Source organism: Streptomyces sp. MBT53 (assembly GCF_016654115.1).
GTDB lineage: Bacteria > Actinomycetota > Actinomycetes > Streptomycetales > Streptomycetaceae > Streptomyces.
In genome coordinates this window covers 1-55414 of the sequence record NZ_JAEQAZ010000078.1, presented here as the reverse complement: position 1 = coordinate 55414, position 55414 = coordinate 1, and the positions used below count along the sequence as shown (strand labels likewise).

Below are 55414 nucleotides of genomic sequence, written 5' to 3'. Positions count from 1 at the left end.
AGACTCCGGTGTACGTCGCCGGGTTGGACCGGGGCGTGCGGCCGATGGGCGACTGGTCGACGTGCACGACCTTGTCGACGAGGTCGTCGCCGTCCACGCGCGTGTGCCGCCCCGGTACGTTCCTCGCGCCGTTCAGCTCGCGGGCCAGGTGCGTGTACAGGATGTCGTTGACCAGGGTCGACTTGCCGGAGCCCGAAACGCCCGTGACCGCGGTGAACACGCCCAGGGGGAACGAGACGTCGATGTCCTGGAGGTTGTTCTCGCGGGCGCCGTGCACCGTGAGCCGGCGGGAGGGGTCGAGCGGGCGGCGGATCTCGGGCAGCGGGATGGCCCTCTTGCCCGACAGGTACTGACCGGTCATCGACTCGTCGTTGGCGAGCAGCTCCTTCAGGGAGCCGCTGTGCACGACCTTGCCGCCGTGCTCGCCCGCGCCGGGGCCGATGTCGACGATCCAGTCGGCGACCTTGATGGTGTCCTCGTCGTGCTCGACGACGATGAGCGTGTTGCCCATGTCGCGCAGCCTGACCAGGGTCTCGATCAGCCGGTGGTTGTCGCGCTGGTGCAGGCCGATGGACGGCTCGTCGAGGACGTAGAGGACGCCGACGAGTCCGGAGCCGATCTGGGTGGCCAGGCGGATGCGCTGGGCCTCGCCGCCGGAGAGGGTGCCGGCCGCGCGGTTCAGCGAGAGGTAGTCGAGGCCGACGTCGACCAGGAAGCGCAGCCTCTCGTTGCACTCCTTCAGCACGCGCTCGGCGATCTTCTTGTCGCGGGCGTCGAGCTTCATCCCGCCCAGGAACTCCGCGCAGTCGCTGATGGACATCCCGGAGATCTCGGCGATCGACTTGTCCATGATCGTGACCGCGAGGACGACGGGCTTCAGGCGCGTGCCGTGACAGGTGGGGCAGGGCACCTCGCGCATATAACCCTCGAAGCGCTCCCTGCTGGCGTCGCTCTCCGCCTCGCCGTGCCGCCGCTTCACGAAGGGGACGGCGCCTTCGAAGGGCGTCGTGTAGACGCGCTCACGGCCGTACCTGTTGCGGTACCGCACCTCGATCTGCGTCTTGTGGCCGTACAGCAGGGCCTTCTTGGCGCGCTGCGGGAGGCCCGCGAAGGGGATGTCGGTGCGGAAGCCCAGGGCGTCCGCGAGGGCGCCGATGAGACGGCCGAAGTACTCCTTGGTGTGGCCGTGCGACCACGGGTGGATGGCGCCCTCGTCCAGGGACTTGTCTTCGTCCGGGACGATCAGCTCGGCGTCGACCTCCATGCGCGTGCCGATGCCGGAGCACTCGGGGCAGGCGCCGAAGGGCGAGTTGAAGGAGAAGGAGCGCGGCTCCAGCTCCTCGAAGGACAGGTCGTCGTACGGGCAGTAGAGGTGCTCCGAGAACATGCGCTCACGCTCGGGGTCGTCCTCGGGGAGGTCGACGAAGTCGAGCACGATCATGCCGCCGGACAGCCCGAGGGCGGTCTCCACGGAGTCGGTGAGGCGGCGCTTGGCGGAGTCCTTCACCGTGAGGCGGTCGATGACCACCTCGATGGTGTGCTTCTCCTGCTTCTTCAGGACGGGTGGTTCGGAGAGCTGGATGGTCTCGCCGTCCACGCGCGCGCGGCTGTAGCCCTTGGTCTGGAGGTCCGCGAACAGGTCGACGAACTCGCCCTTGCGCTCGCGCACCAGCGGCGACAGGACCTGGAAGCGGCTGCCCTCCGGCAGGGCGAGGACCTTGTCGACGACGGCCTGCGGCGACTGGCGCGTGATCGGACGGCCGCACTCCGGGCAGTGCGGCTTGCCGATGCGTGCGAAGAGCAGCCGCAGATAGTCGTAGACCTCGGTGATGGTGCCGACCGTCGAGCGCGGGTTGCGCGAGGTCGACTTCTGGTCGATGGAGACGGCCGGGGAGAGACCTTCGATGAAGTCGACGTCCGGCTTGTCCATCTGGCCGAGGAACTGGCGGGCGTACGAGGAGAGCGATTCCACGTAGCGCCGCTGGCCCTCGGCGAAGATCGTGTCGAAGGCCAGGGAGGACTTGCCCGACCCGGACAGGCCCGTGAACACGATGAGCGAGTCGCGTGGAAGGTCGAGCGAGACATTCTTCAGATTGTGCTCGCGCGCGCCACGGACGATGAGACGGTCGGCCACGCCGGTCCGCACCTTTCTTGAGAGAAGTGACAGGGGCGGGGCCCCCGTCGTTCTCAGACTAGGGGGAGCCACTGACAACGCCGGTCGGAATCCCGGCCGAGGCATAACAACCTCCGGCCTTCCAGCATGCCCGACGCCGCACCCGACGATATAGCACGTGCATTCGATTTACGGCACTGCTTCACCACCTTCACCCAAAGGTGTGGCGGGACTAGGGTCAGCAGCATGATTGATCACGCTCATGACCTGGCCTCTGTACATGACGCGACCGAACGGCTCCTCACCGCAGCCGCCGCACTGGACAACGCCTCGGCCGCCGAGCCGTCACGGCTCCCCGGCTGGAGCCGCAATCACGTCCTCGCCCACATCGCCCGCAACGCGGACGCCCTCGTGAACGTCCTCGAAGGGCGCCCCATGTACGCGACGGCGAGCGTCCGCGACGCCGACATCGAGCGCGACGCCCCGCGCCCGCTCGACGTCCAGCTCGCCGACGTACGCGAGAGCGGGGCCCGCTTCCAGGCGGTGGGCGCCGTTCCGGCGGACTGGTCGCGCACCGTGGAGCTGCGCAACGGGGTCGTCGACACCGCGTCGCGCGTGCCGTTCCGGCGGTGGGTCGAGGTCGAGCTGCACCACGTGGACATGGGGATCGGGTACGAACTGGAGAACCTGCCCGAGGAGTTCACCCAGCGGGAGACCGACTTCCTCGCCGAGCGGTTCACCGGGCACCCCGAGGTGCCGTCGACACACCTTTCGGACGGCACGCGCGCGTGGAGCACGGGCCGCCCCGCCGAGAAGCCCGAAGTCACCGTCACCGGCAGCCCGGCGGATCTGCTCGGCTGGCTCTGCGGCCGCCGCGACGGGTCCGGCCTGACGGTCGACGGCGACTCCTTGCCGGCGCTTCCCCCGCTATAGGCCACCGGCCCTGTCGTAGAGCCGCCGATGCCATTCGTCGGCGTCGCGTGCGGGCCGGGTGGTGAGCACCGGGTTCGGGCCGGTCTCGATGAGGTGGAGGAGCGTCCAGGCGACGCCGTAGCAGTCGTCCGGGCCGAAGCAGGAGACGAGCGCCAGGGCCTCCTCCGCCGTGACCGGCTTCGGGATCGCGGCGAGTTGGCGGTCCCGCCGCTCGATCTCCTCCTCGCTCGCGTCTTGGTCGGGAAGCGGTCCGTCGACGAGGAACGTGCGCACTTCGGGTCTCATGGGGGCATGATCGGCCTCCGTCGCCGCCGCGCTCAAGGCGTCCCGGTTCCGCACCCGAACGTCCGGTGGACACCGGCCACTTCGGAACGTCCTCCGGAAACGGATTAGGCTGACCGTCATGACGTACAGCGGCGAGGTCACGGTCGGCGGACCGGCGGATGTGCACGAACTCACGGACCTGATGATCACCAAGATCGCGGTCGGGCCCATGAACAACAACGCGTATCTGCTGCGCTGCCGGGCCACGGACGAGCAGTTGCTGATCGACGCGGCCAACGACGCGGAGACCCTGCTCGGCACGATCGGTGACGACGGCATCGCGTCCGTCGTCACCACCCACCAGCACGGCGACCACTGGCAGGCGCTCGCCGACGTCGTGACGGCCACGCGCCCGCGTACGTACGCGGGCCGCGAGGACGCCGACGGCATCCCGGTACCGACCGATGTCCTGCTCGACGACGGCGACACGATCCGGGTGGGACAGGTGGAGCTCACCGCGCGCCACCTGGTGGGCCATACGCCGGGTTCGATCGCGCTCGTCTACGACGACCCGCACGGGCATCCCCATGTGTTCACCGGGGACTGTCTGTTCCCGGGCGGTGTGGGCAACACCCGTAAGGATCCTGAGGCGTTCGCCAGTCTGATCCACGACGTCGAGACGAAGATCTTCGGCACGCTCCCGGACGAGACCTGGGTGTACCCGGGCCACGGCAACGACACCACCCTGGGCGCCGAGCGCCCGCATCTGCCGGAGTGGCACGCGCGCGGGTGGTGAGCGTCCGCCGGGAGTGAACGCGGGGCGCGAATCGATTCGTGCGCGCCCCGTGTGAATCCTTCGCACGCGCCGGTGTCGTACGCGCGCTCCCGGCACACATGGTTGCGCGGTCAACTGGAAGCAGCCCCGCTCAGGACGACGGCTCCTGCGCGGATGGGCCGCCGGTCCATCGATCCCCGCCCTCGACCGGCGGCCCCGGCAAACGCGTCCCGGGCGGGATCGCACAGCGCCTGTTCACAAGAACGCAACGCCCGTTCCCAATATGCGGACATTCGGGGCTGTGACCTCGACAAACAGGACGTTTGGCTGTCACTCTCCCGCCATGCACCTTGCCCCTCGCGTACCGAGTCGCGCGATAGCCGCCGTCACCATAGCCCTCCTCGCCACCGCCGTCGGCTGTGCTCCGCAACCGGAGGACAAGGCCTCCGACCAGGCCTCCACGTCGACCGGGACCACCTGTGCCAAGGGCAAGTTGGCCACCCAGACCTCCGGCAAGCTGACGATCGCGACGGACGAACCGGCGTACGAGCCCTGGTTCGAGGACGACAAGCCGGCCAACGGCAAGGGCTTCGAGTCGGCGGTCGCCTATGCCGTGGCGAAGCAGCTCGGCTACGACAAGAGCGCCGTCGTCTGGCAGAGCGTCCCCTTCAACAAGGCCTTCGCGCCCGGTGTGAAGACCTTCGACTTCGACATCAACCAGGTGTCGATCAGCGCCGAGCGCAAGAAGGCCGTCGACTTCTCGTCCGGCTACTACGACGTGCGCCAGGCCGTCATCGCGCTCAAGAGCAGCAAGGCCGCCAAGGCGACGACCATCGCGGGCCTCAAGGGCCTCAAGCTGGGCGCCCAGGTCGGCACCACGAGCCTGAACTACATCAGTGACGTGGTGAAGCCGACGCAGCAGGAGGCCGCGTTCTCCAAGAACGACCAGGCCGTCTCCGCGCTCAAGAACGGCCAGGTCGACGCGATCGTCGTTGACCTGCCGACCGCTTTCTACATCACCTCGGCCGAGGTGACCAACGCCAAGATCGTCGGCCAGTTCGAGAACCAGGGCGGCACGCCCGAGCAGTTCGGGCTCGTCCTCGACAAGGGCAGCGACCTCACGTCGTGCGTGACGTCGGCCGTGGACGCCCTGCGCAAGGACGGCACCCTGGCGGCGCTGGAGAAGCAGTGGCTGTCCGACGCCGTCGACGCCCCGGTCCTCAAGTGACCGTGGTGAAGGACGAGTCGGGCCAGGAGGGCTCGGACGACAAGGGCGACATGCCCGGAGGGGGCGACACGTACGTCCCCTCCGAGCGCCGCCTGGAACGCGAGCGGCACAAGCGCGCGCGTGCCCGCCGCGCGACCGCGATCGCCGCGGTGTCGACCCTGGTCACGGCCGTCGTCCTGTACCTGGTCGTGGTCAGCGCGCCCGGCTGGGAGCGCACCAAGGAGACGTTCTTCGACGGGCACTACGCGCGCGAGGCGTTCCCCAAGGTCCTCGAAGGACTGTGGCTCAACATCCGGCTGCTGCTGATCTGCGGTGTCCTGGTGCTCGTCCTGGGGATGCTGATCGCCATCGCGCGCACCCTGCGCGGGCCGGTGTTCTTCCCGCTGCGGGTGCTCGCGGCGGCCTACACGGACTTCTTCCGCGGGCTGCCGCTGATCATCAACCTGATGATCGTGGTCTTCGGAGTGCCCGCGCTGCGCCTCCAGGGCGTGACCGTCGACCCCGTGTGGCTGGGCGGTACGGCGCTGGTGCTGACGTACTCGGCCTACGTCGCCGAGGTGTTCCGCGCGGGCATCGAGTCCGTGCACCCCTCGCAGCGCGCGGCGGCCCGCTCGCTGGGCCTGACCAACCGGCAGGCGCTGCGGCACGTGGTGCTCCCCCAGGCCGTACGCCGACAGGTACCGCCCTTGTTGAACGATCTGGTGTCCCTCCAGAAGGACACCGGGCTCGTGTCCATCGGCGGCGCGATCGACGCCGTACGGGCGTCCGACATCATCGCGCAGCGCGCCCTCAACTACACGCCGTACATCGTCGCGGGGCTCGTCTTCGTGGCGCTGACCATCCCGATGACCCGCTTCACGGACTGGGTGACGGCCAGGATGGACCGGCAGCGCGCCCAGGGAGGCACGACATGAGCACCGATGACAAGTCCGCCGCCGCTCCCGTGCTGCGCATGGAGTCCGTCCGCAAGACCTTCGGCACGTCCGTCGTCCTGCGGGACGTCGACCTGGAGGTCCCGCAGCACACCGTGACCGCGCTGATCGGCGCGTCCGGCTCCGGCAAGTCGACGCTGCTGCGGTGCGCGAACCTCCTGGAGGACATCGACGACGGCGCGATCTGGCTGGACGGCGAGGAGATCACCGACCCGCGCGTCGACCAGGACGCGGTACGGCGCCGTATCGGCGTGGTGTTCCAGGCGTACAACCTGTTCCCGCACATGACGGTCCTGGAGAACATCACCCTCGCCCCGCGCCGGGTGCACGGTGCGTCCCGCGCGGAGGCCGAGGCACACGCGCGTGAGCTGCTGGAGCGGCTCGGGCTCGGGGACAAGGCGGGCGCCTACCCGGACCGGCTCAGCGGCGGTCAGCAGCAGCGGGTGGCGATCGTGCGCGCCCTTGCCGTACGGCCCCGGCTGCTGCTCTTCGACGAGATCACCGCGGCGCTCGACCCCGAGCTGGTAGGTGAAGTGCTCGCCGTGGTCCGGGACTTGAAGGACGAGGGCATGACCATGGTGCTGGCCACGCACGAGATGGGCTTCGCCCGGGACGTCGCCGACCAGGTCTGCTTCCTGGACGGAGGCGTGGTCCTGGAGCGCGGCACCGCCCAGCAGATCTTCGGCGACCCGCAGCAGGAGCGCACGCAACGCTTCCTGCGACGGATCGTGGAGGCGGGCCGGCTGTGACCGGCCGTCGTCCGTGACGGGGCCTCTGTCGGGGCCTCTGACGGGTCGTCTGTAACTGGTGGTCTGTAAGGGGCGTACGCCAGGGGGCCGGTGCTTACGCCTTACGCGTCGGCCTTCCCCGCCCCCGCCAGCGCGGCGACGCGCTCCACGCCGAACACGTACCCCTGCACACCGCACCCCGCGATGACGCCGTCGGCGCGCAGCGAGACGTAGGAGTGGTGCCGGAACGACTCGCGCTGGTGGATGTTGGAGATGTGGACCTCCAACACCGGTAGCCCGTCACAGGTGTTGAGGGCATCCAGGATCGCGATGGACGTGTGCGAGTACGCCCCCGGGTTGATCACGATGCCGCAGTGGTTGAGCCGCGCCTCGTGGATCCAGTCGACCAGTTCGCCCTCGTGGTTGGACTGCCGGAAGTCCACCGTGCCGCCGTGCCCGGCCGCCGCCTTGACGCACAGGGCCTCGACGTCGGCGAGGGTGTCGGAGCCGTAGATCTCCGGCTGGCGCTGGCCGAGGAGGTTCAGGTTGGGGCCGTTGAGGATCATGATCGGGGCGTTGGCCAGGGTGCGGGGCACGGTTCCTCCGGTCCGTTCGGACATGTCGTCGCGGGCGGGGCCGCCGGTCGACGGCCGCTGCTCGGACCCGGTCTATCACGCCGCCTCCGCACCACCGCGCGCCCCCGTAACCGACGTTCACTGTGGGTAGTTGACGCGGCATGCGTGATGCACCCACCGTAAGCACCCCGTCCATGCTCCGCCTCGCGACCGCCTCGCTCGCCGGCACCGCGATCGAGTTCTACGACTTCTTCGTCTACGGCACGGCGGCGGCCCTGGTCCTCGGGCCCCTGTTCTTCCCGACGTTCTCGCCGGTGGCGGGGACACTGGCCGCCTTCGGGACGTTCGGCGTGGGCTTCGTGGCGCGGCCGCTGGGCTCGATCCTGTTCGGGCACTTCGGGGACCGGCGCGGGCGGCGGCCGGTGCTCGTCGCCTCGCTGCTGCTGACCGGCGCCTCGACGGTCGCGGTCGGCTGCGTACCGTCGTACGGCTCGATCGGAGTGGCCGCTCCCGTGCTCCTCCTGGTGCTGCGTTTTCTGCAGGGCCTGGGGCTCGGCGGGGAGTGGGGCGGGGCGGTGCTGCTGACCGCCGAGCACGCGCCCGCCGGCCGGCGTGGACTGTGGTCGAGCTTTCCGCAGATCGGTCCGGCGGTCGGCTTCCTGCTGGCCAACGGCGTGATGCTGGCGCTGTCGGCGACCCTGACCGACGCGCAGTTCGCTCAGTGGGGGTGGCGGGTGCCGTTCTGGGTGGCCGGGGTGCTGGCCCTGGGCGGGCTGTGGCTGCGTTCGTCGCTCGCGGAGAGCCCCCGGTTCCTCGAAATCGACGACCACGCGCGCGTGCCGCTCGCCGAAGTCGTGCGCGATCACTGGCGGTTGGTGCTGCTGACCTCCGGAGCACTGTCCGTGGGCTACGCGATCTTCTATGCGGTGACGACCTGGTCCCTCGCCTACGGCACCGAGCGGCTCGGGGTCGGCCGTACCGAGATGCTGGCCTGCATCATGGCCGCCGTGGTGGTGAAGGGCTCGCTGACTCCGCTGGTGGCGCTGCTGAGCGACCGCTACGGGCGCCGACCGCTGTGTCTGCTGGGGTGCACGGCCGCCGCGCTGTGGATGTTCCCGATGGTCGCGCTGCTCGCCACGGGGGCACCGCTGCTGATGTTCCTCGGCTTCCTGGGGGCGCTGCTCGCGTTCGTGACGATGTTCGCCGTGCTGGGCGCGTATCTGCCGGAGCTGTACGAGCCGCGGGTGCGCTGCACGGGCGCCGCCGTGGGCTACAACCTCGGCGGAGTGCTCGGCGGTGCGCTCACCCCGATCGTGGCGACGGCGCTCGCCGAGCACAGCGGGCGCGTTCCCTGGAGTGTGGGCGCCTATCTGACGGGGGTCGCGCTGTTCAGCCTGGGCTGTTTCGCGCTGCTGCCGGAGACGCGACCGGTGCGGATGGCGGTCCCCGAGCCGGCCACCGGGTGATAAGGCTACGGGTTGATCGCCAGCTCCAAGTACGCCGCGAACAGCACCAGATGGACCCCGCCCTGGAGCGGTGTCGCCCGTCCCGGCACCACGGTCAGCGAACTGACCACCACGGTCAGGGCCAGCAGCACCATGTGGGTCGAACCGAGACCGAGGACGAGCGGTCCGGAGAGCCAGATGGACGCCAGGGCGACGGCGGGGATGGTGAGACCGATGCTGGCCATCGCCGAGCCGAGCGCGAGGTTGAGGCTGGTCTGTACGCGGTCGCGGCGGGCGGAGCGCAGGGCGGCGATGGTCTCGGGGAGCAGGACGAGCAGCGCGATGATCACGCCGACCACGGCGTGGTGCAGCCCGGCGGCCTCGACGCCGGACTCGATGGTCGGCGAGACGCCCTTGGCCAGTCCTACGACGCCGATCAGGGCGAGACCGAGCAGGCCCAGGCTGATCAGGGCGGTGCGGGCGGTCGGCGCGTCCGCGTGGCGGTCCTTGGTGATGACCTCGCCCTGCCGGGAGATCGGCAGGAAGTAGTCGCGGTGCCGCACGGTCTGCGTGGCCACGAAGAGGCCGTAGAGGGCGAGTGAGGACAGTGCGGCGAAGGTGAGCTGGGCGCCGGAGAACTCCGGGCCCGGCTTGCTGGTGGTGAAGGTCGGCAGGACCAGGCTGAGCGTGGCCAGCGTCGCCACGGTGGCGAGGGCGGCGCCGGTGCCCTCGGGGTTGAAGACGGCCGTGCCGTGGCGCAGCGAGGCGACGATGAGGACGAGGCCGACGATGCCGTTGCAGGTGATCATCACGGCCGCGAAGACCGTGTCCCTGGCCAGCGTCGAACTCTTGTCGCCGCCGTCGGCCATCAGGGTGACGATCAGGGCGACCTCGATGATCGTGACGGCCACGGCCAGGACCAGGGAGCCGAAGGGTTCGCCGACCCGGTGGGCGATGACCTCGGCGTGATGCACCGCGGCCAGGACGGCCCCGGCGAGGACCAGGGTCACCAGAGCGACGACCACACCGGGCAGGTCCTTGCGCCCCCAGGTGAAGATCAGCAGGACGGCTGCGAGCACCGGTACGAAGGTCGTCCACCGGGTGGTGAGCGACCTGAGCCGAGTGATCATGAAGAGATCCTCGCAGAGGCGTACGGGCCCCGCACTCCGGCGTCGCGGAGCCCGTCGCGCACTACTTGAACTCGGTCATGTCCAGTACGTCGCAGTCGGTGAAGGACGGCGGCCTGGTACAGAGCGCGGCCATCTGCTGGGCGAATTCGGTGGTACCGGGATCGTTGCTGTTGCGCATGGCGTCCTCGTACGAGTCGAACTCGATCACGACGAGGACGTGGCCGGGATTGCTCCGGTCCCGCAGGACGAGGCGGTGCGTCGGTCCGCCGGACCGGCCCGCGAAGCGCTTGTCCGCCTCCTCCGCCACCGCTCGCATCTCGTCGAAGCGGTCGGTCTCGAAGTCGACGATCTGCACGAACTTCATCGATGTGTCCATGGCTGCCTCCACCCGGCCGTGCCACCCCCGGGGCGGGGGCGCTCGGTATCCAACGAAGCACCGGGAGCGGAGGTCGGCAATTCATCGTGCGGTGCTCCCGGTGCTTGTTGTTCCTACGTCGGGCGTGGTCAGGCGTCGATGCTGTCCTTCGGGGCGCCTTCGGTCCCCGCCTGCGCCGCCTCGGCCGCCGCCGTCTTCTTGTTGGCCATCAGGCTGGTGATCGTGGTGACGATCAGGACCCCGCAGATCACGCCCAGCGAGACCGGGATGGAGATCTCCGGGACATGGACCCCGGACTCGTGCAGCGCGTGCAGCACCAGCTTGACGCCGATGAAGCCGAGGATGACCGACAGGCCGTAGCTGAGGTGGACCAGCTTCTTGAGCAGGCCGCCGATGAGGAAGTACAGCTGCCTCAGGCCCATCAGGGCGAACGCGTTGGCCGTGAACACGATGTACGGGTCCTGGGTGAGGCCGAAGATCGCGGGGATGGAGTCGAGGGCGAACAGCACGTCGGTCGTACCGATGGCGAGCATCACGACCAGCATCGGGGTCATGACCCGCTTGCCGTTCTCCCGGATCCACAGCTTGGTGCCGTGGTACCGGTCGGCCACGCCGAAGCGGCGCTCGGCGGCCTTGAGCAGCTTGTTCTCCTCGAACTCCGCGTCCTCCTCGTCGGCCCGGGCCTCCTGGATGAGCTTCCAGGCGGTCCAGATGAGGAAGGCGCCGAAGATGTAGAAGACCCACGCGAAGTTGGCGAGGACGGCCGCGCCCGCGGCGATGAAGATGGCCCGCAGGACCAGGGCTATGAGGACGCCGACGAGCAGCACCCGCTGTTGGTACTGCGAGGGCACGGCGAACTTGGCCATGATCAGGACGAAGACGAAGAGGTTGTCGACGCTCAGCGACTTCTCGGTGATGAATCCGGCGAAGAACTCGCCGCCGGCCTGGCCGCCTCCGAAGAGGAGCAGGCCGAGTCCGAAGAGTCCGGCGAGGGCGATCCAGACGACGGTCCAGATTCCGGCTTCCTTGATCGACACGTCATGCGGCTTGCGGCCGATGAAGAAGTCGACGGCGATGAGGGCGGCCAGCCCCACGATGGTCAGGACCCACAGGGTCACGGAAACATCCACTACTGCTCCTCCGGCGGTATTAACGGCAAATGGTCAGCGTCGTCGCTACCGGAGGTCTCTTCCACCGTGGACGGGCGTCCAGGGCCGACGCCCCGGGATCTGGCCTGATCCGTATTGACGGGTACGCCGCAGCAGATAGGGAGTACTCCCCTCCGTACGGAAGAGCTTACCCCAATCACCAAGGAAAGGTAAAGAGATTGGCAAAAGAAAGACAAACCAGCAGGTGAAGGCTCTTTACCTGTACTTGGTGCGAGCCGTCGCGACCTCGGTCAGCACCCGCTGGAGCACCTGGCTGCCGGGCGGCACGGACGAGGGCTCGTACGTCCAGGCATGACCGACCCACGGGTCGGCGAGATGGTCGTCGGGCAGCGGGGTGAGTCGCATCAGCGAACGCCAGAGCGGGTCGAGCAACGGGCCGTAGCCCGCCGCGTCCTCACGGTCCGCGACCATCATCAGGTGCACGCCGACGGCCGGTCCCTCGTCCGCGAGATAGCGCAGCTGGGTCACGGCACGGTCGTCGAAGCCGTGCGGGAAGTCGTTGACGATCAGCAGCTGTTCGGCCGTGTCGAGGCCGGGCGGCAGCGCGTCGGCGGCTCCGCCGCGCACCGCCATCTGCACCAGGTCCACCCGCTGGGTGAGCCGGGCCAGCACGTCCGCCACCCCGGCGGCCCCCACGGCGGGCGGCGCCGCCAGCACACCGGTGTGGACCAGGGGAACCAGCGCCTGCGCCGCCGAACCGGCCGGGTCGATGACGTGCACGGCGAACTCGCCCACCGGATAGACGGCCAGCAGCCGGGCCGCATGCGCCACGGCCGTGTCGAGCGCGAGGCGCCGCAGCTCGTGCGAGTCGGCGAACGAGCCGTCCAGGGACTCCCCGCTGCCGCTGTCGATCCACAGACCGCGCTCCAACGGCAGCCGGACCAGCATCGGGATGCGCAGGTCGGGGCTCTCCGGGAGATGGAGGTCGCCCAGGCGCAGGGCCATGGGGATCTCCATCGGGACGCGGTAGCCGTGCCAGACGGGGTTGTCCCAGCCGGCGAACGCGAGCGGGAGCGCGGGTTCGACCACCTCCGACTCGGCGGCCAGCTGGGCGAGGTCCCGGTCGAGGGCCGCTCGCGCCTGGTCGACGAGCTGAGCGTGCTTGGCCTGGGCCGTCTCCCGGGCCGCGTCGCCCTGGCCGCCGATCCGGCTGCGCGGGTCGGACAGCGCCTGGTCGAGCTCCTTCTCCATGCGCGAGTCGGCGAAGTCGACCGCGCTGCGGTACGCGGCCATCGTGCGGGCCAGATCCTCGAACATGCCCCACACCTGGTTGTAGAGCCGCTCCTCCATCGACCACCCGGTCGCGTCACCGGCGACGGGCTGCGCGGCCTGTCCGGGCGGAGCCGGGGGCGCGGTCGGCGCGGGCGACGGAGGCGCTCCCGTATGCCGACGCGGGTGGCTGTAGTCGATAGGGCCACCGGCGGCGGGCCCGGCGGCCTGGGCGGCGGGATCCGCGGGCGCGCCGGCACCGGGATATCCGGACTGCGGCGCCACGGCACCCGGGGTGCCCTGCGGACCGTACGGGGACGTGGACTGCGGCGCCACGGCGCTGGGGGCGCCCTGCGTGTCGTACGGCGACGTGGGTTGCGGAGCGACCGCGCCGGGTGTGCCCTGCGTGGTGCCGCTCCCCTCGGGGCCGATTCCCGGTGTGGCCGTCTGGCGGGTGCGGTCGCCGTCCGCGGTGCGCGGCGGGGGTGCCGCCACGGAACGGGCCAGTCCCCGGGCCACCGCTTCGTTGATGCCGCCCGCGAGGTGGGCGGCCTGGGGCAGGCCCTGGTCGGTGAGGAGCTCGGCCAGGCCGCCCGCGTAGCCCTGGCCGACGGCGCGCACTTTCCAGGCGCCCTGTCTGCGGTACAACTCCAGGGCCACGACGGCCGATTCGGCGTCCAGGCCGGTGATCGTGTAGCTGGCGACCTCGGTGCCGTCGAGGCCGGTGACCGCGACGAAGGGTGCGGCGACGGCCCCGAAGCGGGTGGGGCCGTCGGCGCCGAGGGGCAGCGCGAGCAGCACGCTGACACGGTGCACGGCCTCCGGCATGGCGCCCAGGTCCACCGCGAGGCGGTGGTCGGCGGCGGCCTGCTTGGAGACCTCGAGGCCGGGCAGGGTGGGTGTGCCCGGGTGGGCCACCCACTCGACGCCGTGGATCCTGCCGCGCTCGTCGCCGAGCGTGGCGGCGGCCACGACCGGCTTGCCGGCCGCGACCCGGATCTCCAGACGCATCTGGGAGAGCGGGTGGTTCTGCCCTCGCACCAGCTCGGCCGCCATCGCTCTCGTCCCCCTGCTCAGCCGTGTCGTCTCGTGTGCCGGGCCGCCCTAGAGGTGCGGCAGGATCGCCGGCATCAGGTCCTGGAAGGTGCGGCCATTGGTCGGTGTGCCGAGGGCCGTCAGGGTCCAGCCGGAGCCGGAGCGGTGCACCTTCGCCATGATCTGGGCCGTGTACTGGCCGCCGCCCGCCAGCGTGTAGCGGGCCAGCTCCTGGCCGTTGGTCTCGTCGACCAGGCGGCAGAACGCGTTCTGCACCTCCTGGAAGGTCTGGCCCGTGAAGGAGTTCACGGTGAAGACGATCTGGTCGATGTGGACCGGCACGCGCGCGAGGTCGACGAGGATGGCCTCGTCGTCCCCGCCCTGGCCGACACCGCCGACGAGGTTGTCGCCGGTGTGCCGGACGGAGCCGTCGTCGCTCACCAGGTGGCGGAAGAACACCACGTCCACCGGCTGCTTGTCGGCGAACAGCACGGCCGACGCGTCGAGGTCGATCTCCCGGGTGCGCGAGCCGAACAGACCGCGCCGGGGTGCCGCCTGCCAGCCGAGACCCATGCGCACCGCGGTCAGGCCGGTCCCGTCGTTCTTCTCAAGACTGATGGCCTGACCCTTGGTCATGTTGACGGTCACGGCTGTTCCCCTCTCGAACTGTCCCCTGTTGCCGCGGAATCCGCGGCTGCCCAGAACCCTACGCAGCGGCACTGACAGTGCCGAACCCCGCATCGGACTTTGTGTCGGTCTTGCAACACAGAGCGCATATCCCGAGGTCCGGCACTCCCCCGAGGAGGTCAGGCGATGCCCGCCTCCCTCATCTGACGCAGCTCCTTCTTCATCTCGTGCACCTCGTCGCGCAGCCGGGCCGCGACCTCGAACTGCAGGTCGGCGGCGGCGGCCCGCATGCGCTGGGTCATCTCCTCGATCTGCTCGGCGAGTTCGGCCGCGGGACGGTCGGTGGGCGCCCCGTCCTTCGCCTTCCCCTTGGCGGTTTTGCCGCCCTTCGCGGCCTTGCCGCCGAGCGCGGGCACGGGGGCCTTGGCTCCCTTGCCGTCCTTGTTCTTGCGGTAGCCCGAGCCGAGCAACTCCTCCGTGTCGACGTCCTCGCGGGCGATCTGGGCGACGATGTCGTTGATCTTCTTGCGGAGCGGCTGGGGGTCGATGCCGCGCTCCGTGTTGTACGCGACCTGCTTCTCCCGGCGGCGGTTGGTCTCCTCGATGGCCTTCTCCATCGCCGGAGTGATCCGGTCGGCGTACATGTGGACCTGACCGGAGACGTTGCGTGCCGCGCGGCCGATGGTCTGGATCAGGGAGGTGCCGGAGCGCAGGAAGCCCTCCTTGTCGGCGTCCAGGATGGCCACCAGGGACACCTCGGGCAGGTCGAGGCCCTCACGGAGGAGGTTGATGCCGACCAGGACGTCGAACTCGCCGGAGCGCAGCTCGCGCAGCAGCTCGATGCGGCGCAGGGTGTCGACGTCGCTGTGCAGGTAACGGACCTGGATGCCGAGTTCGAGGAAGTAGTCGGTGAGATCCTCGGCCATCTTCTTGGTGAGCGTGGTGACCAGGACGCGCTCGTCCTTCTCGGTGCGCTTGCGGATCTCGTGCACCAGGTCGTCGATCTGGCCCTCGGTGGGCTTGACGACGACCTCGGGGTCGATGAGGCCGGTGGGGCGGATGATCTGCTCCACGGCGCCGTCCGCGCGCGACAGTTCGTACTTGCCGGGGGTCGCCGACAGGTAGACCGTCTGGCCGATGCGCTTCTGGAACTCCTCCCACTTCAGGGGGCGGTTGTCCAGGGCGGAGGGCAGCCGGAAGCCGTGGTCGACGAGGGTGCGCTTGCGGGAGGCGTCGCCCTCGTACATCGCGCCGATCTGCGGGACCGTGTTGTGCGACTCGTCGATGACGAGCAGGAAGTCCTCGGGGAAGTAGTCGATCAGGGTGTTCGGCGCGGAGCCGGGCTCGCGGCCGTCGAAGTGCATCGAGTAGTTCTCGACGCCGGAGCAGGAGCCGATCTGGCGGAGCATCTCCAGGTCGTACGTGGTCCGCATCCGCAGGCGCTGGGCCTCCAGGAGCTTGCCCTGCTTCTCCATCTCGGCCAGCCGCTCGGCGAGTTCCTTCTCGATGTCGTTGACGGCCCGCTCCATGCGCTCGGGGCCCGCGATGTAGTGGGAGGCCGGGAAGACGTAGAGGTGTTCGTCCTCGCTGATGATCTCGCCGGTCAGCGGGTGGAGGGTGGAGAGGGCCTCGATCTCGTCGCCGAACATCTCGATGCGGACGGCCAGTTCCTCGTAGACCGGGAAGATCTCGATGGTGTCGCCGCGGACGCGGAAGGTGCCCCGGGTGAAGGCCAGGTCGTTGCGCGTGTACTGGATGTCGACGAAGCGGCGCAGCAGCTGGTCGCGGTCGATCTCGTCGCCGACCTTGAGGGGGACCATGCGGTCGACGTACTCCTGCGGAGTACCGAGGCCGTAGATGCAGGAGACCGAGGCGACCACGATGACGTCGCGGCGGGTCAGCAGCGAGTTGGTCGCGGAGTGGCGCAGGCGCTCGACCTCCTCGTTGACCGAGGAGTCCTTCTCGATGTAGGTGTCCGACTGCGGGACGTAGGCCTCGGGCTGGTAGTAGTCGTAGTACGAGACGAAGTACTCGACCGCGTTGTTCGGCAGGAGCTCGCGGAACTCGTTGGCCAGCTGGGCGGCCAGGGTCTTGTTCGGCGCCATCACGAGGGTGGGGCGCTGGAGCTTCTCGATCATCCACGCGGTGGTGGCCGACTTGCCGGTGCCGGTCGCGCCGAGCAGGACGACGTCCTTCTCACCTGCCTCGACGCGCCGGGCCAGCTCGGCGATGGCCGCCGGCTGGTCGCCGCTGGGCTGGTAGGAACTGACGACCTCGAAAGGCGCCACCGTGCGTTCGATGTGGGAAACGGGCCGCATGGAACCAACCGTACGACCCGCCACTGACAACGGGGTCGGATCAGCGGTTCTGCGGGGTGCGGGAGCGGCGGTGCCCGAGGTCGCGGTCGGCGCGGACCGGGGTGCGCCGGGGGTGCGGGACGACGGCGCCGGCCGGGACGCCGGGCTTGTGCTCGACGGGGAGCCGGGCGGGCTTGCCCATGACCATCAGCGGGTCGAACATCACGACGACACCGGCCAGGAGGAGGAAGGCGAGGGGGCCGATCATCATGGGCGCGAGCAGTGACGCGGCGGAGACTCCGTCGGTGGTCGCGGTCGTGCCGTGGACGTGGACGGTGAGGGCGGCCATGCCGGTGTAGTGCATGCCGGTGACGGCGAGTCCCATGACGAGACTCGCGCCCACGCTCCACAGGAACCCGCGGACCTGTCCGGCCGCCCACAGGGCGCTGATCGCGGCGACGACCGCTATGACGACGGAGGCGGCGACGGTGAAGGTGTTGTATTCGAGCTTTCCGTTGAGGCGCATGCCGGCCATGCCCAGGTAGTGCATCGAGGCGATGCCCAGGCCGGTGAGGGTGCCGCCGGTGAACAGGGCCGTCCCTCTGGCTCCCCGGTAGCCGACGATGAAGATCCCGACGCCCACCATGACGATGGCGACGGCGAGGCTCGCGAAGGTCATCGGTTTGTCGTAGTGGACAGGTGTCTGGCGGACCGAGAAACCCATCATCGCGATGAAGTGCATCGTCCATATGCCGGAACCGATCGCCGCCGATCCCAGGGCGAGCCAGCCGGGCCTCCAGGACTGGGTCACGAGCATCGATCTGGTGGTGCAGCGCAGGCCGAGCGCACCGCCGAGGCAGGCCATGAGATAGGCCACCAGGGGTGTGACGAGTCCGTAGCTGAAACCGTCGACCGTGCCCCGCATGCGCAGTAACCCTTCCGCCCTGTTCCGTCCCGCAAATTCCTGAAACCCGCCCGGCCCCAGGACCGCAGGAACGGTCAGGGTCGACGCAGAGAGTATGGCCCCCACCGGAATGGTCGAACGATTTTCCGGCAAAGAAACACGGCCCTGCCCCACTTGTGCGGCACCGGTGAGCGGACTTGGGCAACTCCATTCATTCTGTGTCCATCCTGTACCCGACGGGTAGTGACGTTCCGCCGTCACTCTTGAGCTGTATGTGATCGCTCGACGCGAGGAGTACGTATGCACCTGCGCGCAGTTGCCGCCTCGACCACCGCGCTCCTGGGGGCCGCCGCCCTCCTGCTCCCCTCTCCCCGGGCCAGTGCCGGTGACGCCGCCCAGTGGCCCGTCGTGGTCGCCCATCGCGGCGCGTCCGCCTACGCCCCCGAGAACACCCTGGCCTCCATCGACAAGGCGGCCCGGCTCGGTTTCCAGTGGGTGGAGAACGACGTCCAGCGCACCAAGGACGGCGAACTCGTCGTCATCCACGACGACAGCCTGAAGCGCACCACCGACGTCGCGAAGGTGTTCCCCGACCGGGCCCCCTGGAAGGTGCAGGACTTCACCGCCGCCGAGATCGCCCGCCTCGACGCGGGCAGCTGGTTCGGCCCCGCGTACACCGGCACGCGCGTGCCCACGCTCACGCAGTACATGCGCGAGGTGGAGCACAACCACCAGAGCCTGCTCCTGGAGATCAAGAACCCGGAGCTGTACCCCGGCATCGAGCAGCAGACCCTCAAGGTCCTGGGCAACGAGGGATGGCTCGACCAGTCCCACCTCGGCAGCCGGCTGATCGTGCAGAGCTTCAGCGCGGCCAGCATCCGGATCGTGCACGACCTCGCCCCGGGCATCAGGACCGGCTTCCTCGGCACACCCTCCGTTTCCGCCCTGCACGAGTACGCCGGCTTCACCGACCTGATCAACCCGTCGTACGGCTCCATCTCCACGAGCTACGTCTCCGCCGTGCACGGGTTCACCGGTCCGCACGGCACTCCGATGGAGGTGTACGCCTGGACCGTCGACGACGCGCCCACGGCGTGGAAGGTCGCGGGGTACGGCGTGGACGGCCTCATCACCAACAGACCGGACGTGGTGCGGTCCGCGCTGAGCGGGTTCTGAGACCGCTCGCGGGGCGTTGTCAGTGCCGGGTCGTACGGTGGGCGCATGGACAGCCTTGGGCAGAACGAGCAGCGGGTCGTGTGGACCGTCGTCGGCACCGACATCGGTCCGCTGCTGCTGGCCGCGACACAGGACGGCCTGGTCAACGTCGTGTTCCACGCCACGGACGCGGTGCGCGAGAAGACACTCGACCGGCTGGCGTCCCGGCTGGGCACCGAGCCGGTCGAGGCACCCGACTCCCCCTTGCTGGCCGAGGCGATACGCCAGTTCGAGGCCTACTTCGCCGGAGCGCGGCGCGACTTCGACCTGCCGCTCGACTGGTCACTGATCTCGGGCTTCAACCGCCAGGTACTGCGCGAGCTGGCGTCCGGCGTCCCGTACGGCTCGGTCGTCGGCTACGGCGACCTGGCCGGGCGGGTCGGCCAGCCGCGCGCGGCCCAGGCGGTGGGGGTGGCGATGGGTTCCAACCCGCTGCCGGTCGTCGTGCCGTGCCATCGGGTCGTCGAGAGCGACGGCGGCATCGGCGGGTTCGGCGGCGGCCTGGAGACGAAGAGAAAACTGCTGGCACTGGAGGGTGTTCTGCCCGAGCCGTTGTTCTGAGCGCTCGGGCAGGGGGGCTGGGCCGGACGGCGGTCGTGACGGCGCTGCTCGCCCGCTCCCGGAAAAGCCCGGTTTCCGATGCCCCGCGAAGGGTGGCCGGGAGGCCGAGCCGGTAGCAGACTCCGCCATGCGCGCGCACAGCCACTGGCATCCGGGGGATCGGAGCCGAAGGGACGGCGATCACGCATGAGTGGAAGCGGAAACAGGGCAGTCGCGTATCTCAAGCCGGGAGCGGTGGAAGTCAGGACCATCGACTACCCGACGCTCGAACTGCAGGACGGGCCGGGAGTCGCCCAGGCCAACGTCGGCCGCAAGGTCCGGCACGGGGTGATCCTGAAGGTGCTCGCCAGCAACATCTGCGGCAGCGACCAGCACATGGTGCGCGGTCGGACGACCGCGCCCGAGGGACTGGTCCTCGGACACGAGATCACCGGAGAGGTCGTCGAACGGGGTCCGGACGTCGAGTTCATCGACGTGGGCGACATCGTCTCCGTACCGTTCAACATCGCCTGCGGGCGGTGCCGCAACTGCAAGGAACGCAAGACCGGCATCTGCCTGAACGTCAACCCGGCCCGGCCGGGAGCGGCCTACGGCTATGTCGACATGGGCGGCTGGGTCGGCGGTCAGGCCGAGTACGCCATGGTCCCGTACGCGGACTTCAACCTGCTGAGGTTCCCCGACCGGGACGAGGCACGCGAGAAGCTGCTCGATCTGACCATGCTCTCCGACATCTTCCCGACCGGTTTCCACGGCGCGGTCACCGCGGGCGCCGGGGTCGGGTCCACGGTGTATGTCGCCGGAGCGGGGCCGGTCGGTCTCGCGGCGGCGGCGTCGGCGCAGCTCCTGGGCGCCGCGGTGGTCATCGTCGGCGACCTGAACCCCGAACGCCTGGGCCAGGCAAGGAGTTTCGGCTGCGAGACCGTCGACGTCTCGCGCGGCGACATCGGTGAGCAGATCGCGGAGATCGTCGGCGAGCCCGAAGTGGACGCGGCGGTCGACGCGGTCGGCTTCGAGGCACGGGCGCACGGCCCGAACGCCCCGGAGGCGCCGGCGACCGTCCTCAACTCGCTGATGGGCGTCACGCGCGCGGGCGGTGCCCTGGGCATCCCCGGGCTGTACGTCACCGCCGACCCCGGCGGGATCGACGAGGACGCGAAGAGCGGCACCCTGAAGGTGCGGCTCGGCCTCGGGTGGGCCAAGAGCCACCGGTTCACGACCGGTCAGTGCCCGGTGATGACGTACCACCGGAGTCTGATGATGGCGATCCTGCACGGGCGCGTGCATATCGCGAAGGCGGTCAACGCGACCCCGATCGCGCTGGAGGACGCACCGCGCGGCTACGCCGAGTTCGACCAGGGCGCCGGCCGCAAGTACGTGCTCGATCCGCACGGGACGCTGGCGGGCATCAGCCCCGTCTGAGACCCGGGAGGGAAAACGGGAGCCACGCACGCGTGGCCCCCGTTTTCCATGTCGGGCGCCGATGATGTCTCCCACAGCCCGCGAGGGTTTGACCGGGCACCGAGCCCGCCAGGGATGAGGGAAGACCGAACGACAGGAGGCGCGTGGTGCTGGTGGTGTCCGAGGAAGTACGCGAGGCGATCGACGCGCGTCGACCCGTGGTGGCCCTGGAGTCGACGATCATCGCGCACGGGCTGCCGCGCCCGCGCAATCTGCAGGTGGCGCTGGAGCTGGAGGCGGCGGTACGCCAGGAGGGAGCCGTCCCCGCGACGATCGCCGTGCTCGACGGGCGGCCCCATGTCGGCCTGGACAAGGACCAGTTGGAGCGGGTCGCCAACGAGGACGGGATCCGCAAGCTGGGCCACCGAGACCTGCCGCTCGCGGTGGCGGCGGGGGCCAGCGGGGCGACCACGGTGTCCGCGACGGCGCTCCTGGCCGCGCGGGCGGGCGTCCGGGTGTTCGCGACCGGAGGGCTGGGCGGGGTGCACCGGGAGTGGACGGTGACGCAGGACGAGTCCGCCGACCTGGGGCTGCTGGCGTCCACCCGGATCACGGTGGTGTGCGCGGGCGTGAAGTCGATCCTGGACGTGCCGGCGACCTTGCAGCGCCTGGAGACGCTGGGTGTGGCGGTCGCCGGATACGGCACGGACCGCTTCCCCGGCTTCTACCTCTCCGACTCCGGATACCCCGTGGACTGGACGCTGGAGACCCCCGAGCAGGTGGCGGCCGTGATGCGGGCGCAGGACGCGCTCGACGCCCCGGAGTCGACGCTCATCATCGCCAACCCCGTGCCCGAGGACGAGCAGTTGGATCCCGAGCTGCACGCGCGCGTGCTCGCCGACGCGCTGCACGCGTGCGAGGCGGAGGGGGTCACCGGGCAGGCGGTCACCCCGTTCCTGCTCGGCTACCTGGTGGAGCACACCGACGGTGCCTCGCTGAGCGCCAACCTGGCGGCCGTGCGCGGCAACGTACGGCTGGCGGGGCGGATCGCGGCGGCCTGGGCCGAGGAGGCGTGACGACCGGGCCGGCCGGCGCGCTCCTGGTCGTCGGGGACGTGATCACGGACATCGTGGCCCGGCATCGGGACCCGCTCGCCCCGGGCACCGACACGGCCGCCGTGATCCGGACCGTGCCGGGCGGCGCGGGCGCCAACGTGGCGTGCTGGGCGGCCCATTGGGGCTGTGCGGACGTACGGCTGCTCGGCCGCGTGGGCGCGGACGCGGCGGCGTGGCACGAGCGGGAGCTGGTCGCCTCCGGCGTACGGCCCCGTCTCGTCGTCGATCCGGAGGCGGCGACCGGGACGGTGATCTGCCTGGTCGACACGGGGGCGTCGGCCGAGCGGACGTTCCTCACCGACAGTGGCGCGGCGCTACGGCTCGGCCCCGAGGACTGGTCGGACTCGCTGCTCGACGGCGTCGTACGGCTGCATCTGTCGGGCTATCTGCTGTTCTCCGAGCCCAGCCGGGCGTTCGTGGCCGCGGCGGTGGAGGCGGCACGCGCGCGTGGGGTGCCGGTGAGTCTGGATCCGGCGTCGGCGGGGTTCCTGGCGGAGCTGGGTGTGGACCGTTTCCTGGCGCTCGTCGAGGGGGTGGACGTGCTGCTGCCGAGCCGGGACGAGGCGTGTCTGCTCACCGGGTTGCCCGATCCGGCGGACGCGGCGGCCAAGTTGAGCCGTCATGTCCCCCTGGTGGTCACCAAGCAGGGCGCCGAGGGAGCCTTGGTGGCCCACTCCGGCACGGTCCACGCGCGCGTGCCGGCCGAGCCCGCCACGCCCCGGGACACCACGGGCGCGGGCGACGCCTTCACGGGGGCGTTCCTCGCGACGCTGCTGACGGGCGCCGATCCGGAGGAGGCGGCGCGGGAAGGGTGCCGAGCGGGAGCACGAGCGGTGGAACGGGTGGGAGGGCGACCGCCCGGGCGGCAGTGACGGAGCGACCCCGCGTGCCGCACCCACCCGGCGTCAACTCTCGCCCACCGCCTACGCCTTCCGCCCCCACGCCGAGATCATCGGTGCCGTCGCCAGGTCCATCGTGCCGGAGGCGACGTTGGCCAGATGGCGGTCGATGTCCTCGTCCGTGGCGAGGCCCGCGGTGACGAGCTGGTCGCGGATCTGGCGGACCGTGGCGGATTCCAGGGCGGCGCAGGCCGGTGAGGTGACCGGGAAGTACGCGTCGGCCTCCACCCGGCGCAGACCGGCCTCGCGGAGCAGGCGCGGGAGTCTGCGGCCGTAGGAGAGGTCGGCGCCGCGGTCGGCGAGGAGTGCGCGGAAGCCGTTGCGGAGACGGTTCGCCAGTTGCTGCTCGGGGCCGTGCTCGTCGGGGCAGAGCAGGGGTTGCAGGGCGGGGTCGGCGTCCTCGATCAGGAGGCGGCCGCCGGGGCGCAGGGACTTGATCATCGAGCGCAACGCCCGTTCCCGGTCCGGGACATGGACCAGGACGAGCCGCGCGTGCACGAGGTCGAAGCCCTCCCCCGGCGGTTCCTCGGCGCCGACGTCGTGGACGCGCACCTCGATCGGCGGGCGGGCCACCGAGGCGACCTGGGAGGTGTCGATGTCGGTCGCGATGACCTTCCCGGTCGGTCCGACCTTCTTGGCCAGCCAGGACACCACCGAGGTGCCGCCCACGCCGACCTCCCAGACCCGCCAGCCGGGTCCGACGCCGAACCCCTCCATGTGCCGGAACGTCGTGGGGTCGAAGAGCGTGGCGAAGGCGTCGAAGCGCTGCCCCGCCTCGGACTGCCGGTTGTCGAGGAGATACCCGTCGGATCGCGTCATGCGACGATCATCCCAGTTGCCCCGCTTGTCCGGAGGGGTCGACGCTCCGGTTCGGAACGCCCTCGCACGGCTTCGTCCACAGCCGGGAACAAAGCGGAGGATTCCGTTCCCACAGGCTTACCCGCCGCTCACGTCGGCCTGGCAAACTGGCACGCCAAGGCGCAGAAATGCGATGCGAGGGGATCCACGCAAGGAGATCCGGATGTCCATGGCAGGGAATCTTCGGAAGGTCACGGGCCTGGGCAGGGTCGGCGGCCTCCGCAAGGTGGCGCGGCTGGCGCGACGGCGCCCGCGGGTCGACCTGAGCCACCACGCCCGGTCGCCCCTGGGCTCCTCGGTGGTGAAGTGCGTCACGTATCAGGACGGTGTCCGGGTCCCGGTCGGCGGCGATCTGGTGGACGCCGTCGAGCGGGTGCGCAAGAAGGACGACGGGTTCGTCTGGCTCGGTCTGCACGAGCCGACGAACGAGGAGTTCGCGGGCATCGCCGAGCTGTTCAACCTGCACCCGCTGGCGGTCGAGGACGCGATCGAGGCCCATCAGCGCCCCAAGGTGGAGCGCTACGGCGAGACGCTGTTCGCGGTGTTCAAGACGGTCTGCTACGTCGAGCACGAGAAGCTGACGGCGACGAGCGAGGTCGTGGACACCGGCGAGATCATGGTGTTCGTCGGCGCCGAGTTCGTCATCACCGTGCGGCACGGACGCCACGGCTCGCTGGGGCCGCTGCGCGAGGAGTTGGAGTCGAACCCCCGGCAGCTCGCCAAGGGGCCGGCCGCGGTGCTGCACGCGATCGCGGACCACGTGGTCGACGACTACCTGAGCGTCACGGACTCGGTGCAGGCGGACATCGACCAGGTGGAGACGGACGTGTTCGCGGAGAACGGCGCGCGGGCCGACCCGGGCCGTATCTACCAACTCAAGCGAGAACTGCTGGAGTTGAAGCGGGCGGTGGTCCCCCTCAGCGGCCCGCTCGAGGCGTTGTCCACCCGGCCGATGCGGGTGGTCGGACCGGAGATACAGGCTTACTTCCGCGATGTCTCCGACCACCTGCTGCGGGCGAAGGAACAGATCGCGTCCTTCGACGAACTGCTCAACTCGATTCTGCAGGCGCACCTCGCCCAGGTGACGGTCGCGCAGAACGAGGACATGCGGAAGATCACGGCCTGGGCCGCGGTGATCGCCGTACCGACGATGGTGTGCGGTGTGTACGGCATGAACTTCGACAACATGCCGGAGCTGCACTGGCGGTACGGCTATCCCCTGATCCTCGGCGTGATATCCGTGGCCTGTCTGGCGCTGTACCGGGGCTTCCGGCGCAACGGCTGGCTCTGAACCACCCGGCGGCCCAGAGCGCAACCGTCCAGGGGCTCAGCGCATGGCACTTCGGGCGTAGACGTTCTCGACCCAGGTGGCGAGCTGGTCCTCCGTCAGATGCTGGGCGAGGTCGGCCTCGCTGATCATGCCGACGAGGCGTTTGTTCTCGATGACGGGAAGCCGGCGGATCTGGTGTCCCTGCATCTCCTGGAGCACCTCGCCGACATCGGCGCCGGCGTCGATCCAGCGGGGCGTGCCCTGGGCCATCTCGCCCGCGGTGATCTTCGCCGGATCGTGGCCCATGGCCACACAGCCGACGACGATGTCCCGGTCGGTGAGGATGCCGCAGAGCCGTTCGTTCTCGTCGCTGATGGGCAGGGCTCCGACGCCCAGTTCACGCATCAGCTGGGCGGCGCGGTCCAGGGTTTCATGGGCGGGGATCCACTGGGCGCCCCGGTGCATGATGTCTCCGGCGGTGGTCATGAAGTACCTCCCGGTGCCGGACGGCCGGCGCGGCACAGAACGTTCCGCTAGTCCCGGCGCCCTACATTCTCGCCGCGCGGCGGGACGAACGCACCCGGGCGGTCGGGACTTCCGGTGCGCCGACGGGAGATCCGGGACTGCCCTCGGGCGGCGCTCAGACCTGGAAGCCGACGATCTTCCGCGGCACGACGCGGACGATCACCCGCACCTGGTCGTCCCGTTCACCGGGCGGGTCGATGCCGAGGTACTTGTGCGAGAGCTCGCGCGGGAGCCGTTTGTCCGGGTCGGGGAGGATCTCGGCGGTGCCGCGGATCTCGACCGAGGCGTAGGGGTTGGCGAGGTCGAACACCGAGAGGCTGACGCGGGGATCGTGGCGGAGGTTGCGCACCTTCTGACGGTCCTGGAGGGAGGAGAAGAGAACGGTGTCGTCCTCGCGCTTGATCCAGACCACCGAGGTCTGCGGGGCGCCGTCGGGGCGGAGCGTGGCGACACTGGCGAAGTTCTTGCCGTCGAGAAGAGCACGGACGGAGTCGTCGAAGATCGGCATGGCGACACCCTAACTAAATGCACACGCATATAAAAGCCTTTGCGCGACGCCAGGTCGCTCAACCCTTGGGCAGCCCGCCCCACGCCGGGTGCCGTGGATCGTCGGCGCGCACCAGGACGTCCGCCGTGCCGGCCGGGTCGGTCTCGTCCTCGTAGCGTTCGAAGACGGGCAGGGTCCAGTGCTCGGTCTCGGGGGTGCGGCGGCGCAGGGCGCCCGGCGAGAGGAGGACGTGGAGGGTCAGGTCGAAGGGGAACCAGTGCCGCAGGAGGAGGGGGCCGTGCAGCAACAGGAGGGCGCCGGGCGGGAGTTGGACGTAGGGGGTGCGGGTGGCGCGGTCGGTGGCCGGGTCCCACAGGTCGGGCAGGACGCGGCCGTCGCCGTCCGGTTCGAGGGGGCCGAAGACCTCGCGCCACAGGGCCCGGGTGTCGAACCAGCCGTCGTAGTAGGCGTCGGCGTCCTGGTGCCCGTACTCCAGGCGCAGCGAGGCGGGGCGCAGGAAGCCCTCCGTGCCGACGACGAGCGAGGGACGGCCGCGGACGCGCAGCGCCTCCGCGACGCGTTCGGCGAGGTCGCCCGGGCGGGCCGCCGGGGCGCCGTCGAAGGCGATGCGCGGCCAGGGGCTGCCGTCGGCCGGCTTCAGGTCGAGCAGACGCTCGGCGAGGAGGTCGCCGAGCCGGTCCCAGGTGATCGCTTCCAGTCGCACAGGGCCCATGATGCGTCAGGCCTCGGTCAGCAGGTGTCGCGCGGGCGGCCCGCGAGAGGCGCGGGTGCGGCGGACGTACAAGGTCAGGACAGCGCGAGGACAGGAGAGAGGTGGTCGGTGGCAGGGAATGTCTCTCGTATGGCATCGCTCTCGACTCCCCCGATCCGCAACGGACTTGTGCCCGTCGGCGGACTCGTGGTCGTCCAGCCGCTCAGGAAACGGCACTGTGCGGGCTGTCGGCGTGGGCCGTTGGCGCTGCTGGTCGTCGAGGGCGGGGTGCCGCGGTGTCTCGACTGTGTGGACCTCGGACATCTGGTGTTCCTGCCGCGCGGCGACACGGCGCTGACGCGCAGGGCGCGGGAGGAGAGCGCACTGTCGGCGGTGGTGGTGCGGTTCAACCGGCGTCGGGGCCGGTACGAGCGGCAGGGCGTTCTCGTCGAGGAGGCGGGGCTCGCCCGGGCGGAGGAGCGGTGCCTCGCGGACGCGGAGGCGCGACGGCGGCGCCGGGTGCGGGACGCGGGGCGGCGGGCCGTGGAGGACGTCCGGTTCGCGAAGGCGTTCACGGCGGAGATACGACGGCTGTTCCCCGGTTGCCCCGAGGAGCGGGCCCGGACGATCGCCGCGCACGCCTCGCTGCGGGGCAGCGGACGGGTGGGGCGGAGCGCGGCGGGACAGGCGTTGTCCGAGGGCGCGGTGGTCTCGGCGGTGGTGGCGTCCGTACGGCATGTGGACACGCCGTACGACCAGTTGCTGATGAGCGGGGTACCGAGGCACGAGGCACGACGGCGGATCGCGGTGGGGGTGGAACGGGTGCTGCGGGACTGGCGGGACGTCCCGTCATGACGTCCGTCGGCGTCGGTGAGCGGTGTCGTGGACGCTCGCGCATGGTCCGGCGATTCTCGGCCATGGTCGCGCGGGCGGGGATGGGTTCGACTTGTCGTGATGGTTGGTGGTGGGCAGGATCTCGGCTCTACGGGCGGGAGTTGGTATCGGCATGATCGGTGAACCGTATTTCGCGCTGACGGTTCTGGGGGTGCTCACGACCGGGGTGATGGCCGGAGTGTTCTGTGCCTTCTCCGTGCTGGTCATGCGGGGGCTGGCCGAACTGCCGCCCGCGCAGGGGGTCGCCGCGATGAACGCGATCAACAGGGCGGCGATGACTCCCGCGTTCATGCTGCTGTTCGCCGGTTCGGCGCTGGTGTGCGCGGTGATCGCGGTGGTGACGTTCGTGCTGTGGCCGGACCAGGGGACCGCGGAGCTGCTGCTGGGCAGCGCGCTGTATCTGTTCGGGGCCTTCGGGCTGACCCTCGTCGCGAACGTGCCCCGCAACGACGCCCTGCTGAAGCTGGACCCGGGGACCCCGGAGGCCGCCGCGTACTGGCCGTCGTACATACGCGAGTGGACGATGTGGAATCACGTCCGCGCGACGGCCTCGGCCGCCGCCGCGCTGGTCTACATGCTGGCCCTCACCTGAGCGAACCCCCAAGATCAACTGGGCGCGGGCTGAGGAGCACCGGGAAAAGGCGACGGGAGCACGCGGAAGACCCCGTGAGAAAGCGGTCTCGCCCACTCTGCGCGCTCGGCCGGGGGGCCTTATCGTGGCTGAAAGAGTGCCGCTCGATGACGCACGGCCTGTCGCATGCGGACGCGAGGAAGACCGCCATGGCCGATCCCAAGGGTTTTATGACCACTCCGCGCGAGGAGTGGCCCCGCAGGCCCGTCGACGAGCGGGTACGGGACTGGGACGAGGTGTACGTCCCGGGCGCGCTGCTGCCGATCGTGAGCAGACAGGCCGACCGGTGCATGGACTGCGGTGTCCCGTTCTGCCACGACGCCTGTCCGCTCGGCAACCTGATCCCCGAGTGGAACGATCTGGTCAGCCGGGAGGACTGGCGGGCGGCGGCCGACCGGCTGCACGCCACCAACAACTTCCCCGAATTCACCGGGCGGTTGTGTCCGGCACCGTGCGAGGCGGGCTGCGTGCTCGCCATCAACCAGCCCGCGGTCACCATCAAGAACGTCGAGGTGGCCATCGCCGACCGCGCGTGGACCGACGGTTTCACGCCACCCCGGCCGCCGGACCGGCTGTCCGGGCGGACCGTCGCGGTGGTCGGCTCCGGGCCCACCGGCCTCGCCGCGGCACAGCAGTTGACGCGCGCCGGACACACGGTCGCCGTGTACGAGCGGGACGACCGGCTCGGCGGGCTGATGCGCTACGGCATCCCCGAGTTCAAGATGGAGAAGCGGCATCTGGAACGACGGCTGGAGCAGATGCGCGCCGAGGGCACCAAGTTCCGTACGTCGACCATGGTCGGGCGGGATGTCGGAGCGGCCGAACTGCGGGCGCGCTACGACGCGGTGGTGATCGCCACGGGAGCGACGGCATGGCGTGAACTCACCGTGCCAGGGCGGGAGTTGACCGGCATCCACCAGGCGATGGAGTATCTGCCGCTGGCCAACCGGGTGTGCGAGGGGGACCTGGCCGAGTCCCCGATGTCCGCCGCCGGGAAGCATGTCGTCATCGTCGGCGGCGGTGACACGGGGGCCGACTGTCTCGGCACCGCGGTGCGTGAAGGGGCCGCGTCCGTCACGCAGTTGGACATCTACGCCCAGCCGGACGCCGAGCGCGACGAGGACGCGGAGCCCTGGCCGACGTATCCGAAGATCTACCGGCTGTCGGCCGCGCACGAGGAGGCACGAGACCTGGAGACGGCACCCGCGGCGGACGCGGACGCCCGGCTGTTCGCGGCGTCCACGCTCCGCTTCGAGGGGGACGCCGAGGGGCGGGTGCGGTCGCTGCACCTGGTCGAAGTGGACGCGGAGCGGCGCCCGTTGGACGGTTCCGGGCGCAGCCTGCCCGCCGATCTCGTGCTGCTCGCCCTCGGGTTCTCCGGGCCCGACCGGGCGGACGGGCTCATCGATCAGCTGCGGCTGGCGATGGCACCGCGCGGCACGATCACCCGCGACGCGGACTTCGCGACGAGCGCGCGGGGCGTGTTCGTCGCGGGGGACGCCGCCCGGGGCCAGTCGCTGATCGTGTGGGCGATCGCGGAGGGGCGGGCCGTGGCGGCGGCCGTCGACCGCTATCTGACGGGGAGTTCGCAGCTGCCGGCGCCGATCGGGCCGTACGACCGGCCGATGGCGGTGTGACGGACCGCGTCAGCGTCGCTGGTCCGTGCCCGCCACCTTGGCGGTCGCCAGGGCCACCCGGTTCCAGGTGTTGATCGTGAGGATCAGGGACAGGACATGGGCCAGTTCCTGCTCGTCGAAGTGGACTGCGGCCTGCGCGTAGACGTCGTCCGGGACACCGCCGTCGGCCACCAGGGTCACCGATTCCGTGAGGGCGAGGGCCGCCTGCTCGCGCTCGGTGAAGAAGTGCCGGGCCTCGCGCCAGACGGCGACCATGTGCAGCCGGTCCTCGCTCTCGCCGGCCTTGCGGGCGTCGTTCGTGTGCATGTGGAGGCAGTACGCGCAGTGGTTGAGGTGCGAGGCGCGGATCTGGATCAGCTCGACGAGGGCCGGGTCGAGGCCCTCGCGGGCGGCGGCGTCGAAGCCGATGAGGGCGCGGAAGACCTTGGGGGCGGTGCGGGCGAGGTCGAGGCGGGGCGTCGTGGTGGTGACCTGGGCGTTTGTGTTCGTGTTCGTCGTCATGTGACAAATCTACGAGTCGGAAAGACCCCCTGTAGGGTGCATTTCCATGGCAGAATCGTGGGTCAATTCGGCGGAGCGGATCGGGGCCGATCTGCATCTTGAGCTGTCGGGCGGTGGTGGCCGGCGGGCCGCTCTCATCGACGCGCTGCGGGAGGCCGTACGTGGCGGGCGGCTCGCCCCGGGCACCCGGCTGCCGCCGTACCGCTCGCTCGCCGCCGACCTCGGGGTCGCCCGCAACACGGTCGCGGACGCGTACGCGGAACTCGTCGCGGAGGGCTGGCTGACCGCGCGCCAGGGCTCGGGCACCCGGGTCGCCGACCGAACCCGGCCCCTACGGGAGCAGCCGACGCGACACGCCGGGAACGGCCCGGTTACGGCCCCTCCACGCGCGCGTGCGCCCCGGCACGACCTGCGGCAGGGCACGCCCGACGCGTCGGCGTTCCCGCGCACGGCCTGGCTCGCGTCGTACCGGCGGGCGCTCCAGCAGGCGCCCGACGAGGTGTTCGGGCCCGGCGACCCGGCCGGCCGGATCGAGCTGCGGGAGGCGCTCACCGAATACCTGGCACGCGCGCGTGGCGTACGCACCGCACCCGACCGGATCGTGATCTGCTCCGGCTTCGCACACGGACTGCGGCTGCTGTTCGGCCAGGGCGGCGGAGGGTTGCTGCGCGGACCGCTGGCCGTGGAGGCGTACGGACTCGGCTTCCACCGGGAGCTGCTGCGCGCGGCCGGTGTACGGACCGTGCCGCTGCCGGTCGACGAACACGGCGCGCGCGTCGGGGAGTTGGCGAAGGAGCGGGCCGTACTGCTCACGCCCGCGCACCAGTTCCCCACCGGCGGTCCGCTGGGCGCCGAGCGCAGGGCCGCCGTGATCGACTGGGCACGCGCGCGTGGCGGTGTGGTCCTGGAGGACGACTACGACGGCGAGTTCCGCTACGACCGCAAGCCCGTCGGCGCCGTCCAGGGCCTCGACCCGGAGCGGGTGATCCTCCTCGGCTCGGTCAGCAAGAGCCTCTCCCCCGCACTGCGCCTGGGCTGGCTGGTCCTGCCGGAGCGGTACGTCGAGGGCGTGCTCGCGGCCAAGGGCGAACGCGAGGCCTGGGCGAGCGTCCCCGACCAGCTGAGCCTCGCCGACTTCATCACCTCGGGGTCCTACGACCGTCATGTGCGGCGGATGCGGCAGCGGTACCGCAGCCGCCGTGACCGCCTGGTCGCGGCGCTCGCCGCGCGGGCCCCGCACATCGAGGTCACCGGGGTCGCCGCGGGCCTGCACGCGGTGCTGCGGCTGCCGCCCGGCACGGAGCGCTCAGCGCTGAAGGCCGCCGCGTGGCAGGGCGTGGCGCTGGACGGGCTGGCCGCGTTCCGGCATCCGGGCGCGGCAACCACGGCTCCGGGGGCGGGAGTTCAGGACGGTCTCGTCGTAGGGTACGCGACACCCTCGGAGGCCGCGTTCGGTGCCGCGCTGGAGGCGCTGTGCGAGGTGCTCCCGCCCGGCGAAGCCGCCCATGGCCTGTGACGCGCCCCTCGCCTGCGGCTAGCCGCGCACATGCAGGCCGAACCCCTTGCGGCCGGGCACCTCCAGGCCCTCCTTCAACCGCAGCGACGGGATCTCGTAGTCACCGAAGTTCTGGCGCCGGAACGGAATCGGCTCGGTCGTCTCCAGCGTCAGCAGCCGCTCCTGCCAGGCCTTCGCGGCGTCCTCGAAGTCGCTGCCGGTGATCTTGTCGGTGCCGTAGAGCACGAAGGGCGGCAGCACCTCCACACCCGGGTAGTACAGGATCCCGTGGTGGATGGGGAACAGCAGGTCCTCGATCGGGCCGTTGATCCCGCGATCGGAGTAGTGGGACTCCGGGCCCCCGACGGTCACGGACAGGATCGCCCGGCGCCCCCGCAGTGTCCCCTCACCGAAACGCTCGCCGTACCGCGTCTCGTCGTGCACGCCGACTCCGTAGGCGAAGTGGAAGGAGAACACCCGGTCCACCCAGCCCTTCAGGATCGCCGGCATGGTGTACCACCACAGGGGGAACTGGAAGACGACGGTGTCGGCCCACAGGAGTTTCTGCTGCTCGGCCGCCACGTCGGGGGTGAGCGCACCGGCGTCGTACGCCCCGGCCGAACTCGCCACCACCCGCAGCGGGTTCGTGGCGTGCTCGCCGAAGTCCGCCGCGTCCACCACGGCCTTCCAGTTCATCGCGTACAGGTCGCTCACCCGCACCTCGTGCCCGGCGGCTTCGAGCGTGGACACGGCGAGGTCCTTCAGTGCGCCGTTCAGCGAACGCGGCTCGGGGTGGGCGTGGACGATGAGCGTCTTCATGGCTGTTCCCTTCGACAAGGCCTTCGGCAAGGTGTGTCGCCACAGATGCTCGGCCGCCGGGGTCGCGTGGCGACAGGGGCGCCTCTTCCGTCGGACGGGACTTCCTGGTATCAGCAGGGCCACCTTCAAGTGCCATGGCCGAGGCGATACTTGGGGGCATGGACGTCGGGGGCATGGATGATCTTGCGGGCTTTCTGCGGACCCGGCGTGCCCGGGTCGACCCGGCGTCCGTCGGTGTCCCCACCGACAGCCGTCGCCGGGTCGAGGGGCTGCGCCGTGAAGAGGTCGCGCACCTGTCCGGGGTCAGCGTGGACTACTACGTACGCCTGGAGCAGGGCCGCGCGACCCAGCCCTCCGGGCAGATCCTCGACGCGCTCGCCCGCGTGCTCGGCCTCGACAAGACCGAACGCGGACATCTCCACCGGCTCGCCCGGCAGCGCCGACGGCGCGCGAGGACGCCGGGCGGACGGGTCCGGCCGGAGCTGCTGCGGGTCCTCGACCTGGTCGCCGGCGCACCCGCGCTGATCATGGACCACCGCCTGGACGTGCTCGCCGGGAACCGTCTCGCCGGGCTTCTCTTCGACCGGCCGCTGCCGGGCCTGAACACGGCACGGCACATCTTCCTGGAGGAGGCCGAGCGCGGCCTCTACGCGGAGTGGGAGCAGTGCACCCTCGACGTGGTCGGGCATCTGCGTCTGGCCGCCGGCAAATATCCCGAGGACCCCCGACTGGCTTCACTCATCGGTGAGTTGGCGATGGGCAGCGAGCGTTTCCGCCGCCTCTGGGCCCGTGCGGACGTGCGCGCCCGCACCCATGGGCGCAAGGTGTACCGGCACCCGCTGGTGGGACTGCTGGAACTGCACCAGGAGAACTTCGCGCTGCCGGACGAGTCGGGCATGGAACTGCTGGTGCTGTCCGCGGCTCCCGGCAGCCCCGCCGAGGACGGGCTGCGCCTGCTCGGGAGCCTGGGCGCGGACAGCGATGGGGCGCATCCCATCCCATCGGAATCAAGGGATTCGGTCAGAACCAATGGTGACTGATAGCAAAATGAGCGGGTTCGTTAAGGAAAAAGCAGGTTCGTTAAGGAAAAAGCATTCAGCACAGCTGGGTCACAGACCGGGTCATGAGAGCAGGAAATCCGCCTCGCCGGCTTTCGCCCCCTCGATGAAGGCCGTCATCTCGTCGGTGGTGTAGATCAGGGCCGGCCCGTCCGGGTCGGTGGACTGGCGGACGGCGATCCGGCCGTCGGCGAGCTTCATCGCCTCCAGGCAGTTGCCGCCGTTGCCGCCGCTCCACGGCTTGTGCCAGCCTTCGCTTCCCAAGTCCCGCGCGGGCATACCGTTGTAGACGCTCATACGCGGCTTGATGCGATCCATTCACAGCTCCTTGCGGAGATCCTTGAGGATCTCCTTCGTGCGATGTGCCGTAGCGGCCTGCGCCGCCATGCGGTCCATGACCTCGAGGTGGGTCGCCACCTCTTCGCGCGCGTCCAGATAGACGGCGCCGGTCAGGTACTCGCTGTAGACCATGTCCGGCAGTTCCGGCATGGCAAATCGGAACAGCACGAAGGGCCCGTACGTGCCCGGGTGCGGCCCCGAGGAGAACGGGGCGACCTGCAGGGTCACGTTGGGCAGCTTCGTGGCGTCGAGCAGTTTGTCGATCTGGGCACGCATCACCTCCGGGCCGCCGACCGGGCGGCGCAGGGCGGTCTCGTCCATGACGGCCCAGAAGCGGGGCGCGTCGGGACGCGTCAGCAGATCCTGGCGCTGCATGCGCAGCGCGACATGGCGCTCGATCTCGTCGGGCTCGGTCTGGCCGATGGCACCCGACAGCAGCACACCGCGCGCGTACTCCTCGGTCTGCAGCAGTCCGGGCACGAAGTGCGGCTCGTACGACCGGATGAGCGCGGCGGCGCCCTCCAGGCTGACGTACATCGAGAACCAGCCGGGCAGGATGTCGTGGAAACGCTGCCACCAGCCGGGTTTGTTGGCCTCCTCGGCCAGCCGGACGAAGGCCTCGGCCTCCTCGCCGGAGACGCCGTAGGACTTCAGGAGGAGCTGGAGGTACGGGATCTTGAGGGAGACCTCGGCCATCTCCATACGGCGGACCGTGGCGGGCGCGACGCGCAGGACCTTGGCGGCCTCCTCGCGCTTGAGCCCGGCACGTTCCCGCAGGTCCAGCAGGCGCCGGCCGAGGACGACCTGGCCGACCGTCGGTGCGGACCGCGGCTCGCTCACGCTCCACCTCCCCCTATGAGTCCCGTTGAGTCCCGTACGGCGAATGAGCCCGGCGGTCGAATCCCGACAGCCCTGCGGCGCCATTCGAAGACTCATTCGAAGATCGGGACAGACCTCCGGAGATTCCAACTGGCGCCGCGCGACGTTCTGTTGCGAGCAGTGTGCCACGACCGTGCAGAGCGTCATACGGCACTCTGCATTTTTCATTGTGACACTTGCCAAGTGTTCACGGCGGGGCGATAGTGGCAAGCGTGATTCCGTCCGCGCCCTTAGGAACAGACGCCACCGCAGGCCGCCTCGGCCTCGGTGCCGCCACGGGAGCCGCCCCAGGTGGCGCCGCTGCCGAGCGCCGGTTCCGGTTCGAGCTGGCCGCCCATCCGGGTTCCCCTGCCCAGGCGAGACGCCTGACGCGGGCCCGGCTGTCCGGCTGGTCCGTGTGCGAGGACACCTGCGACACGGCGGTTCTGGTCGTCTCCGAGCTGGTCACCAACGCCATCGTGCACACCGCGAGCAGCCACATAGTCTGCGAGCTGCACGACGGCGACGACCTGGTGCGGATAGCCGTCCGTGACGAGGGCTGCGCTCCTGGCGAGTCGTATCCGTCCCCGCAGCGGCCCGATGAGGAGCACGGGAGGGGATTGCTTCTCATCGACGGGCTGTGCCGGGCCTGGGGCGCTCAGGAACACGGCCCCGGCCTGCTCGTCTGGGCCGACCTGCCCCGGCAGGCGGACCCGACCCACGGCCACCACCCGGCCCCCGGCCACGACAGCTCCGTACCGCGCAACGACCTGGGGTGGGGCGCACGACCCAAACCGGTGCCGTCGGGCGGTTCGGGCGACGAGGACGAGGCGACGGCACACTTCGGGGCCTTCGAGAATCTGGGCGTATATCCGGCACGGGGGCATGGGGATGCCTCCCGCGGGCATGGGGGTGCCGGCGAGTTCGGAGGCCTGGATCTCGGCGGCTTCGGGGGCCGGGAGCACGGAAACGGGGTGGGTCCCGGCAGCGGGACCGGCTCCGTGCACCGGAGCCGGGAGGCCGCCGGACACTTCGGGGAGCCGGGCCGGGAGGAAACAGGATCCTCCAGAGGCCGGGGCCACCTGGACGCCGGCGACCTCCCGGACTCCGCGGACACGGTGGACACCGGGGATTCCGGTGGGCTCGTGAATCCGGGCGCGCTGGGCGGTTCCAGCGGATTCGGGGACTTCGGGTCGGGGGTCGAATGGGTCTGAGCGGCGCTTCGGGTCCCGGCCAGGTACTCAGTCTCGACACACTGGTCCGTCTGGGGCGCGCGCTGCACGGACCGGGCACGCCCCGGCGACTGCCCGTCCCCGAGGGCATGACGGCTCCGCTCGGCTGCGACGCGGTGGCGGTGCCCGCGCGTTTCGGACCGCTGGTCCTGCCCCGCCTGCCGCGCGTCGGCTGTGTCTACGCCGACGAGACGCACTGGTGGTGGATCGTGCCGTCCGACTCCGACTACGCGCTGGACTGGCCGGCGCCGGCGCGGTACACCGCCGGGGCGCTGGTGCCGGACGCGCCGCGCGCGCCCGGGCTCATTCATCGGCCTGACGGGAAGCTGCCGTATACGCCGCCGATACCGTTGTATCTGGCTGTCTGCCGGGTCACGGGGGCTACGCCTTCCTGGTCTCGGCCGATTAGCGCGTAGCGGATTGTTTTTATCTGCGGGCCGGTGGGGGCTGGTCGCGCCCACGCGGCGGAGCCGCATGTCGATACAGCCCCGCGCCCCTTTGGGGCGCGCTCTTCCCGGCGTACGCCCGCGCGTCCGCACCCCCTTTCCCTCGCGCTCTCCCCCGCACCGCCCCACCCCCGCGATAGTGGCCGTTCGTCCGCTATCGGGGGAGGTCGACGGTGGGAAGCAAGGGTGACTCGGGGCAGGCGGGGCCGTCCGCGTCGGAGCAGCTGCTGTTCGGTGGGCCCTTGCGGTACGACATGGGGTGGAACCAGCACACGGATGCGTTCCTGGAGCTGAGTTTCCGGGCCATGGTGACGCGGTTGCCGGCGATGCTGGGGTCGAGTTTCCGGCTGGCCCGGCAGGCCGATCGTCGGGCCGCGCGGATCGTGCTGGCCGCCGAGGCGGGCCGGGGTGTCACCCAGGCGGTGAGTCTGCTCGCGGTCAACAGCGTGCTGGGGCGGTTGATCACCGGCGGCGCGATCGCGGACCGGCTGCACGGCGCCGTGCCCGCGCTGGTCACGATGGCCGCCGTGCTGCTGGTGGGCGCGCTGCTGCGGGCCGCGTCGACGTATGCGACGGGGCGGCTGGAGCCGAAGGTGGAGCGGGTCGCCACCGAGCTGTATCTGGAGCGGGCGGCGGCCGTGGAGCTGGCCGCGATCGAGGACCACGCCTTCCACAAGCTGCTGGACACCGCGCAGTACGGCGCCTCGTCGGCCCGCCGCATGATCTCGCTGGCGACGCGGGTGATGAACGCGGTGATCTCGCTGATCGCGGCGGCCGGTGTGCTGACCGTGCTGCACCCGGCGCTGCTCCCGCTGCTGGTGACGATGACCCTGCCGAGCGCGTGGGGCGCCCTGACGAACGCGCGCCGCCGCTACGAGTCGTTCCACATCTGGGTGCAGCACGCCCGCGCCGGCCATCTCATCAGCGGCCTGCTCACCGAACCGGAGGCGGCGCCGGAGATCCGCGTCCACGGCGTCGGCCCGTTCCTGCTGCGCCACTTCCACGCGATGTCGGAGAGCGCGGAGGCGGAGCAGGCCCGGCTGGCCCGGCTCGCGGCCCGTACCGGGCTGATCGCGGCGACCTGGACGGGTCTCGCGACGGCGGCGACGTACGCGACGCTGGGCGGGCTGCTGCTGTCAGGTGCGATGGCGCTGTCGGTGGCCGGTACGGCGGTCATCGCGATCCGCACCGGTTCCGGGAGCCTCGACACGCTGGTGCTCGCGGTGAACCAGCTGCACGAGGAGGCCCTGTTCGTGGGCGATCTGGAGAAGCTGTACAAGGAGGCGGCCGAGCGGGCGATCCCGGTCGGCGGGGCGGCGCTGCCCGAGGAGCCGCGGGAGATCCGCTTCGAGAACGTCACGTTCAGTTATCCGGGTGAGTCCACCCACCCCGCCCTCGACGATGTCACGCTCAGGCTGCCGCTCGGCCGGATCATCGCGCTGGTCGGCGAGAACGGCTCCGGCAAGACGACCCTGGTCAAGCTGCTGGCCGGGCTGTACCGGCCGGACCGGGGCCGGATCCTGTGGGACGGCGTCGACGCGGCGACTGCCGACCGGCACCAACTGGCCGACCGGATCGCGATGGTGGCGCAGAACTTCAAGCGCTGGCCGTTCACGGCCCGCGTCAACGTGGCCGTCGGGCGCTCGTCCGCGCCGCTCACCGAGGAACGGCTGGCGGGCGCGCTCGCCGAGGCCGGCGCCGAGGACGTGGTCGCGGATCTGCCGCGCGGCCTGGACACGCTGCTGGCCCGGAACTTCAGCGGCGGGCACGAGCTGTCGGGCGGCCAGTGGCAGCGGCTCGGTATCGCCCGGGCCGCCTACCGCAAGGGCCGCATCCTGATCGTGGACGAGCCGACCGCGGCCCTCGACGCCCGCGCCGAGCTGGAGGTCTTCGAGAAGATCCGCGCGCTGGCCGGCACGGGCCAGACGGTGGTCCTGATCACCCACCGGCTGGCGTCCGTACGTCACGCGGACCTGGTGCACGTCCTGGACCAGGGGCGGCTGGTGGAGTCCGGGACGCCCGACGAACTCCTGCTCAGCGGCGGTGTCTACGCGGAGCTGTACGCGCTCCAGGCGGACCAGTTCACGGCGAAGGTGCCCGCCCCGAAGGCGGGCTGACGGGTCAGGCGGCCACGTCCACGGTGTCGGCGCTGCGCACGATCACCAGGAACATGTCGGTCGCGATGTCCATGACGACCTCGGCGGCCAGCCCTTCAAGACGGCGTGCCTGCGCGAACTCCTCCGCCGGCCAGGAACCACGCGGCCCGCCGGCGGGAAAACGCTGAAGCACCGTTCGCCCGTTCACCCTGTACCTCCCTGTCGTGCTGAACTCGGAGAGCTTCGTGAAGCCTCGTAGAGTTAAACGCCGACAGTACGGTGAACGGCTCGCGAAGTGACGGTACTGAGACATAGTCGACACCTGGCCACACATCTTGAACACAGGTTTACGTATCAGTCCTCGTACTCGTCGTGGTAGAGAACGCGTGCGCTGCCGGCGGGCGCCCCCAGCACCGACGCACGCCCCTTCGGCTCCTCCCACTCCTCCTGCCGCCCCAGCGCGGTCAGGTCGAGGAAGGAGGTGGTCGAGCCGAGCCCGTCGAGCCCGCGCTCGTAGGTGGAGTAGGTGTGGAACACCCGGTCGCGGTCCCGCAGGAAGCAGCTGACACCCGGCCGCTCGACGGGCTCCCCGTCCCCGACGAGCGTCACGTCGAAGTCCCAGTTGAACTCCCCGCCGAAGGACGAGTACCAGGGCACCGTCCACCCCATCCGCGCCTTGAACGGCAGGATCTTGGTGTACGGCGCCCTCGACACGGCGGCGAACGTCGTACCCCGCGCCTGCAGATGGGCGAGATGCCCGATCTGGTCGAGGAACGCCGAACAGCTGCGGCAGCCCGCGTCCCATTCGGGCGCGAACATGAAGTGGTAGACGACGAGTTGGCCGCGCCCGTCGAAGAGGTCGAGCAGGGTGGCCTTCCCGTCGCCGCCCTCGAAGAGGTACTCCTTGTCGATCTCCACCATGGGCAGCCCGCGCCGCTCGGTGTTGAGCGCGTCCCGCGCGCGCGTGGCCGCCTTCTCCTTGACCAGCAGTTGCTCGCGCGCCGCGCGCCACTGCGCACGCGAGACGATCTCCGGAAGCGACATGGGCCCTCCTGTGACAACGGTCCGTTGAGGGGTGGACCGGGGCACGGACCGGAACTCATCGCTGCCGCGAAAAAGAATTTCAGGCCGAGTGCTTCCCGTACGACACCGGGAGCGTGAGCAGTCCCCGCGCGCGCAGCGAGGGCCGCCACCGCACCTCGCCCTCCCCCAACTCCAGCCGGGGGAAGCGTTCCAGCAGTGCGGCGAGCGCGATCTCGGTCTCGGCGCGGGCCAGCGGGGCGCCCAGGCAGTAGTGGATGCCGTGGCCGAGCGCGAGATGCCCGGTGGTGTCGCGGGCGAGGTCGAGCCGGTCGGGGTCGGGGAAGCGGTCCGGGTCACGGTTCGCGGCGGACGGGGACACCCAGACCGTCTCGCCGGCGGGGATGGTGACCCCGCCGATGGTGACGTCCTCGACGGGGAAGCGCCGGATGGCGAGCAGCGCGGGCCCTTCGTAGCGCAGGAACTCCTCTACGGCGGCCGGGAGTTGGCCGGGGTCCTTGCGCAACGCGGCCAGCTGCTCCGGGTGTTGCAGCAGGGCGAGCACCGCGTTCCCGATGAGCTGGACGGTGTTCTCGTACCCGGCGAAGAGGATGAGGAAGGCCAGCGACATCAGCTCGTCCTCGCTGAGCCGGTCGCCCTCGTCGCGTACGGCGATCAGGTCGGAGAGCAGGTCGTCGCCGGGCTCCTCCCGTTTGTCGGCGAGGAGTTGGGTGAAGAAGCCGAGCATCGCGACGACCGCGTGCTTGCCCGCCTCGGGCGGTGTCCCGGGGGCGGGCGCGACCAGGGTGTCGGTCCACACCCGGAAGTCCCGCCGGTGCCGGTCGGGCACGCCGAGCAGGTCGCAGATGACGGTGATGGGGAGGGGCGCGGCGTAGGAGGCGATGAGGTCGGTTTCGCCGTTCTCGCCCAGTGCGTCGAGGAGTTGGTCGGCGGTGCGTCGAACGGGTGCGTGGAGCTGCTCGGTTCGGCGTGGGGTGAAGGCGCGGCCGACCAGGCGGCGGATACGGGTGTGGTCCGGCGGGTCCATGTTGAGGAGGTTCGCGTCGAGCGCGGGCGGCAGCGCGAACCCCTTGTAAGTCCCGGCCGTGGCATGCGACTTGTCCAGCGAGAGCCGCGGGTCGGCCAGCGCCGCCCGGACGTCCTCGTACCGGGTGACGAGCCAGGCGGGGGTGCCGTCGGGGCCGGCGATGCGGTGCACGGGGGCGCTGTCGCGCAGGCGCCGGTACACGTCGTACGGGTGGTCGAGAAGGCCGTCCGCGAGATCCATGAACCTAGCGTAGAGGCGCGGCTCAGGTGTCGTATTCCTGGATGCGCCGACCGTGACTCCGGTCGACGAGTGCGGGCAGCCGTTCCCCCAACTCCCGTACGACGGCGGGCACATCGAGGGTCAGCAGCTCGCGGTCGCGCATCAGGACGCGGCCGTCGACGATCGTGGTGCGGACGTCTGCGGAGCGGGCGCTGTGCACGAGGGTGGCGGCGAGGTCGTGGACGGGCTGGGTGTGCGGCCCGGTGAGATCGACCAGGATGATGTCGGCCCAACGGCCCGGCGCGATGGACCCGATCGAGTCACCCAGTCCGACCGCCCGGGCACTCTGGAGGGTGGCGTGGTGCAGCGCCTGACGGAACGTCAGCCAGCGCGGATCGCCCTCGGTGGACTTCTGGACGAGGGACGTGAGGGCCATCGACTCCCACACGTCGAGGGAGTTGTTGGAGGCGGCGCCGTCCGTGGCGAGTCCGACCGGGATGCCGATGGCGCGCAGGGCGCGGATCGGAGTGGTGCTGGGCCAGCCGAACTTGAGGTAGCCGCGGGGCGCGGTGGCGACCGCGACACGGCCGCTCGCACGCTCCAGGACGGGCAGGTCGCGGTCGATGATGCCGGTCCCGTGGGCGATGAGCAGGTCGGTGGCCAACAGGCCGACGCGGTCGAGGACTTCGATCGGTGTGACGCCGTGGCGGGCGAGGCTGGTGTCGGTCTGGTCGCGGTTCTCGGCGGCGTGGAGATGGACGGGGAGGCCGTGTTCCAGGGCGAGTTGAGCGGTGGCGGCGAGGTCGGCGTCGGTCACGGTGTACGGGGCGTGCGGGGCGAGGGCGGTGGTGATGCGGCCGTCGGCCGCGCCCCGGTGCCGTAGCGCGAACTCCGCCGATTTCTCCCGGCCTTGAGGTCCCTGGGAGGAGAAGTAGGCCTCGCCGAGGTGGGCGCGGATTCCGCACTCGGTGACCACGGCGGCGACCGTGTCCATCGAGAAGTAGTGGTCGGCGAAGCAGGTGACCCCGGCGCGGATCATCTCGGCGCACGCGAGCCGCGCCCCCAACTCGACATCCTTTTCAGTGAGGTTGGACTCGACGGGCCAGACGACGTCGTTGAACCACTCCTCGGTGGGGAGGTCCTCGGCGAGCCCGCGCAGCGCGACCATCGGCGCGTGGGTGTGGCAGTTGATCAGCCCCGGCAGGGCGACCTGCCCGCGCGCGTCGAGGCGTTCGACGGCGGCGAGTCCGGCCGCGTCCGCCGCGCTCGTCACCGACGCGACGAGCCCGTCCCGTACGACGATCGCCGCGTCCGACTCGAAGCCGATCCGCTCCTGGTCGTCGTGGACGAGGACGGCGCAGCCGGTGATCAGCAGATCTGCGGGAGAGTCACTCACTCTCCCAACGTACGACGCCGTCCTCGCCCCGTGTGAGCCGAACCGCGCATCCCGGCGTGGCGCTGTCGCGAGCCGCCCCGGACCAGCACGCTTGCCTCATGAGACTTCACCTTGCCGCATAAGACTTCACAGGACGTCTGGACCTTCACGAGACTTCTGGACCAAGGCTTCTGGAAGGAGCCCCGCATGCTCCTCGGCACCTGGAATCTGGAGAACCTGTACCGTCCCGGCGGCCCGTTCGGCCCCAAGGACAAGGCCGCCTACGAGGCGAAGCTCGCCTCCCTCGCCGCGGTGATCACGGAACTGGACCCGACCCTGCTGGGCGTACAGGAGGTGGGCGAACCCGAGGCGCTGCAGGATCTGGCCGGGATGCTGGGCGGCGAGTGGCACATCGCCCTGTCCGCGCATCCGGACGTCAGGGGCATCCGGGTCGGCTTCCTCAGCCGTACGGAACCTCGGGTCGTCGCCGACACGAACGCCTTCCCGGCTCAGCTGCGTCCGGTGCAGTCCGACGACTCGGGCGCCGAGGAGTCGGCCACGGGGCGCGGTCTGCTGGCGGTGGAGGTCACGACGGCGACCGGGCCGCTGACGGTGGCGGTCGCCCATCTGAAGTCCAAGCTGCTGACCTACCCGGGGGACCGTTTCTTCCCCCGCGACGAGGGCGAACGGGCCCGCTACGGCACCTACGCCCTCTACCGGCGGGCCGCCGAGGCGGCGACTCTGCGGGCGCTGGCCGACGAACTGCTGGCCGGTGACGGCCGTACCCGGGACGTGGCCGTGCTCGGCGACATGAACGACGAGGTGCAGGCGGCCACCACACAGATCCTGCTCGGCCCGCCCGGCTCGGAGATCGGCACCCCCGGCTACGACCGCCCGGACCAGGGCGACGCGGTCCGGCTGTGGGACGTGGCCCCGCTCATCCCCGCCGACCAGCGCTACTCCCGGATCAACTCCGGGCGCCGCGAACTGATCGACCACATTCTGGCCAGCCATCATCTGGTGCACCGGGTGACGGCGGCGGGGACGGGACTGCCCGGTGCGGAAGCGCCCCGACTGCCGTCCGTGGGACCGGATCCGGCGGCACGCCGCGAGGCGCCGGGGTCGGACCACGCGCCGGTGTGGGTACGGGTGGAGTAGCCGCCGACGTACCGAACTGGCTATACGGCGACGGGGAGTTCGATGGCACGCAGCCCGACCCGTCCCCGCCCCCGCTCGAACTCCTGCAGCAGTTCGGTGAGTTGCTCGATGTGCCGACGGGTGAGCCGTCCTGTGTCGTCGAGGTGGACGGCGCAGGCGGTGGTGGTGTCGACGAGCCGTTCGAGGACGGCGGCGACCTCGTCGGTGCCCTCCGTGTGCCGGGCGAGGGCGGGGAGTTCGGCGGCCGAGACGGCGATGGCGCCCCGGGCCTCGGCGAGCGTGCGGTAGGCCTCGCGGCGCAACGTCCAGCGCTCGGCGCGATCGCCGGACTCGCTCAGTACGTGCACGAGATAGGCGCGCGCGGCATCACCGGCGGCCACGAGCCGGGCCCGCACTCCCCCGCCCCTCTTCCCCGGCATCGGCAGATGCCCGACGATCAGCACGATCGCGCAGGCCATCAGCGTCTCCCCGATCCGCCCGGCGGAGGCCTGCGGTTCGCCGCCGACCATCACGAGCGAGAGCACGAGGACGGTGACGACGGCGGTCTGCGCGGCGAAGTGCCGGGTGGCGACGGGAATGAGCGCCCCGCTGAGCGCCACGAGTGCGACCAGCCCCTCGGGCCGGGGCAGCACGGCGGCGAACCCCGCGAAGAGGACCGCCCCCAGCACGGTCCCCGCCGCCCGGCACAGCACCCGGGAGGCGAGCGGTCCGAGGTCCGGCTTGACGAGGAAGACGGCGGTGGCGGGCAGCCAGTACCAGTGCTCGTGCAGCCCGTACCAACGGGCCTGGTGCAGCGCCTGCGCGACGGCGACACTGGCCCCGAAGCAGAGGGCGACCCGGAACCCGTACTCACGCCCCCCGGCCCCAAATGCCGTACGGAACAGATCCGTTGCCGTCCGCCTCCGCGTGTGCAGATCACTCCCCTCCGCCTGGTCGAAGGCGTCGGCGGCGTGCAGCAGGGCGTCGTCGAGGGCGCGGAGGGCGGGCGCGGAACGGTTGGGCGCGGGCAGTGGCCCGGTGTGGGCGTTGTCCCGCACGGCGGCGGCGAGCCGGCGCGGCCCTTCGCCCACCCGGGCCGAGACCGCCTCCCCCGCCCACGCGAGCGCGGTCGCGGCCTCGGCGAGCGGCAGCGCGGCGGCGTACTGCCCGTGCAGCCGCCGCTCGGCCGCGGAACTGGCGTACCGCCGCAGCCGGGGCCCGGCGAGCGCGTCCTGCGCGTGATCGAGAGCGGCGGTGAGCGCGGCGCGCCGGGCCGTCGCCTCCGGACCACCGGTGGCGTCGAGCAGCGCGGCGATCGCGTCGTACACGGCGGCTACGGCGTCCCGCTCGCCGTCGAAGCGGTAGTCACCGGCGATGGCGCCGGGCGTGGGCAGCGCCAGCCGCAGCCCGACCAGCCAGGCGGCCCCGGCGAGAAACGCGAGGGCCCGCTGCCAGCCCGGTTCGGGCAGGGGCATCCCGGCGCCGATGGCGGAGGCGACGAGCAGTTGCGTACCGGCGCCGGACGCGACGGGTCCGACGGCACTGAACCCGCCGGCGAACAGCCCGATCCCGGTGAGGAGCAGCGTGAGCACGACAGCTCCGACGTGCTCCCCGGCGTACGTCCCGACGAGCAGCCCTGAAGCGCCTGCGAGGGCGGGCCCACCGAGCCGCTTGACGGAGGCCCGCCGACTGCCGGGCCGGTCGTTGATCCCGGCGAGCATGGCCCCGAGCGCGGCCAGCACCCCGAGGGACGTCCTGTCGACGAGTACGGCGACGAGGAGCAACGGCCCGGCGGACAGCGCCCCTCGCGTGACCGCGCTCCACGGAACCGGCCCACGCTGGGCGCGCAGGGCGTGGGCGAGCCAGGGCGGAAGGGACAGCGCGACGGTACGTCGGGACACGGGGCTCCTGTCGTGGCGAGGGCGGGGCGGGCCTTCGGGCGACGGTGGCCGGGGCGGAGACTGGGGCTGTGTGTCCACGGTAGTCCGGGGACTTGTGCGGAACGGGCCGGTGGTATTTCGGGGGTGTGAAGGTTGGCCGTAGGGGCGCTTTCTTTATGAACGCAACGCCCGGAACACAGCGTCCGGTTCTTTATGCGCGCAACGCCTGGAGGGCGACTTCCGCTTCTTTATCCGCGCGACGCCGCGAGGGCGACTTCCGCGTCGGAGAGGGCGCGGGTGAGCGCATCCGGGTCCGGGCTCAGCCCCGCCACGATGTCGTCGATGCGCCGCAGCCCGGCGCGCTCCAGCAGCCGCTTCTCGTTCGTCACCCACTCCCCCCGCCCGGCCAGCACACCGTGCCCGGCCTGTACGGCGGCCACGGCGAGCGCGCCGGCGACCTCGGTGAGGTTGCCCTTCGGGGCGTGGTTGGCCCGGGCGTAGGAGAGGGTGGCGCGGGCGGTGCCGTGCCAGCGTTCGGCGGCGGAGCGCCGCAGTTTCTCGGGATAGGCGTCGGGGCACGGCAGTTCGCCCCGCAGCACACGGTTGATCGCGAGTTCGGCGACCACCAAGTAGCTGGGGATTCCGGCGAGATGGAACAGCAACGGCTCCACCCGGAAGCGCCCCTCCTCCGCCTCCGCCAACTCCCGTTCCACCACGGCCAGATCGCGATAGTGCACATCGACCCGCCGCCCGTCGACGGTCAGCCACGCACCCCCGTTGAAGACCCCGCCACCCCACCCGCCGACCTCGGACACCTCACCGTCCCAGCCGAGGGCGCGGAGGTCGGCCGGGTCGAAGGGTCCGCGGTAGTAGACCGCCAAGTCCCAGTCGCTGTCGGGCCGGTGGCTGCCCTGGGCCCGGGAACCGCCGAGAGCGACGGCCCGGACGGCCGGCAACTCGGCGAGAAGGTCCGCGACTTCGCCGAGGAACGTCTCATCGTCCATGATCACTGAACGTACTCCATGGCCCGCTCTTCGCATCCACCGAGTCCAGCCCTTTCCGTGGCGTCAGGAAGCGGGCTTGTCGGTCGAGGAGGACTCCTTGTCCTTCCCGTTCGGCTGGTGGGTGAAGACAGCCAGGTGCCACACGCCCTTCTCCCGCGTCACGGTGAAGGTGTCACTCAGGGACTTGCCCGCCTTGCCGTCGGCCAGAAGGCGAGCCGACCCGGTGTCAGGACCCATGTCGTGGTCGATCTGCACATCCTTGATCTTCCACTCCTGCCCACCTCGGTCCTCGAGGATCTGCGCGGCCTCCTGCCGCGACCAGCTCTCGTCCTCGACCCCGCCGACCTTGATCAGACCGGTGGCACTGCGGGAGTTGAGGGCATCCACGTAGGCCTCGACGGCCTGGCGTGCCCCGTCGGAGGACTCGGACGACGCCGAGTGGGAGGGTTCGGCCTTGTCGTCGTGGGTCGAGCAGCCGGTGGCGACGGCCAGGGTGGCCAGCACAGCCAAGAGACGTCGACGTTCCACAGTGCGCTCCTTGTTCGTCTACAGGTTCTCCTGTGGGGGGTGGCAGCCTGTCAGGTGCGGTGTGCGTACCACCAGGCGCGAGGGTGGTCGGACAGGAGCTTGCTCAGGCTTTTGTTGTGGGTGTCGCCGGTGTGGTAGGTCAGGTACGGCGTGCCCTGGTACTTCTTGGTGACGATCATCGAGTGGTCGATGTTGTTGTTGCGGGTCCAGTCCGCCTGGAGCACGTCCGACTTGGCCAGTTGCCACACGTTGCCCAGGATCCTGGTTCTCTTCTCGTGCTTCTTCGCGAACCAGTACCAGTTCTCGGCGCCCGCCCAGGTGTAACTGGTGGTGAACTTCGTCGGCCCGTAGAACCAGTACTTGTTGCTGGTCCGCTGGATGAGGGCGCCGCCCTTGGGGCCCCATCCGCCGGCCAGCATCGCCTGGGAGATGAAGTTGGTGCAGTCGTTGCCGTAGGTGCGGTACGCGTCGTTGTGGTGATCCCAGTACTTGTCGGCGTAGGCCACCATCTTGTTGTAGCTGTAGGCGGCCGAGACCCCCGACTTGACGGCGCCGGACGCGCCGCTGTCGGGCAGCGGGGTGGTGTCGGCCGCGTCGTCCTTGCCGCCCTCGTCCTCGTCCGGTGCGCCGCCCCCGTCATCGGCGGTGGCGTCGGCGTCCGTGTCGGCCACCTGCGTCGTCGGAGTCGGCCCGCCCTCGGCATCGGCCTTGTCCGACGACAGCAGCCACGCGCCGTCGGAGCCCTGGGTGAACTTCACGGTGTGCGGAAGCGAGAGTTCCTCGTACTCCGGCGCTCCCTCTTCGACCTCCTGGGGCGTGAACGGCAGCCGGAGGCGGGTGTGTTCGGTCAGCTGGAGCGTCGCCGTCCCGCCCTCCACAACCGTGTCGTCGACCTTCACGTCGACCAGCGCCTGCGTGTAGCCGCCGTCGACCTCCTTGTACCGCCTGCCCTTCTCGGCGAGCGCGGCGAGATCGTCCTGCGTCTGGGCGGCCATGGAGCGTGTGGCCCGGACATGGGCGAGCGCGGTCCGCACCTGGGGAGGAGACGTGATCAGCATGTCGGCCCGCTGTTGCAGATACCCCTCGGCGAGCCCGGCCAGCACCGAGGTGTCGACGCCCGCCGAGGCCGGCTCGGCGGCGGAGGCCGGCTCGGCGGCGGAGGCCGGCTGGGCGCCGACGGGCACACCGACGAGCGCGAGAGTCGCCGCAGCTGTCGCTGCGACGACGTGTCTGAGGTGCGTGGTGCGCATGGAACCCCCTGTGATCATGAGCTGACTGGTCGGGGTCAGCCTGCAATCAAGAGATCCCCTTCGAATGCGACGTTCCCATGTGGCGGGTTCGTGATCCTGGAATGTCTCATTCCCTGCACGTGAGCCGATCGGTCGCCCAGTGGGGCGACGTCCCTTCGGAGCAGGTCGCGATCTGCGTACCCGCTCTCTTCTCTCCGTCGCGACTGCACGATCCCCTGATGCGCCGACCGTCTTCCGGCACGGCACACCGAGTCGCGTCCTCACCCCCCTCTGATCGACGAGTGAGCACTGGTCAACCCGTCGCCGCCACCCCGAAGTCCGCCCCCGAGATTCCCCCGAGCGCCTCCGTGATGCGGAGCAACGGCTCGCGCAGTGCGGTCAGTTCGGTGCGCATCGCCTCGGCCTGGGGCCAGGCGGCCTCGTGGTCGAGGGGGGCGGTGTCGGCGGGGCAGCGGGCCTCGTAGGCGGCGAGGCGGGGATGCCAGGTGCCGGTGAAGGGGCGGACGGTGTCGTTGACGAGGGCGCAGGCGAGGCTCTGGACGGTCGGTGCGCCGGAGCCTCGCTCCAGACCGACGCTGTATGTGTGCAGCGTCCCGCGCGTGAAGTCGATCAGCGACTTCAGGGACGCCAGCGCCTCCCGCAGACTGCCGGTGCCCGGCGTCAGTTCCTGCACGCCGATCCGGGTGACCAGCTCGACCTGGATGTCGAAGGCGGCCATCCGCTCCGCCTCGCTGGGTGCTGCCATGGGTGCCTCCCTCCGGCCACCGGGGAAGGCCAGCGTAACCGGGTCACGGTGGACGCACAGGCTTGGCAGCTCGGCGACGCCGTTCGCGGCCCGCCGGGCGGCAACGGCCCTGGGCACCCGGTCACCGGCTGCAAGCACCCGCTCCGCGTCCTCCGTGGTCAACGGCAGTGGATGAAGTACGGCGGCGCAGCGCAGCACATCGGCGGCGTCCGCCGTGGCGGGCGACGTGCTCGCGTACGTCGGCCACCAGGGCGGTGAGGTCGTGAGCCGGAGCGTGTCAGGCGTCGCGGAGTTCGACGGGGTGGATGTGGCCGGTGGTCGCCTCGGGATTGACGACCATGACGCGACCGCGCGGATCGCCCTCGCGCGGGCCCGCCAGATAGGCCGTCATCAACTCCCGCTGGCAGGCCTCGCGTTCGGGGTGGCCGACGGAGTAGTAGGCGAGCAGTGCTTTGGAGCGGGGCCAGTTCGCGCCGGACGGTGTCGCTGGTGCCGGCGAAGGACGCGACCCCGGTCTCGTCCGTGAACACGTCGAGCCCGCTCCACGTCACCGCAGCTGTAGCCGAGAAAGACGTCCCACGCGGCGACTTACCCTACTGTGGGTACCGGGGAGGGCGATCATGAGAAACAGGCAGCGCAGGCGGCGGCGTCCGAGCGGTCCGTCGCAGATCACGGCCAGGCTGACGATCCCGTTCGTAGGCGAGATCTCGGGGACCTGGGAACCGGCCGACGCGGAACGCAGCGCGGCATGGGAGTTGTACCTGGAACTGGTCACCCGCGTCTCGGTCGAGGAACTCGCCGCCGACGAGGGCTTCCTGCGCGAGGCACTGTCCTCCCTCTACACCTTCTTCGGCACCACCCGGGACATACTCCGCCGCTACGGCCCCGACATCGCCCCGCCGCTGGCTCCCGGTCACATCAGCTTCGCCGTCCTCGCGGTCACCGTCCTCAACCGGGTCCTGCGTCCCCTGCTCGCGTCCTGGCATCCCCGCCTCGCGGCCTACGAGTCGCAGCGGCCCGAAGGCCGGGACCCGGTGGCGTGGGAGCGGGAGTGGGAACACGAGGACGCGCTGCGCCGGGCGATCTCCGAGGTACGGAGTTCGCTGATGTCACTGGCCCGGACCTTGCAGGAGGTGGCGGGAGTCAGCGACCTCATCGACCTGCCCGCACCACGGGGTCCCGAGAACACGCCAACGGGCGAAGGGTCCTGACACTTTCGGCACCCTCGCTTCCCTCTCGGATCCCGCCGGCTGAGGTCACTCTCGCGGCCTGAGATCAGGCCCTCGGGCCGATTGTCAGTGGTGCGCGCTTCAATGGAGTGGTCACTGAGAGTCACCACGGGGGAGCGGTCGATGACAGCACATGAGACCAATGAGGATGGCGGCGGCTCGCGGGCCGCACGTACGCATCTCTCGGCGGCCGGGTTGCGGGCGCGGGGATGGACGGCCGGCATGGTGCGTCAACTGCTCGGCGAACCTGATCTGTTGCGGGTCAACCCGTATGCCGGGTCGTCGTCCCCGCCGACCCGCCTGTACTGCGTCGAGCGGGTCGAGGCCACCGAGCGGAGCGACGCGTTCCGGGCTGTCGCGGCGGCTGCCGCGCGGCGGTCCGCCGCGGCCCGGGCCGCCGCTCGACGCAGGCGGCGGGAGGTACTGGCGCGCATCACGGCCGAGCCGATCGACGTACCGCGTCTGCCCCCGCAGCAGCTGGCGGCGCTGGCGGTCGAGCACCGCAACCGCCGGGACAAGGAGCGGACCCACGAGCGACGGGACCCCAAGCCGCAGCCGCCGTCGCCTCCCGCGACGGTCGAGAGCGCCGACCCCCTCGCGCTCGACCGGTGGAAGGTCGACTATCTGCGCCATCGCCTGACCCGTTACGACGAACTCCTGAACGGGCTGTACGGCAGCACCGGCCGCGCCGCGGCGGAGGAGTTGCTCCGGCGCCGGCTCTACGCGGCCATCGGCGAGGCATACCCGCTCCTTGCGGAGGAGTGCGAACGCCGGCTGGCCGCGGTCCGCCGGTAATTCGGATGCGGGTGCCGCCGTCCACGTGATCCGCTGACGTCCCGCAGGGCGAAGCCCGCCGCCAACCCCCGCCTCTGGGAGACCCCATGCTCGAACGCGTCACCGCCCCCTCCCTCTTCCCGCCACCCACGTACTCGCACGCCACCGTCGTCGAAGCCGGTACGACGCTTGTCTTTCTCGCCGGAGCGGTGCCGCTCGACGCCGGTGGCAAGGTGGTCGGTGAGGGGGACCCGGTACGGCAGGCCGAGCAGGTACTCGCGAATCTGGGTGAGCAACTGCGGGCGGTCGGCAGCGACTTGGGGCATGTCGTGGCGACGGACGTGTACGTCGTGAGCAGTGAGCCCTCGGTGCTGTCCGCCGTGTGGGAGGTGGTCGAGGCGTCCGGGCTGAGTGCGGGGCCGCACTCGTCCACGCTCGTCGGCGTGGCCTGCCTCGGGTACACCGGGCAACTCGTGGAGATCACGGCGACGGCCGTCGTACCGCCCGCGCAGCCAGTTCCGTCCGCACCCTTCGCACCGTCCGCACCCTCCGCACCGTCCGCACCTGAAGAGGTGGCGCAGCCGTGAATCCCGTCCCCGAGTCCCGCGTCATCCTCCGTCGCGCGACCGCCCCGGACGCTCGACCTGCCGCCGACGTGTGGCTGCGGTCCTTCGCCGCCGCGCTGCCGACCGTCGTCAGCCCGCGGTCCGCCGACGACGTGCGCGACTACTTCCGGGACGTCGTCGTGCCTCTGCGCGAGGTCTGGGTGGCCGACGCCGGGCACGATGCCGGAATCGTGGGGCTGATGGTGCTCAACGGCGATCTGCTGTCGCAGCTCTACCTCGACCCGGACTGGCGCGGGCGCGGCCTCGGGGACCGGTTCGTGGAACTGGCCAAGGCGCGGAGCCCGGAGGGACTGCACCTGTGGACCTTCCAGGTCAACAAGCCCGCCCACCGGTTCTACGAACGTCACGGCTTCGTCGCCGTCGAGTTCACGGACGGCAGCACCAACGAGGAGCGGGAGCCGGACGTGCGGTACGTGTGGAAGCCCGAGTCGTAGGTCAGGGGCCTGCGTTGCGGGCCAGTTCCAGGGCGTACGCCGGCCACCACCGGCCCGCCGCCGGACCGCCCCGGCAGGTGCCGTCGGACTCGCCGGGGCGTTTGATCCACAGGTAGGCGTCGAGGAGAGGGTTGCCCGTGCGGGTCGTCGGCGGGGTGCCCAGGGCGCGGCCGGGCGGGTTGCACCATGCGTCGGTGTCGGCGTAGGGGCCGTTGCCGTTGCGGCTGGTGTCGATGACGTAGTGCGTGCCGGCTAGGTCCTTGGAGAGCTGGTCGCCGTATGCCGAACTCGCCTTGTTCGTCTGGAAGTTGGAGACGTTCAGGGCGACCCCGTCGGCACGGGCGACGCCGGACGCCTTCAGTGCGTCGACCAGGCGCCAGGCCTCGGGGATCCAGCCGGAGTTGCCGGCGTCGAGGTAGACGTGGGTGTGCGGTTGGCGTCCGAGGCGGTCGACGGCGTAGGCGAGCAGGGCGTAGCGGTCGTTCGCCACGACCCGGGTGCAGCCGGCGACCACCTGGGCGACGGCGTCCGGCTCGACGACGACGTAGGCGCCCCGGTCGCCGAGGGCGGTCGCGAACTCGTCGATCCAGGTGCGGTAGACGGTCCCGTTGGGGGCGCCGCCCAGCGAGTACTGGCCGCAGTCTCGGTTCGGGATGTAGTACGCCACGAGTACGGCGGTCTGTCCGGCGCGGGCTGCGGCGGTGGTGCGGGCGCGGACGACCGGGCCGGGGTTCGGGCCGTTGAGCCACTCGGCCTCGGGTCTGGCGGCGATGCGGTCCATCAGCGTGGCGTCGGCTGTTCGGCCGTCCTCGCGCCAGGTGGCCGCCTGGCGCGCGGCGCGCGAGTCGGGGGTGGTCCAGAAGGGTTCCGGTACGTCGCGGGTCGCCCCGGCGCAGCAGAGTCCTGCGAGGAGCGTGGCGAGGAGGGCTCGCTGTACCGGTGTGGGCAAGGGAGGCTCCGTTCTTGCCGGTGAGAGCTCGTCCTTCCGGGAGTTTGCGGTGCACGCGTCGACGAGTCGCCGTAGCGTCGGTCAGGTCGCTGCGAGATCACCCCGATGGATGCGCTATCGAGAGTGCCGCGATGTGTTGTTGGGCGACTGCGGCGGCGTCGTGGCTGGTCGCGCAGTTTCCCGCGCCCCTGAAGGGGCGCTGCCCCACAACCTCTTCTTCGGCACCGGGCTCGCATAACCCCCCGCCCTGCTCGTCCTCAGCCCCAGCCCGACCAGTGACTCCGCCAGCTTCACCGCCGCGCCGACCCCGTCGACCACCGGCAGCCCCAGCTTCTCCCCCACCGCCCGCTGCAGTCCCGTCATCCCCGCGCAGCCCAGGACCAGCACCTCGGCGCCGGCCGCGCACGCCCGTTCCGCCGCCGCGAGGAACGCCGCCGTCGTACGGTCCTCGTCGCCGCCGAGGTCGAGGACGCTCAGCCCGGTCCCCACCACCGCCGCGCAGTTGCGGCCCACACCGGCCAACTCCAGGCTGTCCTCGATCTGGCCGCAGGACCGTTCCAGCGTGGTGACGACGCCGTACCGGCGGCCCAGCAGACAGGCCAGATGGGCAGCCGCCTCGGTGATGTCGACGACCGGTACGTCCACCAACTCCCGGACGCCTTCCCGTCCGTGCTCCCCGAAGCCGGCCATGACGACGGCGTCGTAGCGCGGGCCGTCGTACGTCCGCAGCAGGTCCATGACGGCCGCGGCCGAGAGGTAGCTGTCGAGCCAGCCCTCCGCCGATTCCGGTCCCCACGCGGGGGTCAGTCCGGTCACGGTGGTGCCCGGGCCTGCGGCGGCCCGGGCACCTCGTACGATCTCCTCGGTCATCTCCTGCGTGGTGTTGCAGTTGGTGACGACGATGCGCACGCTCGTCAGACCTCCAGAGGCGGGGCAGCGGTCCGCTCGGAGCGGCAGATCAGCAGGTACAGGCCGGCGCCCAGGGCCGTACCGATGAACCACGAGTACGGGGCGACGTCGCTGAACGTCTTCACCAGTGCGAGTACGGCCGCGACGCCCGCCGAGGGCAGGAACGCCCACAGGGCCTTGGGGTTGACGCCCTTGCGGTAGTAGTAGCGGGAGCCGGGGGTCGCGTCGAAGAGTTCGTCGACGTCGACACGGCCGCGCTTGACCCAGTAGTAGTCGACCATGATCACGCCGAACAGCGGGCCCAGGAAGGCGCCGAGGCCGCCGAGGAAGTAGTTGACGACCGTGGGGTTGGAGAAGAGGTTCCACGGGGTGACGACGAGTGCGGCGACCGTGCTGATCATGCCGCCGATCCTGAAGGTGATCTTCTGCGGCCAGACGTTGGCCAGGTCGTACGCCGGGGAGACGAAGTTGGCGACGATGTTGACGCCCATGGTGGCGACGGCGAACGTGAACGCGCCCAGCACCATCACCCAGGTGTTGCCGACCTTGGCCACCAACTCGGCCGGATCCGTGATGGCTTGGCCCCAGACCTCCAGCGAACCGGCCGTGACGATCACCGAAACGACCACGAACGCCGTGGAGTTGATGGGCAGGCCCCAGAAGTTGCCGCGGCGGACGGTCTTGTAGTCGGGCGCGAAGCGGGAGAAGTCGCAGAAGTTGAGCATCAGCGTGCCGTAGGTGGCGAGGATCAGGCCGATCGCGCCGAACCACTGGCGCCACTGCTCGCCGAACGAGACCGGGTGCGGGGTCGAGGTCAGCGAGATCGACCAACCGGCCTTCGCCAGCACCCAGATGGCCAGCGCGATCATCACCAGCCAGATCGCCGGGCCGCAGAAGTCCTGGAACTTCCGTACCGACTCCATGCCTTGGCTGATGATCACCGCCTGGATCAGCCACAGGGACACGAAGGAGACCCAGCCGAGGGCGTCAAGTCCCAGGAAGGAGTGGTGAGTCCAGGATTCCAGGCCCGGCCAGGCGGCCAGCAGCATCACGTTGACGGCGACGGAGGCCAGATAGGTCTGGATGCCGTACCACATGATGGCGATCACGGCCCGGATGAGGGCCGGGATGTTGGCGCCCCAGACGCCGAAGCTGATGCGGCTGACGACCGGGAACGGGACGCCGTGCGCCTGGCCGATCCTCCCCATCCAGTTCATGCCGACGTAGATGAGCACGAAGCCGACGAGGAGGGAGGTGAAGACCTGCCAGACGTTCATGCCGAGGACCAACAGGCCTGCGGCGAACGTGTAGTTGCCGAGGTTGTGGACGTCCGACATCCACATGGCGAAGAGGTCGAAGACCTTCCAGTTGCGCTTGTCGGCGGGGGCGAGGTCTTCGTTGGTGAGCCGGGGGTCGGGGACGAACGCTGGTGTGCCGGTGACTTCGGCACGGTCGGCGAGGGACACGGGGCCTCCAGGGCAAGGGGACGGAGGTGCGAGGA

The 55414-nt window shown here is 70.6% G+C and carries 54 protein-coding genes and 1 pseudogene (1 of these 55 cut by a window edge); 25 read left to right on the top strand and 30 right to left on the bottom strand.

Translation table 11 applies throughout. The features are described 5' to 3' along the window. Positions 1-2134, bottom strand: the 5' portion of a protein-coding gene (uvrA, locus tag JHN45_RS26625) for an excinuclease ABC subunit UvrA (RefSeq protein ID WP_201050929.1). 845 nt of this gene lie to the left of the window's left edge; 2134 of the gene's 2979 nt are visible here — the first part of the coding sequence; it begins with the start codon at positions 2132-2134; its stop codon lies off the left edge, out of view. Positions 2135-2359: 225 nt separating this feature from the next. On the opposite strand from uvrA, the gene JHN45_RS26620 reads away from it, so the two are divergent. Then, entirely contained in the window at positions 2360-3046 is a 687-nt protein-coding gene (locus JHN45_RS26620) for a maleylpyruvate isomerase family mycothiol-dependent enzyme (protein ID WP_201050928.1), read from the top strand. Here the strand turns inward: JHN45_RS26620 and JHN45_RS26615 are convergent. After that, positions 3041-3331: a hypothetical protein gene (locus JHN45_RS26615; protein ID WP_234467953.1), complete on the bottom strand. Its 291-nt coding sequence runs from the start codon at positions 3329-3331 to the stop codon at positions 3041-3043. The two genes, JHN45_RS26620 and JHN45_RS26615, sit on opposite strands and share 6 nt — an antisense overlap. A 118-nt stretch (positions 3332-3449) precedes the next feature. On the opposite strand from JHN45_RS26615, the gene JHN45_RS26610 reads away from it, so the two are divergent. From JHN45_RS26610 to JHN45_RS26595, 4 genes are all read left to right on the top strand, one after another. Next, positions 3450-4106 carry an MBL fold metallo-hydrolase gene (locus JHN45_RS26610; protein WP_201050927.1) on the top strand — a complete coding sequence of 219 codons (657 nt, stop codon included), beginning with the start codon at positions 3450-3452 and terminating at the stop codon, positions 4104-4106. 322 nt (positions 4107-4428) lie between these two features. After that, positions 4429-5313 carry an ABC transporter substrate-binding protein gene (locus JHN45_RS26605; protein ID WP_201050926.1) on the top strand — a complete coding sequence of 295 codons (885 nt, stop codon included), beginning with the start codon at positions 4429-4431 and terminating at the stop codon, positions 5311-5313. Next, positions 5310-6227, top strand: coding sequence for an amino acid ABC transporter permease (locus JHN45_RS26600; protein ID WP_201050925.1), 918 nt, complete (start codon positions 5310-5312; stop codon positions 6225-6227). Before JHN45_RS26605 ends, JHN45_RS26600 begins: the two co-directional genes overlap by 4 nt. Next, positions 6224-6994: an amino acid ABC transporter ATP-binding protein gene (locus JHN45_RS26595; protein WP_236584122.1), complete on the top strand. Its 771-nt coding sequence runs from the start codon at positions 6224-6226 to the stop codon at positions 6992-6994. Before JHN45_RS26600 ends, JHN45_RS26595 begins: the two co-directional genes overlap by 4 nt. Positions 6995-7095: 101 nt before the next feature. Here the strand turns inward: JHN45_RS26595 and aroQ are convergent, their stop codons facing one another. Next, positions 7096-7569: a type II 3-dehydroquinate dehydratase gene (gene aroQ, locus JHN45_RS26590; protein WP_026178372.1), complete on the bottom strand. Its 474-nt coding sequence runs from the start codon at positions 7567-7569 to the stop codon at positions 7096-7098. Between the two features lie 173 nt (positions 7570-7742). Between aroQ and JHN45_RS26585 the strand changes: the two genes are divergently transcribed. Then, positions 7743-9014, top strand: coding sequence for an MFS transporter (locus JHN45_RS26585; protein WP_201050924.1), 1272 nt, complete (start codon positions 7743-7745; stop codon positions 9012-9014). 5 nt (positions 9015-9019) lie between these two features. Here the strand turns inward: JHN45_RS26585 and JHN45_RS26580 are convergent, their stop codons facing one another. The 7 genes from JHN45_RS26580 to JHN45_RS26550 form a co-directional block, all read right to left on the bottom strand. Then, positions 9020-10123: a calcium:proton antiporter gene (locus JHN45_RS26580; RefSeq protein ID WP_201050923.1), complete on the bottom strand. Its 1104-nt coding sequence runs from the start codon at positions 10121-10123 to the stop codon at positions 9020-9022. Between the two features lie 61 nt (positions 10124-10184). Then, positions 10185-10499, bottom strand: a complete 315-nt coding sequence (locus JHN45_RS26575) for a hypothetical protein (RefSeq protein WP_201050922.1) — start codon at positions 10497-10499, stop codon at positions 10185-10187. 128 nt (positions 10500-10627) lie between these two features. Then, a complete protein-coding gene (locus JHN45_RS26570) occupies positions 10628-11629 on the bottom strand; it encodes a TerC family protein (RefSeq protein ID WP_200710496.1) in 1002 nt (333 codons plus the stop codon). Positions 11630-11863: 234 nt separating this feature from the next. Further along, the gene (locus tag JHN45_RS26565) at positions 11864-13933 is read right to left on the bottom strand and encodes a TerD family protein (RefSeq protein WP_201050921.1); all 2070 of its coding nucleotides are present in this window, start codon (positions 13931-13933) and stop codon (positions 11864-11866) included. A 48-nt stretch (positions 13934-13981) separates the two neighbouring features. After that, entirely contained in the window at positions 13982-14560 is a 579-nt protein-coding gene (locus JHN45_RS26560) for a TerD family protein (protein WP_200710494.1), read from the bottom strand. Positions 14561-14718: 158 nt separating this feature from the next. Continuing rightward, positions 14719-16857, bottom strand: a complete 2139-nt coding sequence (uvrB, locus tag JHN45_RS26555; protein WP_201050920.1) for an excinuclease ABC subunit UvrB — start codon at positions 16855-16857, stop codon at positions 14719-14721. Positions 16858-16897: 40 nt separating this feature from the next. Next, the gene (locus JHN45_RS26550; protein WP_201050919.1) at positions 16898-17761 is read right to left on the bottom strand and encodes an MHYT domain-containing protein; all 864 of its coding nucleotides are present in this window, start codon (positions 17759-17761) and stop codon (positions 16898-16900) included. 279 nt (positions 17762-18040) lie between these two features. Between JHN45_RS26550 and JHN45_RS26545 the strand changes: the two genes are divergently transcribed. The 5 genes from JHN45_RS26545 (at position 18041) to JHN45_RS26525 (ending at position 22901) form a co-directional block, all read left to right on the top strand. Beyond that, complete coding sequence (locus tag JHN45_RS26545; RefSeq protein WP_201050918.1) at positions 18041-18916, top strand: glycerophosphodiester phosphodiesterase family protein; 876 nt, start codon at positions 18041-18043, stop codon at positions 18914-18916. 45 nt (positions 18917-18961) lie between these two features. Beyond that, the gene (locus JHN45_RS26540; RefSeq protein ID WP_200710490.1) at positions 18962-19516 is read left to right on the top strand and encodes a methylated-DNA--[protein]-cysteine S-methyltransferase; all 555 of its coding nucleotides are present in this window, start codon (positions 18962-18964) and stop codon (positions 19514-19516) included. A gap of 186 nt (positions 19517-19702) precedes the next feature. After that, complete coding sequence (gene fdhA, locus JHN45_RS26535; protein ID WP_200710489.1) at positions 19703-20935, top strand: formaldehyde dehydrogenase, glutathione-independent; 1233 nt, start codon at positions 19703-19705, stop codon at positions 20933-20935. Between the two features lie 143 nt (positions 20936-21078). Further along, the gene (locus JHN45_RS26530; RefSeq protein ID WP_201050917.1) at positions 21079-21990 is read left to right on the top strand and encodes a pseudouridine-5'-phosphate glycosidase; all 912 of its coding nucleotides are present in this window, start codon (positions 21079-21081) and stop codon (positions 21988-21990) included. Then, positions 21987-22901 (top strand): carbohydrate kinase family protein, encoded by a 915-nt coding sequence (locus tag JHN45_RS26525; protein WP_201050916.1) that lies wholly within the window; start codon positions 21987-21989, stop codon positions 22899-22901. The genes JHN45_RS26530 and JHN45_RS26525 overlap by 4 nt, the downstream gene beginning before the upstream one ends. A 51-nt stretch (positions 22902-22952) precedes the next feature. Here the strand turns inward: JHN45_RS26525 and JHN45_RS26520 are convergent, their stop codons facing one another. Continuing rightward, positions 22953-23747 (bottom strand): methyltransferase domain-containing protein, encoded by a 795-nt coding sequence (locus tag JHN45_RS26520; protein ID WP_200710487.1) that lies wholly within the window; start codon positions 23745-23747, stop codon positions 22953-22955. 202 nt (positions 23748-23949) lie between these two features. On the opposite strand from JHN45_RS26520, the gene corA reads away from it, so the two are divergent. Further along, complete coding sequence (gene corA, locus JHN45_RS26515; RefSeq protein WP_201050915.1) at positions 23950-25077, top strand: magnesium/cobalt transporter CorA; 1128 nt, start codon at positions 23950-23952, stop codon at positions 25075-25077. 36 nt (positions 25078-25113) lie between these two features. On the opposite strand, the gene JHN45_RS26510 is transcribed toward corA, so the two are convergent. The 3 genes from JHN45_RS26510 to JHN45_RS26500 form a co-directional block, all read right to left on the bottom strand. Beyond that, a complete protein-coding gene (locus tag JHN45_RS26510; RefSeq protein ID WP_200710485.1) occupies positions 25114-25542 on the bottom strand; it encodes a CBS domain-containing protein in 429 nt (142 codons plus the stop codon). A gap of 154 nt (positions 25543-25696) precedes the next feature. Further along, entirely contained in the window at positions 25697-26089 is a 393-nt protein-coding gene (locus tag JHN45_RS26505; protein ID WP_201050914.1) for a PPOX class F420-dependent oxidoreductase, read from the bottom strand. A 58-nt stretch (positions 26090-26147) separates the two neighbouring features. Beyond that, complete coding sequence (locus JHN45_RS26500) at positions 26148-26801, bottom strand: uridine kinase (protein ID WP_201050913.1); 654 nt, start codon at positions 26799-26801, stop codon at positions 26148-26150. A 129-nt stretch (positions 26802-26930) separates the two neighbouring features. On the opposite strand from JHN45_RS26500, the gene JHN45_RS26495 reads away from it, so the two are divergent. The 3 genes from JHN45_RS26495 to JHN45_RS26485 all read left to right on the top strand — a co-directional run bounded on the left by JHN45_RS26495 (position 26931) and on the right by JHN45_RS26485 (position 29942). Continuing rightward, positions 26931-27635 (top strand): DUF2293 domain-containing protein, encoded by a 705-nt coding sequence (locus JHN45_RS26495; protein WP_200710482.1) that lies wholly within the window; start codon positions 26931-26933, stop codon positions 27633-27635. Between the two features lie 151 nt (positions 27636-27786). Further along, entirely contained in the window at positions 27787-28266 is a 480-nt protein-coding gene (locus JHN45_RS26490) for a DUF1772 domain-containing protein (protein WP_200710481.1), read from the top strand. Between the two features lie 188 nt (positions 28267-28454). Continuing rightward, on the top strand, positions 28455-29942 hold the full coding sequence (locus JHN45_RS26485) for a glutamate synthase subunit beta (RefSeq protein WP_201050912.1): 1488 nt from the start codon (positions 28455-28457) through the stop codon (positions 29940-29942). Between the two features lie 9 nt (positions 29943-29951). Here JHN45_RS26485 and JHN45_RS26480 read toward each other — a convergent pair whose 3' ends face one another. Further along, positions 29952-30443, bottom strand: coding sequence for a carboxymuconolactone decarboxylase family protein (locus tag JHN45_RS26480; protein WP_200710479.1), 492 nt, complete (start codon positions 30441-30443; stop codon positions 29952-29954). 46 nt (positions 30444-30489) lie between these two features. Between JHN45_RS26480 and JHN45_RS26475 the strand changes: the two genes are divergently transcribed. Then, positions 30490-31959: a PLP-dependent aminotransferase family protein gene (locus tag JHN45_RS26475; RefSeq protein WP_201050911.1), complete on the top strand. Its 1470-nt coding sequence runs from the start codon at positions 30490-30492 to the stop codon at positions 31957-31959. An 18-nt stretch (positions 31960-31977) separates the two neighbouring features. On the opposite strand, the gene JHN45_RS26470 is transcribed toward JHN45_RS26475, so the two are convergent. After that, complete coding sequence (locus JHN45_RS26470; RefSeq protein ID WP_200710477.1) at positions 31978-32757, bottom strand: NAD(P)H-dependent oxidoreductase; 780 nt, start codon at positions 32755-32757, stop codon at positions 31978-31980. A 173-nt stretch (positions 32758-32930) separates the two neighbouring features. Between JHN45_RS26470 and JHN45_RS26465 the strand changes: the two genes are divergently transcribed. Then, entirely contained in the window at positions 32931-33797 is an 867-nt protein-coding gene (locus JHN45_RS26465) for a helix-turn-helix transcriptional regulator (RefSeq protein WP_201050910.1), read from the top strand. Between the two features lie 81 nt (positions 33798-33878). On the opposite strand, the gene JHN45_RS26460 is transcribed toward JHN45_RS26465, so the two are convergent. Together JHN45_RS26460 and JHN45_RS26455 are read right to left on the bottom strand one after the other, a co-directional pair. Continuing rightward, on the bottom strand, positions 33879-34133 hold the full coding sequence (locus tag JHN45_RS26460; RefSeq protein WP_019060458.1) for a DUF397 domain-containing protein: 255 nt from the start codon (positions 34131-34133) through the stop codon (positions 33879-33881). Continuing rightward, positions 34134-34994, bottom strand: a complete 861-nt coding sequence (locus JHN45_RS26455) for a helix-turn-helix transcriptional regulator (RefSeq protein WP_200710475.1) — start codon at positions 34992-34994, stop codon at positions 34134-34136. 365 nt (positions 34995-35359) lie between these two features. Here JHN45_RS26455 and JHN45_RS26450 point away from each other — a divergent pair. The 3 genes and pseudogenes from JHN45_RS26450 to JHN45_RS26445 all read left to right on the top strand — a co-directional run. Continuing rightward, positions 35360-35845 (top strand): annotated as a pseudogene (locus JHN45_RS26450) (ATP-binding protein); the annotation flags it as partial. Positions 35846-36216: 371 nt separating this feature from the next. Beyond that, positions 36217-36660, top strand: coding sequence for a hypothetical protein (locus tag JHN45_RS53215; protein WP_234467950.1), 444 nt, complete (start codon positions 36217-36219; stop codon positions 36658-36660). 203 nt (positions 36661-36863) lie between these two features. Further along, the gene (locus JHN45_RS26445) at positions 36864-38807 is read left to right on the top strand and encodes an ABC transporter ATP-binding protein (RefSeq protein ID WP_200715787.1); all 1944 of its coding nucleotides are present in this window, start codon (positions 36864-36866) and stop codon (positions 38805-38807) included. Between the two features lie 4 nt (positions 38808-38811). Here JHN45_RS26445 and JHN45_RS26440 read toward each other — a convergent pair whose 3' ends face one another. From JHN45_RS26440 to JHN45_RS26425, 4 genes are all read right to left on the bottom strand, one after another. Beyond that, the gene (locus JHN45_RS26440) at positions 38812-38994 is read right to left on the bottom strand and encodes a hypothetical protein (protein WP_201050909.1); all 183 of its coding nucleotides are present in this window, start codon (positions 38992-38994) and stop codon (positions 38812-38814) included. A 146-nt stretch (positions 38995-39140) separates the two neighbouring features. Next, positions 39141-39830: a DUF899 domain-containing protein gene (locus JHN45_RS26435; protein WP_201050908.1), complete on the bottom strand. Its 690-nt coding sequence runs from the start codon at positions 39828-39830 to the stop codon at positions 39141-39143. A gap of 79 nt (positions 39831-39909) precedes the next feature. After that, positions 39910-41094, bottom strand: a complete 1185-nt coding sequence (locus tag JHN45_RS26430) for a cytochrome P450 (RefSeq protein ID WP_201050907.1) — start codon at positions 41092-41094, stop codon at positions 39910-39912. Positions 41095-41116: 22 nt separating this feature from the next. Then, positions 41117-42469: an amidohydrolase gene (locus JHN45_RS26425; protein WP_201050906.1), complete on the bottom strand. Its 1353-nt coding sequence runs from the start codon at positions 42467-42469 to the stop codon at positions 41117-41119. Between the two features lie 186 nt (positions 42470-42655). Here JHN45_RS26425 and JHN45_RS26420 point away from each other — a divergent pair, with 186 nt between their 5' ends. Then, the gene (locus JHN45_RS26420) at positions 42656-43606 is read left to right on the top strand and encodes an endonuclease/exonuclease/phosphatase family protein (RefSeq protein WP_201050905.1); all 951 of its coding nucleotides are present in this window, start codon (positions 42656-42658) and stop codon (positions 43604-43606) included. A 20-nt stretch (positions 43607-43626) separates the two neighbouring features. Here JHN45_RS26420 and JHN45_RS26415 read toward each other — a convergent pair whose 3' ends face one another. The 5 genes from JHN45_RS26415 to JHN45_RS53210 form a co-directional block, all read right to left on the bottom strand. Further along, a complete protein-coding gene (locus JHN45_RS26415) occupies positions 43627-45486 on the bottom strand; it encodes an FUSC family protein (RefSeq protein ID WP_201050904.1) in 1860 nt (619 codons plus the stop codon). Between the two features lie 227 nt (positions 45487-45713). Beyond that, the gene (locus tag JHN45_RS26410; protein WP_200715781.1) at positions 45714-46469 is read right to left on the bottom strand and encodes a nucleotidyltransferase domain-containing protein; all 756 of its coding nucleotides are present in this window, start codon (positions 46467-46469) and stop codon (positions 45714-45716) included. A gap of 63 nt (positions 46470-46532) precedes the next feature. After that, complete coding sequence (locus JHN45_RS26405) at positions 46533-46997, bottom strand: hypothetical protein (RefSeq protein ID WP_201050903.1); 465 nt, start codon at positions 46995-46997, stop codon at positions 46533-46535. A gap of 50 nt (positions 46998-47047) precedes the next feature. Continuing rightward, positions 47048-48247 carry an amidase domain-containing protein gene (locus tag JHN45_RS26400; protein WP_201050902.1) on the bottom strand — a complete coding sequence of 400 codons (1200 nt, stop codon included), beginning with the start codon at positions 48245-48247 and terminating at the stop codon, positions 47048-47050. A gap of 292 nt (positions 48248-48539) precedes the next feature. Further along, positions 48540-48992, bottom strand: a complete 453-nt coding sequence (locus JHN45_RS53210) for a hypothetical protein (protein ID WP_236584121.1) — start codon at positions 48990-48992, stop codon at positions 48540-48542. Between the two features lie 620 nt (positions 48993-49612). Here JHN45_RS53210 and JHN45_RS26390 point away from each other — a divergent pair. The 4 genes from JHN45_RS26390 to JHN45_RS26375 all read left to right on the top strand — a co-directional run bounded on the left by JHN45_RS26390 (position 49613) and on the right by JHN45_RS26375 (position 52055). Beyond that, positions 49613-50203: a hypothetical protein gene (locus JHN45_RS26390; protein ID WP_200716794.1), complete on the top strand. Its 591-nt coding sequence runs from the start codon at positions 49613-49615 to the stop codon at positions 50201-50203. A gap of 141 nt (positions 50204-50344) precedes the next feature. Beyond that, positions 50345-51016, top strand: coding sequence for a hypothetical protein (locus JHN45_RS26385; protein ID WP_236584120.1), 672 nt, complete (start codon positions 50345-50347; stop codon positions 51014-51016). Positions 51017-51102: 86 nt separating this feature from the next. Further along, positions 51103-51582, top strand: a complete 480-nt coding sequence (locus tag JHN45_RS26380) for a RidA family protein (protein ID WP_201050901.1) — start codon at positions 51103-51105, stop codon at positions 51580-51582. After that, positions 51579-52055, top strand: a complete 477-nt coding sequence (locus JHN45_RS26375) for a GNAT family N-acetyltransferase (RefSeq protein ID WP_201050900.1) — start codon at positions 51579-51581, stop codon at positions 52053-52055. The genes JHN45_RS26380 and JHN45_RS26375 overlap by 4 nt, the downstream gene beginning before the upstream one ends. A 1-nt stretch (position 52056) precedes the next feature. Here the strand turns inward: JHN45_RS26375 and JHN45_RS26370 are convergent, their stop codons facing one another. From JHN45_RS26370 to JHN45_RS26360, 3 genes are all read right to left on the bottom strand, one after another. Continuing rightward, positions 52057-53004 carry a glycoside hydrolase family 6 protein gene (locus JHN45_RS26370; RefSeq protein WP_201050899.1) on the bottom strand — a complete coding sequence of 316 codons (948 nt, stop codon included), beginning with the start codon at positions 53002-53004 and terminating at the stop codon, positions 52057-52059. Positions 53005-53118: 114 nt separating this feature from the next. Next, on the bottom strand, positions 53119-53913 hold the full coding sequence (locus tag JHN45_RS26365) for an aspartate/glutamate racemase family protein (protein WP_201050898.1): 795 nt from the start codon (positions 53911-53913) through the stop codon (positions 53119-53121). Between the two features lie 5 nt (positions 53914-53918). Then, positions 53919-55379: an NCS1 family nucleobase:cation symporter-1 gene (locus JHN45_RS26360; RefSeq protein WP_201050897.1), complete on the bottom strand. Its 1461-nt coding sequence runs from the start codon at positions 55377-55379 to the stop codon at positions 53919-53921. Between the last annotated feature and the right edge of the window lie 35 nt (positions 55380-55414).

Bases quoted from the DNA above. Each gene is read 5' to 3' on its own strand.
- JHN45_RS26580 (WP_201050923.1), bottom strand. From the start codon at position 10,123: ATGATCACTCGGCTCAGGTCGCTCACCACCCGGTGGACGACCTTCGTA.
- JHN45_RS26510 (WP_200710485.1), bottom strand. From the start codon at position 25,542: ATGACCACCGCCGGAGACATCATGCACCGGGGCGCCCAGTGGATCCCC.
- JHN45_RS26585 (WP_201050924.1), top strand. From the start codon at position 7,743: ATGCTCCGCCTCGCGACCGCCTCGCTCGCCGGCACCGCGATCGAGTTC.
- JHN45_RS26460 (WP_019060458.1), bottom strand. From the start codon at position 34,133: ATGGATCGCATCAAGCCGCGTATGAGCGTCTACAACGGTATGCCCGCG.
- JHN45_RS26410 (WP_200715781.1), bottom strand. From the start codon at position 46,469: ATGGACGATGAGACGTTCCTCGGCGAAGTCGCGGACCTTCTCGCCGAG.
- JHN45_RS26380 (WP_201050901.1), top strand. From the start codon at position 51,103: ATGCTCGAACGCGTCACCGCCCCCTCCCTCTTCCCGCCACCCACGTAC.
- JHN45_RS26430 (WP_201050907.1), bottom strand. From the start codon at position 41,094: ATGGATCTCGCGGACGGCCTTCTCGACCACCCGTACGACGTGTACCGG.
- JHN45_RS26390 (WP_200716794.1), top strand. From the start codon at position 49,613: ATGAGAAACAGGCAGCGCAGGCGGCGGCGTCCGAGCGGTCCGTCGCAG.
- JHN45_RS26475 (WP_201050911.1), top strand. From the start codon at position 30,490: ATGGCAGAATCGTGGGTCAATTCGGCGGAGCGGATCGGGGCCGATCTG.
- uvrB (WP_201050920.1), bottom strand. From the start codon at position 16,857: ATGCGGCCCGTTTCCCACATCGAACGCACGGTGGCGCCTTTCGAGGTC.
- JHN45_RS26385 (WP_236584120.1), top strand. From the start codon at position 50,345: ATGACAGCACATGAGACCAATGAGGATGGCGGCGGCTCGCGGGCCGCA.
- JHN45_RS26615 (WP_234467953.1), bottom strand. From the start codon at position 3,331: ATGAGACCCGAAGTGCGCACGTTCCTCGTCGACGGACCGCTTCCCGAC.
- JHN45_RS26505 (WP_201050914.1), bottom strand. From the start codon at position 26,089: ATGCCGATCTTCGACGACTCCGTCCGTGCTCTTCTCGACGGCAAGAAC.
- corA (WP_201050915.1), top strand. From the start codon at position 23,950: ATGTCCATGGCAGGGAATCTTCGGAAGGTCACGGGCCTGGGCAGGGTC.
- JHN45_RS26575 (WP_201050922.1), bottom strand. From the start codon at position 10,499: ATGGACACATCGATGAAGTTCGTGCAGATCGTCGACTTCGAGACCGAC.
- JHN45_RS26400 (WP_201050902.1), bottom strand. From the start codon at position 48,247: ATGCGCACCACGCACCTCAGACACGTCGTCGCAGCGACAGCTGCGGCG.
- JHN45_RS26610 (WP_201050927.1), top strand. From the start codon at position 3,450: ATGACGTACAGCGGCGAGGTCACGGTCGGCGGACCGGCGGATGTGCAC.
- JHN45_RS26470 (WP_200710477.1), bottom strand. From the start codon at position 32,757: ATGAAGACGCTCATCGTCCACGCCCACCCCGAGCCGCGTTCGCTGAAC.
- JHN45_RS26620 (WP_201050928.1), top strand. From the start codon at position 2,360: ATGATTGATCACGCTCATGACCTGGCCTCTGTACATGACGCGACCGAA.
- fdhA (WP_200710489.1), top strand. From the start codon at position 19,703: ATGAGTGGAAGCGGAAACAGGGCAGTCGCGTATCTCAAGCCGGGAGCG.
- JHN45_RS26420 (WP_201050905.1), top strand. From the start codon at position 42,656: ATGCTCCTCGGCACCTGGAATCTGGAGAACCTGTACCGTCCCGGCGGC.
- JHN45_RS26595 (WP_236584122.1), top strand. From the start codon at position 6,224: ATGAGCACCGATGACAAGTCCGCCGCCGCTCCCGTGCTGCGCATGGAG.
- JHN45_RS26605 (WP_201050926.1), top strand. From the start codon at position 4,429: ATGCACCTTGCCCCTCGCGTACCGAGTCGCGCGATAGCCGCCGTCACC.
- JHN45_RS26490 (WP_200710481.1), top strand. From the start codon at position 27,787: ATGATCGGTGAACCGTATTTCGCGCTGACGGTTCTGGGGGTGCTCACG.
- JHN45_RS26540 (WP_200710490.1), top strand. From the start codon at position 18,962: ATGGACAGCCTTGGGCAGAACGAGCAGCGGGTCGTGTGGACCGTCGTC.
- JHN45_RS26550 (WP_201050919.1), bottom strand. From the start codon at position 17,761: ATGCGGGGCACGGTCGACGGTTTCAGCTACGGACTCGTCACACCCCTG.
- JHN45_RS26495 (WP_200710482.1), top strand. From the start codon at position 26,931: ATGGCATCGCTCTCGACTCCCCCGATCCGCAACGGACTTGTGCCCGTC.
- JHN45_RS26480 (WP_200710479.1), bottom strand. From the start codon at position 30,443: ATGACGACGAACACGAACACAAACGCCCAGGTCACCACCACGACGCCC.
- JHN45_RS26485 (WP_201050912.1), top strand. From the start codon at position 28,455: ATGGCCGATCCCAAGGGTTTTATGACCACTCCGCGCGAGGAGTGGCCC.
- JHN45_RS26520 (WP_200710487.1), bottom strand. From the start codon at position 23,747: ATGACGCGATCCGACGGGTATCTCCTCGACAACCGGCAGTCCGAGGCG.
- JHN45_RS26465 (WP_201050910.1), top strand. From the start codon at position 32,931: ATGGATGATCTTGCGGGCTTTCTGCGGACCCGGCGTGCCCGGGTCGAC.
- JHN45_RS53215 (WP_234467950.1), top strand. From the start codon at position 36,217: ATGGGTCTGAGCGGCGCTTCGGGTCCCGGCCAGGTACTCAGTCTCGAC.
- JHN45_RS26435 (WP_201050908.1), bottom strand. From the start codon at position 39,830: ATGTCGCTTCCGGAGATCGTCTCGCGTGCGCAGTGGCGCGCGGCGCGC.
- JHN45_RS26565 (WP_201050921.1), bottom strand. From the start codon at position 13,933: ATGGCGGCCGAGCTGGTGCGAGGGCAGAACCACCCGCTCTCCCAGATG.
- JHN45_RS26500 (WP_201050913.1), bottom strand. From the start codon at position 26,801: ATGGGCCCTGTGCGACTGGAAGCGATCACCTGGGACCGGCTCGGCGAC.
- JHN45_RS26545 (WP_201050918.1), top strand. From the start codon at position 18,041: ATGCACCTGCGCGCAGTTGCCGCCTCGACCACCGCGCTCCTGGGGGCC.
- JHN45_RS53210 (WP_236584121.1), bottom strand. From the start codon at position 48,992: ATGGCAGCACCCAGCGAGGCGGAGCGGATGGCCGCCTTCGACATCCAG.